Source organism: Nitrospira sp. (genome assembly GCA_016788885.1).
Taxonomy (GTDB): domain Bacteria; phylum Nitrospirota; class Nitrospiria; order Nitrospirales; family Nitrospiraceae; genus Nitrospira_A.
The window spans coordinates 1-56,913 of record JAEURX010000026.1 but is presented as its reverse complement, the minus strand read 5'-3'; the positions used below and the strand labels follow the sequence as shown (position 1 = coordinate 56,913).

The following is a 56,913-nucleotide window of genomic DNA, read 5'->3' as shown; positions in this document are numbered from 1 at the left end:
ACATATGGCCGCGCCGATTCTGCTGATAACACACTTCGTCATGGTCGGCACAGAAGGGACGGTCTTTGCCGTAGGACACGACCGCCACCTGCTTTGCGCTGACGCCCATGTCGATCAAAAAGCTTCTGGCTGCCTTGGCGCGTTTTTCGCCGAGTACGAGATTGTAATCATGGGTGCCGCGTTCATCGCAGTGCCCGGAGATCTTGAGGAGGGCCTTTGGATTCTCCTTGAGCCAGTCGGCATTGACGGTCAACGAGGCCACGGCGTCGTTCTCCGATACGTTGTAGCGGTCATACCCGTAGAACACATCCTTGAGGCCGGCTTCCATCGCGGCCGCTTCTTCACGCCGAATTTCGGCCGCCCACTTCGCATCCATATCTGCCGACATCAACATATTGCCGATGGGGTTCCGGCTCAACCGTTCTTCGCCGGCAATCTGGCCGTTCACCAGCGGAGAAAACCCTCGCAACCGGCCGCCTTCCGCCTCTGAAGCCCTGTCCTGTGACGCCGTGTCCTGTTGGCGTCCGAGCGAGGGATACTGTCCGTCACGCCCGCCCTCCCCGCGTCCATACCCACCCCCCGCGCCCGAGGAAGCCGACAGGGACGACTCCGAATTGGAGGCCTCCTCCGAGCCGGACTGGAACCATTTCATGTTGCTGCAGCCCGGTGCCGTTAACAGAACCATTGCCATTCCGCCCAACATCAGCTGCGACGCGCCACGGTACTTCATGAACCTTGCTCCTTGGAGGGGGTGGAACCTGTGCTGTACGTAACAACTATAGCACCGGCCTCGATTTACACAGGTTTCAGCGAGGCAACCTCAAAAACATCAATGTATTCTATGCGGTTACGCTGGACGTGCCGAGTGGGACGGCCGAGGATTGGAGGCAGATTCGCTTCAATTTCAAGGGATTCCGACGGTGTGGGGGAGATGCAGGAGTACTGAGACGCACCTGGCCTGTCCACAACTCAAGGCGGCAGGCAGCAATCGTGATGTAGCCAGAGCCTAAGAATTCAGGAAGGTGGAGACGTTATCACGGTGACGTGGAACCGTTGGTGCGCCCGGAGGGACTTGAACCCCCAACCCTCGGATCCGAAGTCCGATGCTCTATCCAATTGAGCTACGGGCGCGCGCCGGTATAAGAACCATGTTACTGCAGGGATGTCAAGAAAGGCAGGACCGCGCGAAGCCCCTTGGTACCGAGACGTGATGCGAGATTCACCGACCGGACTGGCCGGCTGTCAATTGGAGAATCCGATCGACGACCTGCGCCGTGGAGACACCATCCGTCGGCACCACATGGGTGGCGGCGGCCTGGTACTTCGGAGTTCGCTCGCTCAACACGTCACGGATTTCTTCGGTGAACGACTTTGTCCCGGTCAGCGAGGGTCGCTGTGTATCGCCGCCGATCCGGCGGGTGATGGTCTCAACGGTCGCGGTCAACCAGATCAATGTTCCGGTCTTCCGCAACGCTTCCACGTTCTCTGGCCGCAAGATAGCACCACCTCCGGTATCGATGATCAGCTGATCCTGCGCGGCGACATCACGGCACACCGCCGATTCGAGATCGCGAAAGTGATCCCAGCCGAACTGTTTCACGATCTCAGGAATGGAGAGATTGGCTCGCCTGACGATCTCAGCATCCGTCGAGACCACGGTACGTCCGAGTTTCCGTGCCAACAGTTTGCCGACTGTGCTCTTGCCGGTTCCACGATAGCCGATCAAGACGAGGTTCATGCGAGGCTGCCCACCGGATAGGCAAGATCCTCCGCGGCATCGACGGGGGAAAGTTGTGCCACCCTGCTAGACAAAGCGCGCCTCCAGCACATGCCGCATGATGTCGACAGGGGCCGGCTGTTTCGTCCACAGCTCAAATTGCATCACGGCCTGATTGAGAAACATCTCCAGCCCTGAAATCGTCCGGCACCCGCCGGCCTTCGCTTCCTGGAGCAGCTTGGTTTCGCGCGGATTGTAGACGATATCCATCACCGTGAGTTCCGGCCTGAACAGATTGGCCGGCACGCACGATTCATCGACTTTTGGTGACATGCCGACCGGCGTACAATGAATCAGGGTGCGAACATGAGGCACCCAATTGCGGAGCATGTCCAAGCTCAGCGGGCCGTCCTCGATCGGCACGCCGGTTTTGTCCCGCAGATCGCGCACCAATCGCTGCCGTTCCCCCTCTTCGATCCCGAGGATCGTGAGACCGGCGATGTTGCTCCCGGTGGCCAACGCGAAGGCGATGGCCCGCGCCGCGCCGCCGGAACCGAGAATCAACACCCGATGACCATCCAGCAGGGCGCCGCCTTCCTTCAAGGCGCGTAGGGCGCCGGACGCGTCCGTGTTGTAGCCCTTGAGCCGCCCATCCTCGACCACGATGGTATTGATCGCCCCGATGTGCTTGGCCGTCGGTTCCACCTCGTCCAGGAACGGAATCGCCGCCACCTTGTGCGGGATCGTCACACTAAATCCACGCGCGTTTCCCAAAGCTCGGATGCCTTTAATCGCATCGCCGAGCACTTCCACGCGAAACGCCAGATAGACGAGGTCGAGCCCCAGTTTTTGAAACGCCGCATTGTGAATCGCCGGCGAGAGGGAATGCTCCACCGGATTTCCGAGAATGCCGCACCATTGGGTATGAGGTGTGATGTCCATACGCGAATGATCCTGCTTGCTACGCGATTAGTCCGACGCCGGGCAACGCGAGAGACTGCTACCTATCCTTTGCTGATGGTCATGCCTCCGTCGATCGGGAAGGTCTGGCCGGTCACCCAGGTCGCCTCATCGGAAGCCAGGTACAGCACCATCTTGGCGATTTCCTCCGGCTTGCCGGGCCGCCGGATGGCATACTGCGCCATGATGGGTTCCAAACTGGCAGGGTCCGCCATTAAGGGCGCGGCCATCGGCGTGTCGACCAACCCGGGATTGACCGAATTACACCGAATGTTGTCTTGCGCATAGTCGACGGCCAGGGACCGGGTCAGCGCATCCAGCCCGCCCTTGGACGCGGCATAGGCTGACAACCCGCGAAGTCCGACCAGACTGGCAACCGTGGAAATGTTGACGATCGACCCGCCGCCGTTCTTGATCAGCTCGGGAATCGCGGCTCGCGTCATGCGAAACACACCCGTGAGATTGATGTCCAGAACGTTTGCCCACGTAGCATCATCTATTTCGTGGAGTCGCTTGCCGAAATCGCCGATCCCGGCATTGTTCACTACGATATGCAATTTGCCGAAGGTGCGCGTGGCCTGCGCGACCACCTCACGCACATGCGCTTCATCCGTGACGGACCCGGCCACGGCCAGGGCCCGGCCCCCGTTCACCCCGATCCCCTTCACGACCCGGTCGAGTTCTTCTTTTCGACGGCCGGTCACGACGACCTGCGCCCCTTCATCCGCAAACAACTTGGCGATGGCTTCCCCGATCCCTGCGTTGCCTCCGGTGATGATGGCCACTTTTCCCTGTAACCGATTCATGCCGTTGCGTCCTCCCCCTCGCGCTCATCTTGGTCTTGTTCCACGGCAGCCTCCGTCTCACCCGTCCGGTGAGGGCGCGTCCACCACCCTTCTTGGACCTTTCGCGCGACGGTCAGAAACCCCGAATGGGCGACCATCCGATGGTCAGGCCGAACACTTCGCCCCTGGATCGACCAGGTTCGCAACAAGGTCTCAAACGTTTCGATCATGCCGAATACCGACGTGCGTTCCAGCGCCTCAACGGTCTGCATCACTTGCGGCACCGTAGGCACAAAGCTCAAATAGATTCCGCCGGAGCGCAGCACCTTGGCCGCATGGGGCACCACCTGCCAGGGCTCGGGCAAATCCAGCACCAGCCGGTCGAATGGGCGCCCGTCTTCAAGGATATCGATCCCCTCGTAGGCATTCTTCCTGAACGGCATCAACGTGGGGACCGCCCCCATGTACCGTTCAATATTCGTCAGGGCGGTACGGCCAAAATCTTCCCTCGCCTCATAGGTCACGACCAGTCCCGTCGGACCAACCGCGCGCAGCAGGGCCATGGTGAGAGCACCCGATCCGGTCCCGGCCTCGAAGACCCGCGCCCCTGGATAAACATCCGCCCACATCGGAATCAACGAGAGATCTTTGGGATACAGCACCTGCGCCCCACGGGGCATCTTGAGGACGTACTCACCGAAGGTCGGCCGTAAGGCGAGAAACCGTTTCCCTTTCGAGAGGGTCACGATCGAGCCGTCAGGCTTCCCGATCAACTCATCGTGCGGGATGGTTTCGCCACTGAAGTGATAGGTGTCGCCGGCTTTTAACGTCAGGGCGTACTGCCGCCCCTTCTTATCCACCAGATGTATGCGTTCGCCGTTTTGCAGTTGTGACATGGGAGGGCATTCTATGGGACTGCCGACGGGTTTTCAACCAAACCGCCACGACCGAATATCCAGCCCTGCTCCACTTGACAGTTCGGCGATGGTCCCTATCTCCCTAGAGTGGCAAATCCATGCACTGCCTGCGTCCGTAGTACCAGGAGGAGCGCTGAGGGACCTACACCCGGTCGAATCCTTATTGCGCCCTCTGGTCTCTAACGTAGTAGTGCACGCATGTGTTTCTCTCATAGACCGCTAACCAACCTCCCCAATTGTGGGGAAGAGGGGTGACGATAATGAAAGACGCATCGGTCATTCACGACGATACAGAGCCGTCTGTGGCAGTGCCGGTCGACCCGGACGCTGATGATCCTGAAGCCAGCACGTTGCTGGATACCATCGCCCAGGATGACCAGGCCGATGTGGACCCCGAAGCCCAGGCTCCTGAGCAGCCTGCCCGTTCAGCGGCCTCCCCGTTTCTGCTGGAATCCCTGTATTTCCGTTCGTTCGGCGAGCGGGGGCTCTTGGAGCGGGAGGAAGAGATTGCCTTGGCCAAACAGCTGGACCTCGGCACCAGGCAGATTCGCCAGGTGCTCCAGCAGGCTGCCAAACTCTGCGGTCGCCTGAAGAGAACCGAACAGGTCACCGCACATCTGCAGACGCTCCAGACCATACGCCGGCTGAGCGGCCTCTCGGCCACGGCACTCAATGAGGCCGAAGAGGCACTGACGCAGTTGCAAGGCGATACCACGATCGGCACCAAGGTACCGGTGGCCGTGCGTAAGGACCTACAGAGTTGTCTCACCCAGTTGCGCACCTCGCGTGTCACCCTGGAGACCGCAAAAGATGAGTTGGTCCGCTGCAATCTTCGTCTAGTGGTCAATGTCGCTAAACATTACACCGGCCGAGGCCTCACCTTGCTCGATCTCGTCCAGGAGGGCAACATCGGGCTGATGAAGGCTGCCGAGCGCTACCAACACCGCAAAGGATTTAAGTTCAGTACGTATGCAACCTGGTGGATTCGACAGGGGATCACTCGCGCCCTGGCCGACCAGGCCCGGACGATTAGAATTCCTGTGCACCAGACGGAAGCGTCGAACCGGATTCTGAGGGCTTCCCGACGGCTGGTGCAGCAATTAGGGCGTCAACCTCGGCTCGAGGAAGTCGCGCTGTCCATGCGGATGCGCCCTGACCGGCTGCAGGAAACCATCCAAGCCTTCCAGGAACCGGTCGCATTGGAGCACCAGGTCGGTGATGGCGGGACGGAACTCGGCGAATTGCTTCCGGATCAGCAGGCAGTACCGCCGGACGCTCATGTGAACCGCACGGAAATGACCCGTGAGATGGACCGTATTCTTGGCACGCTGACCCCAAGGGAGCAGACCGTCATCCGACTCCGGTTCGGCATCGGCCAGGATCAGGCGCGGACGTTGGAGCAAGTCGGGCAGCAACTGTCGGTCACGCGTGAGCGAATTCGACAGATCGAGGCCAAGGCGCTGAAGAAGCTCAAGAGCCCGGTGGTGAAGGAAATGTTCGCGGCGCTGAAATAATTCTCCTTGAACCGGAGAAGCGAGGTTGATGCAACGGGCGAGGCAGTTGCCTCGCCCGTGCTGTGTTCTGTCCGCTTTCGCCATGCCGTCCATTGTGAGAGAATGCGGTGATGGAGGACGGCGGGCCCCTATGGTGACAGATGCCTATAGTCGTGATGCGGCCTTCCTGTCACACAGGAAGGGTCGGCGAATCTGGAGCCTCCTTGTATTCTGCCTCATCCTCTTGAACAGCAGCGCCTATGGCGCAGACCGTCCAGGCAGCGATACCCCACTCACCGAACTATCCGTTCCAGCCGTCGTGACCAAAGTCCGGCCTTCCGTCGTGACAGTCCTGACCCGAGGGATGCCATCGGGCTCACAGCATGGCGCGCCATCGGGATCCGGTTCCGGCGTCATTCTGGACGCGAACGGATACATCCTCACCAACAATCACTTGGTGCAAGGCGTGACCAGCGTAGTCGTCGGCTTGTCGACAGGTCGGCTCACGCCCGGGCGGGTCGTCGCCCGCGACTTTCTGCTGGATCTTGCGCTCGTGCGTATCACCGCCCCGGATTTGGTCCCGGCGGAGTTCAGCCACCGGACAAATTTCGACATCGGGGAAACCGTCATCGCCATCGGCAACCCGCTGGCCCTGAAAGGCGGTTCCACCGTCACGGTGGGCGTGCTCAGTGCCCTCGATCGTTCGGTTCTCACGCCGGAGGGCGAGACACTCTACGATCTCCTTCAGACCGACGCAGCAATCAACCCCGGCAATAGCGGCGGCCCGCTGGTCGACCGCTTCGGCCAGGTCGTCGGAATCAACGTCGCCATCGCGCCATCGGCCCAAGCCATCAGTTATGCCATCGCCATTGAGGCTGTGACCCCGCATCTTGACTCGATGATGGCCCGCGGATCTGTGTCGCGGCCTGACCTGGGCCTGGTCCCGATCACCATCACTCCCAGCATTGCCGCCAGCTTCGATCTGGAAAGTGATCGGGGAATCCTCGCCGTACAGGTCGATCCGTCCAAGCCGGCAGGACAAGCCGGCCTGCAGTCCGGCGACGTAGTCACAGCTATCGATAATCGACCGCTGTACAACATGGGTGATTTCTGGCATGCCGTCGCCCATGCCAATGAGCACATGGCGTTTCAAATCTCCGCACAAGGCAAATCTGGGACAGCCACCATCACGGTGTCACGCCCCAGCCAGCCTCGACCATAACCCTATGACGCGTCACCACCCTAGCCAAACGGAATCGGTCGGTGGTTCAGGCCCCATGTCGGAGACACACGACTCGCTTGAGCCCGCGCGGCCCGCAACCTTGCTCTGCTGCGCCCCGCTCCTCTATGAACGGGCCTGGCAACTACAGCGGACTTACCATGCGGCTCGGGCGGCGGATCGATGCCGAGACATGCTGCTCCTTGTTGAGCATCCACCCGTCTATACCGTTGGGCGCACGACTCAGGACCATCATTGGCCGGCAGGTGATCAACTGATGCAGCAGACCGGCATTCCGGTCGTGCGAACTGAGCGGGGTGGGTCGATCACCTACCACGGACCGGGGCAGGCAGTCGGTTACCCTATTCTCCGCCTGACAGACTATTGCGCAGGACCGAAAGCCTATGTCCGCCGCCTGGAGGACGTGTTGATCGCAACCTTGGGTGAGTGGGCAATCCAGGGTCGGCGACGCGAAGGGTTACCCGGTGTGTGGGTCGGTGACGACCAGCCGCTCAAGATTGCGTCCATCGGCGTGCGGATCTCGCAGGGCGTCACCATGCACGGATTTGCACTGAATGTCAGTCTGGATCTCGCGCCGTTCTCGTCCATCATTCCCTGCGGCATCGCCGGGTGCCGTGTCACGTCGATGGCCGCCCTCTTGGGCTGCGCACCCGAGATGGCCGCCGTCCAACAGCACATTGCCGCCCACTTTGCCGAACGGTTTCATCTGACCTGGGTTGACACCTTGGGGGCTGACTCCATCGAGATGCTCGGAGAACCGCCCGACGACCTCGGCCCCGCGCCCATCGCTGCGTCATTCATTGCCAAGGAGCGCCTTCATGACTGAACTAGATACCCACACGTTCCGCCTGGCCGTCGCCCAATTCAATGAGGCGGCCGAAGCGATGCACCTGGATACCAACCTGCGCGAGCGGCTCAAACTGCCGCAGCGGTCGCTGATCGTGAGTGTGCCCGTACGGATGGATGATGGCCGAGTCGAGGTCTTCACCGGTTATCGCGTCCAGCACGATACGGCCAGAGGCCCGTCCAAAGGCGGCATCCGCTATCATCCCGGAGTCTGCTTGGGAGAAGTCGCCGCCCTTTCCATGTGGATGACGTGGAAATGCGCGCTCGCCGACCTCCCTTACGGCGGGGCGAAAGGCGGCGTCAAGGTGGATCCGAAACAGTTGAGCCGAGGTGAACTTCAACGCCTGACACGCCGGTATGCCGCGGAGATTTTCCCCTTGATCGGCCCGGATAAAGACGTGCCTGCGCCGGACGTGGGCACGGATCAACAGGTGATGGCGTGGATTATGGACACCTACAGCCAGCAGGTCGGGTATGCGGTGCAAGGCGTGGTCACGGGCAAACCGCTCTCCATCGGCGGCAGCCTCGGCAGGGAAGAAGCCACAGGCCGCGGGGTCGTGTATGTCACCCTCGAAGCCCTACGGCACCTGAAATTGGATGTCAGCCAGGCCACCGTTGCGATCCAAGGGTTCGGCAACGTCGGTTCTCACACCGCCCTGATCATGCAACACGCAGGAGCACGGATCGTGGCCGTGAGCGACGTAAGCGGAGGCCTCTACAACCCCAAGGGCTTGGACATTCCGGAGCTCCTCCGCCGTTATCGCGAGAAACAGGAGCCACTGAGCGAGAGCAAGCTCGGAGAGCCGATCACCAACGAGGACCTGCTGCAATTGGACTGCACCGTCCTGATTCCCGCCGCCCTTTCAGAGCAAATCACCGGTGCCAACGCGGGCAAATTGCGTTGCCGGATTCTGGCGGAGGGCGCCAATGGCCCGACTACGCTGGAAGCCGATCGTATCCTGACCGACAAAGGCATCTTCATCATCCCGGACATTCTGGCGAATTCAGGCGGGGTCATCGTTTCGTATTTTGAATGGGTGCAGGATGTGCAACGGTTCTTCTGGAAAGCGAAGGACATTCAGGATCGGCTCCAGGACATCATCACCAGCGCGTTTCATCGCACTCTCCAGTTCTCGGTTCAGCGACGGACGACGATGCGCATGGCGGCCTTGATGTCAGGCATCGATAAGGTCGCGCAAGCCCATCTCCAACGCGGACTCTACCCATGATGGTCGCACGGCCGGATTCGCTGCCCGTACGATGACACGATACATCCTTGCGGCCATCGCCGGAATCTGGATGGCCGACGGCCTTGCCCTCTTGATTGCTCCCCTCATAGTGATGCGGCGACTCCAGGACTCGCTGGCAGAGAACCCGCAGATGCTCCGATGGCAAACCATCGGCATTGCCCTTGGGCTCACCCTGCTCCTCTGGTCGACTTCGCTGCCGTATCAACCGCTCTCGTGGATGACCGGGGTAGCCATGGTCATCAAGGGGTGCTTCCTGACATGGGGCCCTGCCTCCTGGCGGACGTCTGTCTTAACCTGGTGCTTTGCGCGCGAAGCCGTGGACTACCGATTTTTTGCACTCTGGCTCTGCACGCTTGCCGTCCTGCTCCTGCATGCGTTAGGGTTGTTGCACCCATAACCACTCGCGACGAACGAACGGTACCTGTCATACTGCTATGAGCACTCCATCCATCGCCACACTCTGGGAAGAACACAGCCGCGAGGGCTGGCCCGACTTTTCCAGCCCGAACGAAGGGCAACTGATGACCTTGGATACAGTCATCGGGGGGTGCGCGGTATTTTACCTGGACGGGCAACCGGAAATGGATCACCAGCGTCTCGCCATTCTTCAGGACTGCGTTGCGGACCTCGATGGGCTCCTGGAAGACCTGTCCGGTGACAGCCTAGGCTACTTTCAACGCCTCCGTCGACTCGCCGCTGCACTCGTGGATGTGAATCAGACTCGCTGAGCGGCTCCCCGCCGCCGTGCGAGGACCGACCCTCAGGCCGGTCCTCGCATGGCCCCTTACGGCAATTCGACGATGTCGCCCTTCATCGACCCAAGCATCCCCAACAGCTCACTCTTCTCACCGGCCGGCACATGAAAGGCATCCAGCGCCGCCACGAGATCCTGGACCAACGCCCCGAAGTCCGCAGAGCTGATCTGCATGCCAAGATGGGTGCGCTTCATATCCCGCCCCTGATACTGGCACGGGCCTCCGGTGGCCTGGCACACCTGATCGACGAGATGCCCCTTCAGCTTGGGAATATCCGTGCTGGCAAACCGGTTGTTGATGCGCCCATCCGCGGCAACGTTCGCCACAAATTGGTCGACGACCGCAGCAATGGCCGGCTTGCCCCCGAGGCGTTCATACAACGACTTCGTCGCCGTTGCACCGGCCATTGACGGTGCTGAGCCCTTCACCCCACCGGTGTCCGCGCAGCCGCCGAGCAGTCCCGCAACGCCCAACACCACCAGTCCGATTCCACAATAGTTCCTTGCCGACATCGCTTCCCTCCTATGACCTGTCAGGTGCCTGCCTCCCGTTCCCCCATGGACCGTGAATCCAACCGGCAACACCCGTGTTGACCTCAGACCATAAGGGCTCTAAGATGCATTCGTCTAATATATTGTTTACATACAATCCATAGCTTAAACCTATAGCCATGGGATTCTCGGAATGGAACTGCGGCAAATTCACTACTTCATGGCTGTGGCCACGCATCAGAACTTCAGTCGGGCCGCAGAACAGGTGCATGTCTCACAGCCCTCACTGTCGATTCAGATCGGCGGCCTCGAACGGGAATTGGGTACCCGTCTGTTTGACCGATTGGGACGAAAGGTGGTCTTAACCCAGGCAGGCGAATTGTTTCGCGTGCACGCAGAGCGAGCTCTCCGGGAATTGGATCAAGCCGCCCAAGTGGTCCACGAGCTGCTCGGAGCCAAGCGCGGCCGCCTGGTGGTCGGCACCTTGTCGACCGTCAACTCCTATCTGATCGCCCCGCTCGTCTCCCGCTTCAAGCAGCGGTTCCCCGAAATCCATCTGCAGGTGCACGCCCAGCCATCCTCCGACATCGTCAACGGGCTCCTTGCCAACCGCCTCGATATCGGAATCTGCCTCCTGCCGCTCACGCACCCCCACATGACCACCGTTCCCCTGTTCCAAGAACGGCTCGCCCTCATTGCCCCAACGAGCATGAGTATCGGAAAGTCCCGTGCCCGAATGCAGGATCTCGCACGACTGCCGTTGGTGTTGATGCCGGTAGATTATTGCCTGCGCAAAATGGTCGAAGCGGAATGCGCCAAAGCCGGCGTACATCCGCAGGTGGTCTTGGAGATGAGTTCGCCGGAAGGTATTCTGCAAGCGGTGGCGGAAGGTACCGGAGCGACCATTCTTCCGGAACTCTATGTCCGCTCTCGGCTGCCCGCGGCGCGACTGCAGGTGATTGATCTGTACGACCCCACGCCGAGCCACACCGTCGGGCTGGCCTACCTCACGAAACGATACCGCGGGCTTGCCGCCGAAGAATTTGCGACTCTGTGTCAGAGCACCATGCAGGATTTGCAGGCAACCGTTGCGCCTCCTCGCACGATCACACCCGCGAAGCGTGCCTCCGGCCGAAAGGCCGCGTTACGTTCGCCAAGATCGGTTCGGAACGCCACGCTTGCCTCAGTCACGGGCACGACCTTGAAAGTCAGACAGCGCGTTGGATAGAATGCCCTGTTTCCTGGGTCATTCCTTCTTTCATTCAGCACACACTATTTAAACACGTCGATTCCTCGACATTCCTGGTAAGGAGGCATTCATGATGCAGCGCAAGCGGACAGTCACAGCCTTGATCGCCACGCTGGGGTCCCTGTGCCTCGCTGCCGTCGTGAGTGCCGAACCCTATGAACTCAGCAAGAACGACCTCACCGATCCCAAGGGCATCGCGAGTCAAGATGTCTCACTGTTCGGCATCAAGCTGGGGGATGATGAAGCCAAAGCCCTTGACGGACTCGTGAACGAAAAAATTCCCGGCATCAAGGCGGAGCAGGAAGCCACCTTCATTTTTCTGTTGGATCAACGCAAGCCAACCGGCCCGATGGCCGGGGTTCGGGTGCAGGATGGAAAAGTGGATTTGATTTTCATCAACAATCGTTTCGCCTTTAAGACGCGGGGCATTTTCCGCAACGTCCTCAACAGCGAAAGCCCTGACGACGTGCGCAAAATCCTGGGCAAGGAAGATTACGGCGATGAAAATGTGATGGGCGCTATGCTGGCCTACGACAAGCAAGGCTTCCAGGTGAATTATCTGGGCAAGGACGTCAACGTAGAATTTTCGATTCCCCGGTAAGTCACGAACCGGCGCATCCGGCTTCGAATTCTCCCCGACTCTTCTTTTGCTTCCCCGCGCTGGATAGCCCCAACCCGCACCCGCTGCACAGTACAACGCCTCGCCGATCCCGTGAACACGAGACCGGCGCACATCTCTCCCCGCATTGAACGAAATGGAAGACTATCGAGTGAGCGCGGCGCGACTGTCGCTGAGTCGCAAGCCGTAATTGATGAGGCTTGTCGCCGTATTCCAGCGACGCTTGGAATTCAGAATCACGAGGAGCAGATCGCTCCCATCCTGGGAGACTTTCGCGATGAGACACCGACCCGCCTTGGACGTGAAACCCGTCTTCACCCCCTGCACCCCAGGAATCCGGCCCAACAGCCGGTTCGTCGTACGCAGCACATAGGCTCGATGCTCGTTGATCGGCATAATGATCTCGCGCTCTTCACGGACCAATTCTTTGAAAACAGGATGGTGCATGGCGATTTCGCTCAGTTTCGCCAGGTCTTCCGCCGTCGAATAGTGTTCCGGCGCATCGAAGCCGCAGGCGTTACTGAAGTGAGTATTCGTGAGCCCCAGCGCAACCGCCTTGGCATTCATAAGGTCGACGAATCGCGCCTCGTCCCCGCCCACATGCTCACTGGCCGCCAGACAGGCATCATTGGCCGACATGATCAACATGGCCTTCAACAGATCCTCCAAACGGAAGATCTGGCCGGTTCGCAGGCGCAGATGTGTCTTGTGCGCGCGGGCTGCCTTTGGACTGACGGTGACCTCGTCATCTAAATGTCCGTGCTCCAGAATGACCAACGCCGACATGATCTTGGTCAGGCTGGCCGGCGACAATCGCTTTTCACTTTCGAACTGATACAGCGTGGTGCCCGTCTTCAACTCTTTGAGCAAAATGCTGTGTGCAGGAACGTGGCGCCACCGGAGGCTGTGATGAGCTTGCTTGGCCGTGGGCACAGGTCTGGGATCGTAGGGGACGGTGATGACTTCATCATCCACGTCACTGTCGAGGGCGAGAGCCTGACCACTCCATGAGGCGGAGAAAGAGAGAAGAATCGCGAAGCCACCCATCGACCAGGTCTGCCATGCTCGCTTCATACTGAGTGTCTATGCTTTCTTGTGATGGCCAGGTTTCGGCTGGCGATCACAGGGTGTAGGTTTCTCGAACCTTCGTGCCACGCACGCTGCTGGCAATCACCTTGTGAAAAAACCGGAGCAAGTCGGCCAGGTCGATCCAGAATCCGCAATTCAGGCAACGCGCGTACAGACGGCGATTCATGAGCGTGTAGTGCCGCTCCACCATCATGAACCCTTTACATTTCAGGCAATGCATCGCCCGATCGCGCCCCTTTCCATTGACTGCGTGGACGGGCCATCCCATCTCACACCGATACACGCACCGTCACTCTGTTTAGCGGAGACGATTAAGGATAAGGGCGAGGCAGCCAGCCAACAACCCACCCCCGAAGATCGTGGTGCCGATGGAGAGAATCGCGCCTGAACTCCCCGACGGATTGGTGCCCGAGACCAGATCGCGCATTCCGCCCTGAACCATCAAGACTGCCAGTGTCGTCAGGCAGCCCATGCTGAACCACCACAGAAACGATCGCACGAGCCCCCGCCGTCTGGTGGCTGAAAAGAGCGCGGACCTGTGTCCGACGACCTGTTCGAACTCTATCCGAGCCCTATTGAGGTGTCAAGCAAACCACCAGTCTTCTCATCGGTTGAACCGACGTAGACCTGAATTGGCCATCACTCCGCGGTTCCGGAGGCGGCAGGCCGCATCCGCCCATGATGGAGAAACACGGAGACGCTGCCGGCCCCGTTGTCCGCCGTCACTAACCCCGGCTCTTCCGCATTGTCAGCGGAGACGCGATAACTCGCTACCGCGAAGGGCCCATTCTTTGTTCGGTAGTTGCGGGGTGGGTAATGGAAGGTGCCGTCGCCGCGCCCGAATAAGATGGAGAGGTCGGTAGACTGCAAGTTGACGATGGCCACATCCGCGATATGGTCTCCGTCGAAATCATGGGCCACCCCGAAATTGGGGCTGGCATCCGCACCAGAATCCTTCCCCGGTTGAAACGTCCCGTTGCCGTTGCCCAGAAACGTGGTGAAGCTGTCCCCTTCTCCATTGATCACGAGCAGGTCCGGCAAGTGGTCATTATTGAAGTCGGCAAAACTGACCCCCAGAGGCCGCTTTCCGGTCTTGTAATCTTTCGGGTCCCGAAACGTCCCGTCGCCGTTGCCGATCCACACCGACACGGCGCTCAGCATCGGCCCCCCGTTTGTCACGACCAAATCAGGCTTGCCGTCCTGATTGAGATCCTTCAGTGCGAGGGAGGTGGGCGTATCCCCATATTCATACTGCATCCCCGGTCGAAATTCTCCCCGCCCGTTACCGAGAAAAATCTTCACTTTGTCGTTGCGGAGGGCCACAGCCAAATCAGGGTGCCCGTCGCCATTGACGTCTTCACTCGATACGGAGACCGGCGCTCGATGCACAGGATACTGTGGCCCCTCCTCGAACTTTCCGTTACCACGCCCCAATAGAATGGAGACCTGATCGCCACCGGAGCAGGCCAGGACCACATCGAGCTGATCGTCGTGATTGAAATCCTTCACCGCAAGGGAGCGCGGCTCCTGGCAGACTTTGACCTGCACCTGGTCGCGAAAGGTTCCATCGCCGTTGCCAAACAGGAGCGAGATGGAGTTACTGGAGATGTTTGTGGTGATCAGGTCGGTAATTTGATCGCGATTGAAATCCGCCGTGGTGACCGTTGTCGGATTCTTCCCAACGGGGTAACTGGCAAAATAGTAGAAGGGGTCCGGAGGAACGTAGGAATCGCCCTTTGAACAGGCAGATAGCAGCGGCACGCAGGTCAGAAGCACGAGCGCGAGACGGCATCTGAACGGGAGCTTCCTGGCCAGACTGTCGACGGTCATATCCATTTCGTTGAAAAAGGCATGACATTCCGGCCAAGTCCATGCTTCGCCGCCTCCACTTTCCACGTGTTGAGCGGAGTATACAGAGCCCCTTTTCGCTTCGCAATGAAGTCACGCATGGCCAGGGAGCGGCTTCCCCCCTGATCAGTCCCCCGAATGGCCTCTTTGACCTAGGCCTTTCGCCCCTTTGAAAACTCGGAAAGCCTTAGGCTACAATGCGGCCCAAGTGTGGAGGAGGTGCCTATGAGCAATAAAGTCACGATCCCGTTGACGATGTACGGTGTAGCCGAAGTGTTGAAGTGGTGCATTGACCGCAACAACGGTCGTGTCACCGGAGTCGATACAGAAGGCTTCAAGAAGATGCAGGCCCTGTTGTCAGAGAAGCCGACGACCAATGATTACTTGGCCCTCGACCAGTTCTGGAAGAAGCAGATTGCGTTGGAACTGACGGAAGACGAAGTCTCGACGATCGACCGTTGCCTCTACGACATTCCGAATTTCGACAACGAACCGCTGCCGCAAATTCGCCATAAGTTCTGGCCGCAAGCTGCCGGTATCGCCTCTCACTAAGCAATTTTTCTCGGTTTCTCTCTCAATGGTGAAAGCCACCCGTAGGGCCCTGCGCCCTCGGGTGGCTTTTGTTGGGCGTCCTCCTGCCGTCGGCACTGAGACAATTTGCTTTGACCGCATCCCCCCGCCTGTCAGGGTCGCTGGCGACGTGCGTCGGCTATGGGGGTTTTGGGGGAACCAAGTTCAGACCCGATCCGTCGCGCGAGCTGATGCCGCGACGCTTCCCCCGGATGGAGTCCGTCTTTGCAGCATGTCCGACAGAAATTGGACATCTGTGCGCGGGCATCCAAGAAAAGAGACGCGCCGTGTTCGGCCTGATGGGATGTTAGGAAGAACACACGACCCGCCTTGCAGCCTTGGCGCAAGACTGGTCGCGTACGTGAAAGACTGTGGGCGATGAGTGTGGGCCGTCACGGGACGACCAGCTAGAGCGACCCTTCCCCCTTCAAAAACTTTCTGAACCGCCCCATGAGTTCGGCGCCCAAGGTACCACCTTCCGGTTTCTTCACCTCGGGATCGCTGAAATGCGATCGGATCTCTTGCAGTCGCTTTTCCGCCTGATCGTTTCCCTGCAGCCGTTTCGTTTTCTGCAGAGCGGTGTCGAAAGCATCGAAGGTCAACTCGTTATAACCAAACGACCTGATTCTCTTCACTGCCTTCATCATCGCCTGATTGCGGAACGTGGTCAGGTGTTCTGAATCGACTTCTTTCAGCCCCAACTTGCGGGCCCTGCGTTCCGCTGCCTTACGGATGCCACTGCGAACAAAATCCGGCGAGGTTTGGAGCCGCTTCCACGCTTCATCGCTCCAGGCCACACGCTCCTGGGGTGCTTCCCAAAGTTGTACTGCGGTTTCCTCATCAATCCTGGTCAAGCCCTTTTCCCGCGCGAGTTCCTCGGTGTCGTGCTTGATCATGTCGCTCACAAAATCCATCGCGATCGGCGGAGACTCCTTGATTTTTTGCTGGAGCAACGCCAACGCCCCCTCGGTCCATTCCAGGGGTGCCGCCTCTTGCTCGCGAATCTCGCCGAGGGCTTCGACCTTTTCAAACAAATCGACGTTCACTTCCATGTGACCGCCCTTTCGGGCAATCTCATCGGCGATCTGCTTGATCATTCCCCGCATAAACTCCGGGACCGCAGCCAGACGCTCCTTCGCCGCAGCGGTCCATGGCAACTGACCTTTGGCCATTTGGTCGGCAGCCTCGGCCATGCCGCCTTCGCCGCCCATGGTCCCCATCATTTGGCCCTTAAACTGTTCGAGAATCTCTTCGGTGATTTCAGCGTAGCCCAATTCTCGGGCCTTTTTCTCAGCCAAGCGACGGACCATTCCCCGCAAAAACATGGGCGCACGCTCCATTCGCTTGAGCGCGCCGTCGCTCCACCGGACCTCAGGAGCTGCTAGATTTGACGACTCTGCCACGGTATCACTCCCGTTACTTATTGAGTAATTCCTTCAGTTCCTTGCCTGCCTTGAAGAATGGCACACGCTTGGCCGGAACCGCAACCGTCGCCCCGGTCTTGGGGTTGCGACCTTCTTTCATCCGCCTTGCGCGGAGACGAAAACTTCCGAATCCCCGAATCTCCGTCTTGTTGCCGCTTCGCAGCGAGTCCCGAATACAATCGAAAATGGTGTTGACCACGATTTCCGCCTGTCGTTTCGTCAACGTCGTGACCTGTTCCGATACCCGCTCGATAATCTGCGCTTTGGTCATCGTCCCTCTCCTGGTGAGGTGGGCTTACGTGCGGCTGACTTGCTGCATCATCGTCACCCTGGTGCTCCGCCCGCTCAGAACGCCATCAGGTATTTCAGTTTGACGCCGGTATCCAATTCCAACTTCGGGAAGACCGACGCCCACCGTGATTCGATGATGTCTCGAAATGAGAATCGCTTGCGCGGCTCCACGACTTTCGGCTCGCCTTCCATACCGGCGATGTCCGCCGCGATATGAATGGCGTCATCGAGATCGCCCAATTCGTCGACCAGGCGCGCCTCTTTGGCCTGACGCCCGGTGTAAATCCGCCCATCGGCCAGCGGCTCCACATCGGATACTTCCAATGCCCGGCCATCGGCCACGGCTTGGATAAATTGGTGATGCACATCGTCCATCACGGATTGCAGGAGTTTGCGTTCCTCATCGCTCATCTTGCGCAAGGGCGAGCCGACATCCTTGAAGCGCCCGCTCTTGATGACCACCCCTTCGACGCCGACTTTTTTCATCAGGCCTTCGAAGTTCGCCATCTCCATGATCACACCGATACTCCCGGTCAGGGTCCCGGGATTAGCGATGATTCGGTCGGTGGCCGCGGCAATGTAATATCCGCCGGACGCGGCCACCGTCCCCATGGAGGCGATCACCGCTTTGTTACTCTTATTCTTCACCCGCTTCACCGCATCGTGTATTTCCTGCGAGGGCACGACTCCGCCCCCCGGACTATCGATGCGCAAGACGATGGCTTTGACCAGCGGATTCTCGCTGTATTGCTTCAACTCGCTGATCGTCGATTGGGCATCAAGGATAACCCCTTCGATACGAATGATGGCCACCCGATCCTGTCCCGAAAAATCGAGGTCGGGGAGGAGCGCGTTGATGAGCATCAACGCGCCCACCCCGATGATGATCGCCCAGAAAATCCGGCGCAGCATGCTCCGCTTGGATGGAACCGCGGTGTCTGCTTGTGGCCCCATTCGCTCTCCGGGTCTTTAGGCTTCCGAATCGCCCTGGTTGTCTTTGCGCTTCCGGCTCTGCTTGGCCGCGCGTCCCAGGCTCTGGTCGATCCCACCCTGGGAGGCGTGGAATTCTTCCACCTGACGCCGATCCGAATCCAACTGATGATCACGCAGACTGAGCGCGATCTTCCGCTCTTCGCGATCCACCTTGATGATCTTCGCCGTGACTTCGTCCTGCAATTTGAACTTCTCTTCCATGCGAACGTTCGAATCCAGACCGACTTCACTGATATGAATCAGACCCTCGACATCGCCATCGAGCTCAATAAAGAGCCCGAAATCGGCAATCTTGCTGACCTTGCCGGTGATGCTGTCACCCACGCGGTAGCGGTTCGGAATCTGCTCTTCCCACGGGTCACGAGACAATTGCTTGTAGCCCAGCGAGAGGCGCTCCTTTTCCTTGTCGATGCGAATCACCACGGCATCCACCTTCTGGCCCTTCTTGAAGAGCTCGGACGGATGCTTGATGTGCTTGGTCCAGGACATGTCGGAGATGTGAATCAAACCATCGATGCCTTCTTCCAGGCCGACGAAGGCACCGAAATCGGTCAGGCTTTTCACCTTGCCTTCAATGCGCGTTCCGGCCGGATACTTGGCTTCGATCATATCCCAGGGGTTGGGAGCCGTCTGCTTCATCCCCAAGGAAATCTTCCGGCTGCCCGGATCGATGTTCAACACAGCCGCTTCGACCTGATCGCCCACCGACACGACGCGTGACGGGTGGCGCACTTCGTGCGTCCAGGACATCTCAGACACATGCACCAGACCTTCCACTCCCGGCTCCAGTTCCACGAAGGCGCCGTAGTCGGTCAGGCTGACCACACGACCGCGCACACGGGTCCCCACCGGGTATTTCCCCGCCACACCGGTCCATGGATCGGCCGACTTTTGCTTGAGGCCCAGCGAAATACGTCCGGTCTCCCGATCATACTTGAGCACCGTGACTTCCACTTTATCGCTGACCTGGAACAGTTCGGAAGGATGCCCCACGCGTCCCCAGGACATATCGGTGATGTGCAAGAGACCATCGATGCCGCCGAGGTCGATGAACGCTCCGTAGTCGGTGATGTTCTTGACCGTACCTTGAATCAATTGCCCTTCCTTCAGCGTGGACAGGGTGGTCTGACGGCGCCGATCGCGCGTCTCTTCCAACAGCACGCGTCGCGACACGACTACGTTGCCGCGGCGATGGTTGATCTTGATGATCTTGAGGGGGAAGGTCTTCCCGACCAGGCTGTCCAAGTCGCGAACCGGGTGCAGATCGATCTGTGAGCCGGGCAAGAACGCCTTGACGCCGATATCGACCATCATGCCGCCCTTGATACGGGAAATAATTTTCCCTTCGATGCTTTTCTCTTCTTTGTGGAGCTTCTCCAATTCCTCCCAGATTTTCATCTTGTCGGCTTTTTCTTTGGAGAGCACCAGATTGCCGTCGGCATCTTCGCATTCTTCGAGATACACCTGGAGGCGATCGCCCACCTTCAATTGCGCCAATTCCTCATGGGAGAACTGGTCGGCCGGGATCATACCCTCGGACTTGTAGCCGATATCGACCACCACCTTGTCCTTGCCGATGGCGACCACCATACCTTCGGTGATGGTCCCTTCCTCAAAATTGCGGAAGGTTTCCTCATACATCGCCGCTAAGGCATCGCGATCGAGTTTGGGTTCGTTCTGCGGTGTGACAGTACTCATGAAAAGGTCCTCGTCTTCCGGCTCGCGCCGGGTGCTGATCGTGAATACACCCGAGTCTTACTCAGCGTTGCAAGACTGGGCTCTTGGTGTGGCGGCAGTATCCTGAGATGTTCCGGCTTGGGCCGGCCCGTCCCCCGGATTCGGAACCTGTCCGAGTTCTGCGATCTTCGCCATCACCGTCCGACTGACATGTTGATAAAATGCCTTCCCTTCCAACCGTGCGGCATCGGAAGAGAAATCCAACGGTGCTCCATACGACACCGTAACCCGGCGGAACCTCGGCCACGTGGCGCCAGGCGGGAGGACGTCAAAGGTACCGCCGATATGCGCGGGGATCACCCGACAGCCCGTCTGCGACACAATCACACCGATACCCGGCTTGCCGGGCTTCAACGCACCGGTCATGGTCCGTCCCCCTTCGGGGAAAATGGCGACCGCCTTGCCTTCCTGCACCAGCGAAACGGCCTTGCTAAAGGCCTCCCGATCCAGACGCCCGATCCGCAACGGAATCCACCCTAATGCCTGCAACAGCCCGTTGAGCAACGGAATCGGAAACAGATCGTGCCGCCCCATGTACCACACCCGCCTGGGAATGCCGCAGCCGAGCAGCGGAATATCCAGGTAACTGGCATGATTCGACGCGATCAGAAATCCACCATCCCGCGGCACTGTGCCGACCGTACGATACCGGAAACACACCCATCCGATCGTACGAGACAGGACCCACAACAGGCCATACAGTGCGGAGCTCACAATCGCGCCGCAACTACTGCCATCATATGAGCCACAACCGCGTCCACCGGCAGACTCGAGGTATCGATGTGTTCCGCATCGGGCGCCGGTATCAAGGGCGCCACCGCACGAGAACGATCCCGATCATCCCGCCCGGTCAGGTCGCGCTTGGTCTGATCAAACTGCACCGAGTGACCGGCCGCCACCAATTCGAGATGCCGTCTGGTCGCGCGAACCTCGGCATCGGCTTCCAGAAAAAACTTCACGTCGGCTTGAGGAAAGACCTTGGTTCCGATATCCCGGCCTTCGGCGACCACACACCCCTCGGCGCCGATCTTCCGCTGCACCGGCAACAACCATTCGCGAACGGCTGGAATGGCTGAGACCATGGACGCCAGCGCCGTCACGCCGGGGGTGCGTAATTCACCAGTAATGTCGCGGCCATCCAAGAGCACGTGAGACTGCTCCGGTCCGCAAGCCATCTGCAAGGTCGTCTTCGGCAACACTGCCGCGATGGCGAGCGGATCATCGGGACTCACGCCCATATCCCGCACCTTCCAGGCAATTGCCCGGTATAATGCCCCGGTATCCAAATAGAGGTATCCGAGTTGTCTGGCAAGGAGCCGTGCCACCGTACTCTTGCCCACTCCTGCCGGACCATCGATCGCGATGATCAATCCGCGTTTTGTCCGGTCCGCGTCCCCACGCTCAGACACTCGTTCCTCGCACTATAAACGGTTCCCAGAATCAGTCAACAGTTCCAAGAGCTTACCGTCAAAGCCCGGAAACGACGTTTCAATGCAGGCGGTATCGTGAATCTGAGTCGTCTGCGTGGCGGTCAACGCGCCGATGGCGACGGACATTGCGACGCGATGGTCTCCATGGCTTTCGCATGTTGCTCCAGTCAGCGCCCCATTGCTCCCCTGGCGCCCCAATCCCTGGATGACCATGCCATCGGGCCGCTCTTCGATCCGCGCACCCATGGCTCGCAGTTCCTTGGCCATCGTCGCGATTCGATCACTTTCTTTCACTCGCAATTCCTCGGCGCCGGTGATCACCGTCTCCCCCTCCGCCACGGCAGCAGCCACACACAGGATAGGGAATTCATCGATGGTCTGCGGAATTTGATCGGGCCCGATCCGCACGCCGCGCAGCGGCCTGGACCGCACCCGCAAATCCGCCACCGGCTCTCCGGCCTCCTCACGAGGACTGAGCACCTCGATGTGCGCACCCATCTGTTGAAGGATCGCCACCAATCCGGTTCGGGTCGGATTCATGCCCACTCCACGAATCGTCACATCGGAATCCGGCACAATCGAAGCCCCGACCAGGAAAAATGCCGCGGCCGAAAGATCCCCAGGCACCACCACCGACTTCCCGGCCCAGCGGACAGAGGGGCGCCCTTCGATTCGGACGGTGCAGCCCTCTCGTTGGAACGGGATCCCGAAATAGGCAAACATGCGTTCGGTGTGGTCCCGCGAGAGTCGCGGCTCGGAGATCGTCGTGAGGCCGTCGGCATAGAGCGCAGCAAACAGGAGTGACGATTTGATCTGAGCACTCGCGACCGGCGACACATAGGAGATGCCCTTGAGTCTGCTTCCGGTGATGGCCAGAGGCGCAAGTTCACCACCTTTCCGGCCAGCAATGGTCGCGCCCATCGTTCGTAGCGGCTTCACCACACGTCCCATGGGACGTCGCCGAATGGATTCGTCTCCGGTGAGGACCGTGAAAAAATCCTGCCCGGCCAGCAGCCCCGCCATCAACCGGATACCGGTCCCGGAATTGCCGCAATCGATGGGACCGAACGGTTCCGTCAATCCCCACATGCCTTTGCCATGGACGGTCAACGAGTCCGGCGTCTCTTCGATCCGCACGCCCAGCGACTGGAAGGCACGCATGGTATTCAAACAATCTTCGCCGCGACAATAGGCCTTCACGGTGCTCGCCCCTTCGGCCAAGGCGGTGAGGATGATGGCCCGATGGGTGACGGACTTATCTCCCGGCACGATAAGAGTGCCCTTCAACGGACGCCCTGGAGTAATCGTCAACGATGCCATTGCGACCTAGGTCCTCCTCGGTGTCTTGAGTGTGAGCTGGTCCCGCTCATACTTAGCCTTATCCAGCTGTTTTTCGATGCCCGCCGCGTCACCGGCGGCAATCAATCGCTTCAGCTCGCCGAGATGCCGCTCATAGGTCTCGATCAACGACACGACATTTTCGCGGTTCCACAAGAAAATGTCCCGCCACATTTCCGGCGAACTCGCGGCGATTCTCGTCGTATCCCGCAATCCTCCGCCAGAGTGACCGGCCAGATCCAACTCCGGCACGCCGTGATCGCGCACATCCGCCAATGCCGTCATCAACGCAAAGGCCGCGACGTGCGGGAGGTGACTGACGGCGCCGAGGATCTTGTCGTGCAGGAACGGATCCATCTCCAAGACAATCGATCCGGCCAGTTCCCAGATTGCACGAACGATCTGCAAGGCCTCGGAGTCGGTCTTCGTGGTGGGAGTCAGAATGCAACGTGCACCCGTGAAGAGCGTCTCCGAGCCAGCGGCAACCCCCGTTTTCTCCTTCCCGGCAATGGGATGCGCGCCCACAAACCTCACCGCGGCGGGCAGTAAGGCTTCCGAGCGTGTCACCAGGTCGCCCTTCACACTGCCCACATCACTCACGATGGTGCCCGGCTTGAGACAACCGGCCCATTCCTGAAGGTGACGCTCGTAGGTATCGACGGGCGTCGCCAGCAGGACAAAGTCGGCCCCTTCGACGCCTTCCCGCGGATCGGACACGTACCGATCGATGGCACCGACTTCCACCGCCGTTTTCAGGTTCTCCAGCCGCCGGCCGATGCCGACTACGGAATCGGCCAGTTGCTGCCGACGCAGGATCATGCCCAGCGAGCCGCCGATCAGCCCGACGCCGATAATCGCCACTTGTTTAAAATGTGGTGTCTTCATGACATGCCTGCCGACCTCTCCACGCCTCGACGTTCATCAGGGTCGTGCGGGAAGGGTTACAGTGTACGATCGACTGCGGCCGCAATCTTCCGCAAGTCTCCCATCAACTCCTTGAATTTCGATGGCGGAATCGACTCCTCCCCGTCACACAGGGCACATTCGGGGTTGGAATGCACTTCGATCAGCAGCCCATCGGCCCCGGCCGCGATCGCCGCCTTCGACATTGGCGCCACCAAATCCCATTTGCCGGTTGCGTGGCTGGGATCGACGATCACCGGTAGATGCGACAGGTCTTTCAGCGTAGGGATGGCCGCAAGATCCAGCGTGTTCCGATACTGCGTTTCGAAGGTGCGGATGCCGCGCTCGCACAACATCACGTTACGATTGCCGCGGGACATGATGTACTCCGCGGACAACAGAAATTCCTTGATCGTCGCTGAAAGGCCCCGCTTCAATAACACCGGCTTGTCATAGGCCCCGACTTCCTTGAGCAACTCAAAGTTCTGCATGTTGCGGGCGCCGACTTGAATGATGTCGGCTTTTTCGAGGAACAACTCGATGTCGCGGGTATCCAGAATCTCGCTCACGACAGGAAGCCCCGTCTGCTTCTTGGCCTCCACCAGATAATCCAGCCCCTCCCGTCCCAGGCCCTGGAACGAATAGGGAGACGTTCGAGGCTTGTACGCTCCACCGCGCAACACCGTGGCACCGGAGGATTTGACTTCATGCGCGATCCCGACCGTCAACTCCAACCGTTCGACCGCACAGGGGCCGGCCATGATCGTGATCTTTTTATCGCCGATCTTGACTCCGTTGACGTCGATGATGGTGTTCTCTTTCTTGAATTCCCGGCTGACCAGTTTCCAGGGCGCCAAGATCGGCAACACACTCTCAACACCGGCCAACGCCGTCAACGGCTGATTGTGCAAAATCCGGTCGTCCCCAATCACCCCGATAATGGTGCGTTCCTGCCCCGTCGAAATGTGCGACTTCAACCCCAGTTCACGGAGCCGGTCGATGATGTGATCGACTTCCCGCTCCGAAGCGTCAGGCTTCAAGACAATAATCATGATCTCGTCTCGCTTTCCTTATCGCGACGCGCCCAACACGTCTTGCAGCGCGCTCAGGAACAGTTGATTTTCTTCCGGAAGGCCGATGGTCACTCGCAACATTGAGCCGTCAATATGACGCACAATGATCCCCTTGCGGAGCAGCGCATCGAACACGACACGCCCATCCCGTCCCACATCGAAATAGAGAAAATTCGTTTCGCTCGGCAACGCCTCAAACCCAAGTCGCTGCAGGCCTGCCCGTACGTGATCCATTTCCGCATGGTTGAGCGATCGACTCGCGGCCACGTGGGCCTCATCATCCAGCGCTGCCAACGCCGCACGTTGCGCCATACTGTTGGCGTTGAAGGGCGGACGGATTCGATTCAGGTAATTGGTCATCTCCGGCGTCGTGATACCGTACCCGATCCGCAGACCGGCCAGCCCATAAATCTTGGAGAAGGTCCGCAGCACAATGGCATTCCGCCCGGCCTTCACATATCCGATCGAGTCGGGAAATTCCGGATGCCGGACATACTCGTAATAGGCCTCGTCGAACACCACCACGACGTGCTCAGGCACACGAGCCATCAATGCCGCCACTTCGGTTTTGGTGGCCATGGTACCGGTCGGGTTGTTGGGATTACACACAAAGAGCAATCGCGTCTTGTCGGTAATGGCCGCCGCCATCGCCGACAAATCGTGGTGCCAGGCCTTCTGGGGTACTTCCACCACCACTCCGTGCGCAGCCTTCACCTCCATCTTGTAGATCACGAACGTATGTTCGGCCATGACCGCCTCATCTCCCGGCGCCAAAAACGTGCGCGCAAGAAGTCCGAGGATTTCATCCGAACCGTTACCCAGAATAACGTGATCTGGCGTGACCTTCCACCGTTCTGCCAGCGCCCCTCGTAAGCGGAACGCTCCCCCGTCGGGGTACCGATGCAGCGTGGATGCGGTCTCGGCCAACACGGCGAGCGCTTTCGGCGAAGGGCCGATGGGGTTTTCATTGGAGGCCAACTTCACGGCACGCGGTAGGCCCAGCTCCCGTTGCAGTTCTTCAATCGGTTTTCCGGGAACGTACGGCACAAGGGAGGCGATATCGGGATGCACCTTCAATGGCATGGCGTGACTCGGACCTCTAGGTATAGGCGGGATACGACCCGAGAATCTTCATGAACAGGCAGCGGCTCTTGACTTCTTCAGCCGCCTTTTTCACCCGCTCTTCGTCGATGTGCCCTTCGATATCGACAAAGAAAATGTATTCCCAGGCCTTGCGACGTGAGGGGCGCGATTCGATCTTCGTCATGTTCAGGCCATGGGAGGCAAACGGTCGCAACAAATCGTAGAGCGCGCCGACTTTGTCTTTGACCGACAGCATCAATGACGTCTTGTCGCGCCCGGTCCGCTGCGGCGCCTTCTGCGACAGCACGAGAAACCGGGTGAAGTTATTGATATTGTCTTCGATCCGCGCCGTGACGACCTTTAAGCCATAGAGCTGAGACGCCAATTCCGACGCGATCGCGGCGGCTGAGGGATCATCCACCGACATTTCCGCAGCCCGCGCGGTACTCGCGACTTCAGACACCGGCACGTGTGGCAAATTCGTTTCCAGCCAATTGCGGCATTGCGCAATGGCATGAGGATGCGAATAGATGCGCTTGATGTCTCCCGCCACCCCGCTCTTCGACATGAGATGATGCGCCACTTCCTGCAATACTTCGCCGTAAATCAACAGGTTGGAGTCAACAAACATGTCCAGCGTGTGATTCACCACGCCCTCGGTCGTGTTCTCGATGGGCACCACTCCGAAATTGGCACGCCCGCGTTCCACTTCGCTGAAGACGTCTTTAATGCTGTTGACGGGAATATACTGGGCGGACGCCCCGAACTTTTGCATGCAGGCCATATGGGTAAACGTGGCCCTCGGTCCGAGGTAGGCGACCTTTTGAGGCCCCTCCAGGGATAACGACGCCGACATGATTTCGCGGTACACTGCCCGGATAGCTTCGGTGGGAAACGGCCCGGTGTTTTGCTTGCTGAGACGTTCGAAAATCGCCGCTTCGCGCGCCGGGGTATGCAAATTCGCCTCGGCATCCTTCAGCTTTTTCAGCCGGCCGATCTCGATCACCGATTTCGAGCGCTCGTTCAGGAGGCGCAAGATCTGATCGTCGAGCCGGTCGATTTCTTCCCGATGGACTTGCAAGTCATCAGACATGGCGGGGGCTTCCCTCCTCACGGCACGCGTCGGCAAAAAGGCGGGCCGCCGCGAAACGAGTCCGCGCCACAAGGCGCAGTTGGACAAGTGGGTATCCTACAGGAGCCGCTCTGGGCATTGCAAGGATAGGTCTGGTGATTCAAGGAGTTGCGCTGGAATCGGAGTTGCTGGAGAAAGGCAGCAGATCCTTCTGTTTCTTGAAATGGTCGTACGCCAACCTGGTTGCCTGGCGGCCACGGCCGGTTCGCTCCAGAAAGCCCGCCTGGATCAGATAGGGTTCATAGACATCCTCGAGCGTGCCTCTATCCTCCTGCACTGCGGCCGCTAAGGAATCCACCCCGACCGGTCCCCCGTTAAACTTGTCGATCACCGTCAACAGAATGCGCCGGTCCATCTCGTCCAGGCCGGCCGCATCGACCGCCAGCCACACCAGCGCGTCCTGCGCCACCGATTTGGTGATACGCCCCTGAGCCTTGATCTCAGCATAGTCCCTGATGCGCTTGATCAGCCGGTTCACAATGCGGGGTGTGCCGCGAGCCCGTCTGGCAATCTCGGCTGCCCCGGCTTCGTCGATGGGGATATGCAGCAATCCGGCTGAGCGCGTCACAATGGAGGTGAGTTCCTGGGGAGAATAAAATTCCAGCCGGTGCACCAACCCGAACCGATCTCTGAGCGGTGAAGTCAAGGCGCCGGCTCTCGTCGTGGCCCCGACAAGCGTAAACCTCGGCAATTCCAGCTTCACGGTCCTGGTCGACGCTCCCTGCCCCACGACCAGATCGAGCTGGTAGTCTTCCATCGCCGGGTAGAGGGCTTCCTCAACCGAAGCCGGCAGGCGATGGATCTCATCGATGAAGAGGACATCCCGCTCCTGCAAATTCGTCAAAATCGCCGCAAGATCCCCGGCGTGACTCAACACCAGGCCGGAGGTGGAACGGATGGCCGATCCCATCTCCCGTGCGATAATATGCGCGATCGTCGTCTTGCCCAATCCCGGCGGGCCGTAAAAAATGGCATGGTCCAAGGCCTCGCCTCGCCGCTTGGCGGCCTCGATACAAATCTCCAGGGACTCTTTCATCCGTGGCTGACCGACATACTCCTGCAGGCTCTGCGGACGTAAGGCCGCTTCGAGCCCGCGTTCATCGTCTGTCAGTTGGCTGCTCACCGTGCGCTCGGTCATGGGACAGGGTTGCTCCAGAGGAATTTTCGTTTACCGAGGCTCCGGCGACGGTCTGAATTTCGGTGGCGGCGGCGCCGCCCCCTGGCCTGGCGCCGCGGTGCTGCCGCAATTCGGCGGACAGCGAACACCGCCCTGCGATGGATCAGGCAGGCTCGACCCCATTTGCTGGGACTGACATTGTGACACCAGCCCCCCATCGATGGAACCGCAGCGCGAAGGCACATTGGACCGGCCGACCTCACTATAGCCCTCTGGACAGGAACCGCAGACCGAAAGCATGTTGCTGCCCAAGGGTACGCACTGCACGAGGACAGGATCACCGTCCTTACAGAGTTCCGGCGCGTGGGTTCTTCCGGTGGTGGCATACCCTTCGGGACAGGCCCCGCAGGTTTTACGAATACTTTTGGTATCGTCCTGGCCGTCAGCCGCCACGGCCGGTGCCGGGATACCGGTGGACAGCAGCGCCAGAACCAGCACCACCTGAAGACTCCATCGTTCCGTTGTCGATTGCGCAACTCCTGTCATCATCGGTCACCCCTTGGCAAGGTCTTTGAGGGCCTCTCGAATCACCTGCTCCAATCCCTGCGTCATCGCGCCGGACTTTTCCACCCGCTTCAACGCCTCTTTCACATCCGGCTGTCGGTACCCCAGATTCACGAGGGCTGAGAGGGCGTCTTCGGACAAGGCGCTCTGCGGTTGCCCGCTCTCACTCCCGATCGAGGCGCCCACCGGGTGGAGTCGTGCCACCTTATCCTTGAGTTCCAAGGCAATTCTGGCGGCCGACTTTTTTCCGATCCCCGACACCGTGCCGAGCGTTTCGGTATCGCCGGCTTGAATGGCCGAGAAGAGGTCCTGAACGGAAAGCGTGGACAGGACGCTCAACCCTAATTTGGGTCCGATACCGGAAATGCTGGTCAGGAGAAGAAACGCTTCCTTCTCCGCCCCCGTCAGAAAACCAAACAGCTGAATGGCATCTTCACGCACGTGGGTGTGGATGCTCAGCGTGACGGACTCATGCTGATTGGGCAGAGAATAATAGGTACTGAGGGGAATCAAGACTTCGTAGCCGACGCCGTGAACATCGAGCGTCACGTGCGAAGGCGCCTTGAAGGCCAACTGGCCCGTCAGTAAGGCGATCATGCGGGTCGCTGTGGGTACAGTGCGAAGGACCTGGTGAACAGACTACAGTCGCATCGAAAGATGGTCTTGCGATTCACGAATCACGCGGTGGCAGCGGCAACCTTTTCCATCACTTCATCGGAAATATCGAAGTTGGCATGCACCTTCTGAACGTCGTCGTGCTCGTCCAGAATTTCCATGAGCTTCAACATGTGCTCCGCCGCTTTCTCCTCCAACGCAATCGTATTCTGGGGAATGAAGTTCAATTCGGCAAGCGTATAGTCAATCTTCGCGTCGCTCAGGGCCTTCTTCACGGCTTCGAAATCCTGCGGGCTGGTCAGCACTTCGAAGGCCTTGTCGCCCACCTTCACATCTTCGGCCCCAGCCTCCAACGCTACGGTGAGGAGCGCATCTTCTTCGACCTTCCCCTTTTCGACGACCAAGACGCCTTTCTTGTGAAACTGCCAGGCCACGGCCCCGGCCTCGGCCATATTGCCGCCGTTCTTCGTCAAGAGGCTACGGATCTCCGCCACCGTACGATTCCGATTGTCGGAGGTGATTTCCAACAGCACCGCCGTTCCACCAGGGCCGTAGCCTTCCAGCGTGAATTCTTCATAGGTCACGCCGGGCAACTCGCCGGTGCCGCGCTGAATCGCCTTCTTCATAGTGTCGCCGGGCATGTTGGCTTCTTTGGCCTTGGCAATGGCCAGTCGCAACCGCGGGTTGCCATCAGGGTCGCCGCCTGATCGGGCTGCAATGGTCAATTCTCGGATGATACGGGTGAAGATTTTTCCCCGCTTGGCATCCACCGCTGACTTATGCCGCTTGATTGTTGCCCAATGACTATGGCCACCCATGGCGACTCCTCCGGCCGCGCGCGAACCCCACTCTCTAGGGGTCCCTGCGTGCAGGCTTACGTGAAGTAAAAATGAAGAGCTAACATAGTCCTGACAGGGGTGTCAACGCGGTGCCCGATCGGCTCGATCCGCCTGATGCACTTATTCAGAGTAGATCAGCAGCTGCAGCCCGATCGCAACGACAAGGCAGGCCCACACGATTTCCCAGTACGACCGCTCCGCGATCAGTTGCCGAGATCGCCAACCGGAGATCAGCTTCGATGATCCAGCCGTGATGGCCATCGTCCCCATCATCGCATGATGCAAGGCAATTTTATGCGCGGCCGGATGGTCCCCGTGCGAGTGAGCAAACAACATCAGCCCCCCCACAATGGCAAAGAGCGGCAACGGTGCTGCCCAGAGGGTATGATCGAACCAGCCGACCCGTCGCGCAAACTCCACTGCACCGACGGCAAGCGCCAGGATCCCGTACACCTTGTGCTGAAGCACTTCCGGATCGTCTCCCCCAAAGGTCTGCGCAATGGTCATGGACCCGACGGGCCACGCATCATGATCGCTCCAGATAAGGAGAAACATCCCCGCAACGATCAACGCACTCGGCAACAACACCCTGCTCCACGCCAGAGATGCCCAGCCCAGTGCTTGCCGGACCTCACCGAGACCGATCAACAGGAGAAAGACGCCGGCAAGGTGGTGATTGAACTCGGAATAGGCCACACCCTGGCGGGATCCTTCCCATTCGTGGTTGGAAGAAGAGGCGTGACTATGATGCGTCCCCTGCTCCGCCAATGCATGCGCCGAGCTCTGATCGGCAGACTGCGCTGTGGAATGGGAAACCGCGACGACTGAGAGCAACAGAACAAAAAGACCCAGCAGCAGGAGCCCTGATTGCAGCAGGCTCACGCACTGTCTTGGTGAGAGGAGCGACTTCGGCAGGAATCGAACGGCCCATCCGACAATCCGGATGGGCCAGAAACTCGTCTCAGGCATGCATGCCCACTACATGAATTTCATAAACTTCTCTTTGGCCTCGTCCATCACCTGCGCGGTGATCTCGGCCAGGCCCCGCTCCTTGGCAATCCGCTCGATTTCCCGTCTGGCCATAGGACGGATAAAGTCAGGGATATTATCCATGCGCTGCTCGGCATCCTTTGTCCAGGCAATGCCGTTTGGCGAATCGTTCTTAGAGTCATCCATGACTTGCAGCGTAATTGTCTTGTATCCATGCTTGCGCGCAAAGGCTTCCACGCTACTTTGCACCATCGGCTTCACAAAAGACGGGAGACGCTCCAGCTTTTCTGTCGCATCCGGGGTCCAGGTAAATTCGCTGGCGCCGGTTCCATTTTGCGGCTTCCCGCCCGAGGTCAACCCCATCTCAGCCACCATGGCTGAGAACGGGCATCCTCCGCTGGTCTTCTCTCCGCTGGCCGCCGGGGCGGCAGGCTTTGCCGTCGCCGGTTGACCACCCTGGATCTTCTCATTGAGATACGCCGCCATTTGACCTGCACCCGCCTGAGCCTCGTCCTTCAGAGTTCCCCGAGTCATCTCGAATGGCTCTGCGGTCTCTGTTCGACCTCCAAGCTTGACGCCAAGGGACGCGACCATTTGGGTCTCACCGGGGTTCGTCACCATCGAAAACTTGGCTTCGCAGGATGGACAGCCGAAGAACACACCGAGTGAGCCCTCACCGGGTTTTTCGACCTTCTGAAACGTCATGTAGGTCTCGCAGTTCAGGCAAACGAACTTCATAAGATCCCCCTTCCAGGTCGGTGTGCTACAGCTTCTCCGCCAGGACTTTTTTATAATCCAGTAACGCTTGAATCCGCCCAACGATGTCTTGATATTTCCGAATGGTCGGATAGTCGGGGTCAAGAAGCGGTTGCCCCTTGTCGAATGTCTTGGCGAGCGTACGATCGAAGGGAATACGACCGAGGAGCGGCAGGTCCAGCACCTCGCACATGGCCTCGGTATTTCCCTCGAACAACTCATTTTCGGCGCCGCAGGAAGGACACCGATACTCGCTCATATTTTCCACAATACCCAGCACCCGGATTCCCATGTCCCGGGCGTAGGTGACTGATTTCTGCACCACATCCGACGCCACCTCAGACGGTGTCGTCACGACAATGGCCCCGGCTAAATCGGGAATGAACCCCGCAATGACGGGCGGTTTGTCCGCCGCTGCCCCCGGCGGCAAGTCGGCCAGCAGATAATCCAGTTCGCCCCACGCCACGTCGGCGAGGAACTCACGGATTACGTTCATTTCCATCAATCCCAGCCAGACTGGACTCAAATCCATCGGTCCCTTCCAGCGTACAGGAGAGGCGTCGCCGAGAAAGAAGTCCATCGAAGCGACCTTGATACCGAGCGGCCCCACCGGGGGCAACGCCCCGTCGGCGGTCATGGTCAGTGATTGACCATGTAAGCCCATCATCCGCGGCACGCAAGGCCCGTTCAAATCCACATCGAGCAATCCGACCTTCGCGCCCTGTCGCGCGAACGCCAACGCGAGATTCACGGTGGTCATGCTTTTTCCGACTCCGCCTTTCCCGCTCATCACCACCAGCTTCCGCTTGATGCCGGCCATTCGAGCCTGCACCTGCTTCATCTGCGCGGTAATCTGTTGCACGACTTTCGCGTCGTCGGAGTACTGGAGTTTTGTCAGGATCGATTTGAGATCCTTGCCGGCAGCCATGGCCATGAAAAGTCCTCGAAATTGTTGGTGAAGGACGCTACCACAGGGATTTGAATGGAGTCAAACAGCCTCGGGATGACCCTGCACAACTCGGCAGCGACGCCCCGGCCTGTCGCCGGAACCAACCAGGCCTGGAGTCACCCTCTCTCCTCAGATGGAATACTGGATCGTGGACCTGGTCCCGGAGGGCTCAATCAACACACCCTTCCGCTTCAGTTCCTCAACAATCTGCCGGGCGGCTGCATCGAAATCCTGTGGTCCCGCAAAATGCAGATCCGTATTCGGCGGCGGCTCTTCTCCGACTCGACTCATGTGCACCGCGATCACTGGAGCAGGTTGGACCAGGGTCCGAATCATGTCTGCCATGCGTTGATAGTTGATGCCGAACGTTTTGCTGGTCGACACCACAATGAGCCCCGTATCAATCAACAGCCTGGCAACCTCACCGTACCGACGCACTCGCTCGGAGGCGAACGAAGGATCGGCCGCCGACAAATCCGCATCCAATCCCTGCAAGAGGTTCTCGCCCTCCAACAGATAGGCATGCCGGCTATCGGCCACCAGCAGGGCCTCGACTCGACGGGCCAGAAAGGTCTTGCCTGTCTGGGCCGATCCGGTGAAGAGCACAATAGCGGCCCGGTGCCCATACTGCAGGGCTCGATCTTCTGGACGGACGTCTCCCGTGAGCCAGGCGTATTCCCGCTGACGTGCCTCCTCGCGAAGTCCCTCCTGTTCATCGTGTAGCAATTCGGTGATGATGCCGCCGCCGGAAATGTCATACTCATCCACCAACACGAACCGACCGGTCGATTCGAAAGAAGACGAAAGGTCGAACGCGATCGGCGACTTGACCCGCAGAGTCACCTCAGCCACCTGGTTCTTGGCTACCGACTGGCTCTCCTGAAGTTGGGCCAAATCTGCCGTATCGATAATCCGATGGATTGTGGCCACCTCACAGGCAACCTCCCTCGTGGCCAATCGAAGGGTGTATTTGCGTCCCTTCTCCAGCGGACGCCGTCCCATCCAGAACAAGTTCACCCGGACCACGGTAGAAACCAGCGGCACCGAATCCCGGTGCGACGCGATCTCTCCGCGCTCCACAAAAATTTGTTCGTCGAGCGTGATCCCGACCGATTGTCCGGCCTGGGCCTCACTCGATGGCGGATCGACGTTGAATCCCTCGATCGATTGCACAATCGCCGTTTTGTTGGATGGAGAAAACACCAGGTGGTCACCGACCTTCAGCCGACCGGCGGTAATGCGGCCGGCCAAGATCCGCCGGGCATCGAACTTGTACACATCCTGCAACGGGAATCGAAGGGGTTGCTCGGAACGCACTTGCTCCTTCTTGAAGAGCGCGAGTGTGTCCAGCACCGTGGGCCCCTGATACCAATTCATGTGGCGGCTGCGAACCGCGATATTGTCGCCCATCTTGGCACTGACCGGGATCATCTGCTGCGGCACGGCCCGGAACTGCCCCAGAAACTCCCGATATTCTTTTTCGATGCCGTCAAACACATCCTGTCGATAACCGACCAGATCCATCTTGTTGACGACGACCGCAAACTGCGTCACGCCCAACAGGGACAGCAGATACCCGTGCTTCTTGGATTGCTCACGCACGCCTTCCACGGCATCGATCAGCAACAAGGCCGCTTCGGCGCGAGCCGCTCCCGAGATCATGTTTTTCAGGAACTCTTTATGCCCCGGGGCGTCGATGATGATGTACTGCCGCTCGTTCCAAATAAAAAACGTGCGGGCCGTGTCGATCGTAATCCCCTGCTCTTGCTCTTCCAGAAAGGCGTCGAAGAGGAACGCATACTCGAATTCCTTGCCCTGTTGGCGGCAGATCGCCTGCACCTTTTCCAATTTGCCTTCAGGCAACGAACCGGTATCGGCATAGAGCCGGCCCACCAGCGTGGATTTTCCATGGTCGACATGCCCCACGATGACGATATTCAAACTTTCCTGCGACTTACGTTGATCGTGCTGTGTCATAGCGTTACTCGTTCAACACACCTTCGGTTGCTCAATGGTCATGGCTGCGCGTGCCCGCGGAACTCCAGCGTTCGCACGTGCCTTACATGTATCCCTTCTTACGAAGCATCTCCATGCCTCGCCCCGCATCCTGCGCGCGACCGGCCCGTTCCGCCACATTGGTCGCACGGAGTTCATCGATGATCTCATCGACCGTCTTCGCCGTCGACCGGATCGGCGTGGTACAGGGCGCGCAACCCAGACTGCGATAGCGGGTCCCGTCGCCACGGTCGAGGTACAGATCCATGAAGGGAATGTTTTCGTGCTTGATGTACTCCCAGATGTTGATCTCGGTCCAATCCAGGAGCGGATGAATGCGGATGTGCGTCCCCGGCGGAAAAGTCGTCTTGAACTGGTCCCACAATTCCGGCGGCTGATCGCGAAAATCCCAATCCCCGTGCTTGTCTCGCGGCGAAAAGTACCGTTCCTTGGCTCGGGTACTGTCTTCATCCGCACGCACACCGAGGATGATGCCGGTGTACCCTTTTTCTTCGACCAGATTCTTCATCGCCGTGGTCTTCAAGGCCGTACAGCATACGTCTCGCCCCAGCGTGTGATTCATGCCGGCGGCCAGCGCTTCCTTATTCTGCCCCACCACCAGATTCAATCGCCATTCGCGGGCAATCCGGTCGCGATACTCGATCATGGCCGGAATTTTGTAGCTCGTGTCCACATGCAACAACGGAAACGGCACATGCCCGAAAAAGGCCTTGCGGGCCAGCCACAGCAGCACGGTGGAATCCTTCCCCATCGACCACAGCATGGCGAGGTGATTGAAATGCTTATAGGCTTCGCGAAGGATATAGACGCTTTGGTCTTCCAGTTGACGTAGATGCTTCATAATTCCACTCTTCTCATTATGCCGAAAGACCGACTTTGGGCACCGTTCCGGCGCCTGCACTCAGCTCGGCCAGTTTGGCCTTGGCCTGCCCGGACTCGAGCGCCTGCCGAGCGGTGGCCAGATTTCCCGCAATCGAGGTCCCCTTGCCTGCCGCATACAGCAGCATGGCCGCATTGAGCAACACCCAGTCTCGTTGCCCGCCCTGTATGTCGTTGGCGATGATTCGCTTGATCAGGTCAGCCTCACGGTCACGCTGTTCGGCCGGGAACCCGGCCATTTCCCGAAACGTCGCCATCGTCAGTCCCGCATCCTTGGGTTGGAACGTGAAGGGCGTGATGCGCTCCCCCTTGAGCTCCAACAGCCGTGTCGTGTTCCCGATCGACAGTTCCGGGTCGCCCTCGACCCCGCGAATGACCAGCGCACGCGGACAGCTCAGCATGCGCAAGGCCTCAACCGTCTTTTCAAAATACGGCGGATGCGACAAACCGATCACCTGGGAACCGGCCCGAGTAGGGTTGAGCATCCGCGCCACCGGGTGGAAAAAGTTGCGCACTCCTAATTCCTGCCGCATTTCCAGAAACCGGCTGACGGGCGGGTGATACAGGGCCAGATCCAGGTAGGCCACGCCCTTCTTCTCCAATTCCAGCCCGACCAGCTTGGCGGTGAGATCAACCGGAATGCCCAGCAGCTTCAACACCGACGACACACCCTGTCGGTCAGGCGGGCCGTCCACGCCATGGAGCAACAACACCGCCCCGGCTGCAGCCGCGACAATCGCAGCAGGCACGATGGCGTGAAACGTTTCGCGCTTGCCGGCATAGACCGGCACATCCACGACCCCCAGCCCGGCACGCACCGGCACGGGCGGGACATATTGCCGCGCGGTGGCGGTAAACGCCGCCAGCTCCGTGACGGACTCGGACTTGAACCGCATAGCCGTGAGGAACGCACCGACCTGCGCCGACGTTGCTGTCCCTTCAATCATCAAACGCATGGCCTGCTTGGCTTCTTCCCAGGTCAGATCTTTGGACGTTTTTTGGCCCTTGGCGACTTTAGCGAGCAGATGTTGCATGGATCGTTGGTAACCTTCTCGATGTCAGGGTGACGATGATGTTATTTGTGCAGCCCGCACTCGGTCTTGCCGAAATTCTTCCACCGACCAGAACGCGGATCGTCGCCCGGAAGGACCGGCGCGGTGCAATGTGTGCACCCGATGCTGGGGTAGTTGCGGTCGTGCAGCTGGTTATACGGGACTTCGTGGAGCTGGAGATACATCCAGACTTGCTCGCTGGTCCAGCGCGCCAATGGATTGACCTTGATTAAATTGAACTTCTTGTCCCACTCGATCAACCCGGCATTGGCCCGCGTCGGAGCCTGATCCCTTCTGATCCCGGTGATCCAGGCACTGTACCGAGACAACACGCGGGTCAACGGTTCAATCTTCCTGATCTCACAACACTGATCGGGCTTGCTGGCCCAGAGGGCCTCGCCGTGCTGCTCGACCTGCTGCTCCGGCGTCAACAGCGGTTTCATGCGAACCACCTGAGCGGGCTTCAACCCATAGCGCGCCACAATGCGGTCGCGCACCTCGAGTGTTTCGGGAAACAGAAAATCAGTATCGAGGTAAAACAGCGGCGCCTCGGGATCGATGCGATGCACCATATCCACGAGCGCGACGTCCTCCGCTCCGAAACTACACGCCAACACGATCCGGTGCCGATACGTGTTCAATGCGTACTCCAGCACCTCCCACGGCTGCTTGGCCTCGAACGAATCGCTCAGTGATTTCAGCGCCTCGTCCGTCGGACGATCGATGGCGCGTTGGCCGCTCCCTAATTCCGCCACGGTGTTTCCTTACCCCTCGACTTTTTCCACGAGAATTTTGAAATGCTTGGCCTCGGCCTCCAACGGCCCTTCTTCGAGAATCTTGTGCCCATCGTTCCGCAAACTCATGGGCACATTCCGAATCGGCTCTCCGGCGTCGAGCCACACTTCGAGTCGCTCGCCGTTATCCATCATCTCGAGCTTGAGTTTGGTCTTCACATAATTCATCGGACACGCGACGCCGCGCAAGTCGTACACCGGTGCCGTCGACACCGGCGCGGCCGGCGCAACGCTTGGAGGCGGAGTCGGCAACACTTCCTCTTTGACTTGAGCTAATTTGAGATCCTTTCCCATTTGCTCCGTGGCCGCCCGGCAGACCGCGAGGAATCTCTTGGCAAAGGCCATCTTCTCTGTGGCCTCCGCGGCGCTGGCATCTTTGGAACCCAGATCTCCGACTTGTGCGCCAAGGTTGGCGTACGTGGCCGGCACGATGCCCTTGCTCGCCAACCGCTGATCAAATTCCTGGAACGTTTCCGCATCGGTTGCGGGGTCCAGTCCCTCGGTCACCAACAGCCCCTTGGCCGCAGCCAGCACGGCTCGATACGACTTGTTGACCGACAAGGCGTATTGATGCTTCTCGACCAGCAATTTCGCCTGATAGAGCTCCTGATCGGCCTCCAGCATGCGGTCATCGATCATTTCCAGGGCACCACCCGCGCACTCGCCGGGGCCCAGATCCTCGAGCACGAATTCCGCCTCACCTTCCCAATCATAGTAATAGGTCGGATCCTGCTCATAGGGCGGCACGAAGGTGTAAGGAATCAGCTCGTCCTTGAGCACATGTTTCCCCACCCGGCCGATAAACGATTGCAGACTCTCGCCGGTCGTACGATCACGGCGATACACGTCCACAAGATGGCGCACGGCTGCAGGGACGCTTTTCGCGGGCAACTTGACGGCCAACTGCCCGATCTTCGGCGTACCATCCACGTGCCCGCCGAGGTGCAGTTCGTAGTGCGGCGCCGTATGCTCCCCGAGACGCTTCCCGACCCCGTGCAACCCGATGGTCGCAATGTGGTGCTGCGCGCATGAATTGTGGCAGCCGCTGATCTTGACGCTGACATCGCGCAAATCTTCCGGCACCTGACCGGCGGGAAACACTTCTGCCAGTGCGCGGGCCATGCCCTTTGACGAGGTGATGCCCAATCCGCAGGTGTCCGTCCCAGGGCAGGCAATGATGTCTTCGACCAACTCGGCACCGGGATCGCCCAGGCTGTGCGCCACGAGCTCACCATGAAAGGCTTCCAAGCGGGACTCGGGGATCCAGCGGATCACCATGTTCTGATTGATGGTGGTGCGGATATTTCCATTGGAGTAGCGCTCAGCCAGATCAGCGACCGCCCACATTTGATCGGCCGTGAGGTCACCCATCGGAAGCTTGATGGCCGCGGTGGAAAATCCTGCCTGACGTTGCGGCACCACATTGGTCCGCTTCCAGGCATGGAAAGCAGTCTCCTGCCCATTGCGCGAGCTTCCCACCGAACCGTGTCCATTGCCATTTCCGTTTCCATTGCCGTTTCCGGCTGAACCAACCGGCGCCTTGGTCGGCATAATCAATGGCGGTGCATCGGCATACTCCAATAACTTGATCGGCTCATGTGTCGGCACCGCGTACCCCATAGCCGCGTATGCCGCTTCCCACCGACGCTTGAACTCCTCGAAGCCGAGCTTCTCAATCACGAACTTCATCCGCGCTTTGTTACGATTCTTCCGGTTGCCGAGGGTGTCGAACACCTTGATGACCGCCTCGATGCTCGGCAACAGTTCCTCCATCGGCGTAAACTCTCTGAGCACCTGGGCCATCCGCGGGGTCGAACCCAGTCCTCCGCCCACCACCATTCGAAAGCCGAGCGTGCCGTCCGCCCGTTTGGCAGCCAGCAGGCCGATGTCGTGAATGGGGGTCAACGCACAATCCTGGCGACAGCCGGAGAGCGCAATCTTGAATTTCCGCGGCATACTCTGGTTCAGCGGATTACGCAACAGATGATAGGCCACCGTCTTTGCATACGGCGTCACATCGAATACCTCTCCCTGGCAAACCCCGGCCAGGTGACACGCAGTGACATTCCGGACCGTATTGGCACAGGCCTCGCGCGTCGTGAGCCCCACGGCAGCCAGCAATCGCATCATTTCGGACACGTGCGTGAGTTCCACAAAATGCAACTGGATATCCTGCCGCGTGGTCACGTGGCCCACACCGGTGGCAAATTGGTCGGTCAACTCGGCAACCCGCCGCACTTGATTGGCCGTCAGGCCACCGAACGGAATTTTGATGCGGAACATCTGGACGCCCGGCTGGCGCTGACCGTAAATGCCGTACTGCAGCCGGAACGGTTTGAAAATATCCGTGGAGAGGTCCCCTGCGAGGACACGATGCGCCTCGGCTTCGAATGTCTCAATCTCCTCCACGATATGAGGAGGAATAGGCTCTGTTTTGATGGCAGGACGGAGCGCCACTGTATGAGAACTTGTCATAACGACCTCGTCTGTTGGATTGTCATGTCACTCCACATGACTGGGCATGATTCAAATGTGATACATCAGTGTATGCTGGGCCTCGAGGGCGCGTTGCCGCTTGGCCAATTCTTCGACGGTCACTTCCGATAACACACTCAGTTCCGCTCGTTTCACGCGATCCCAAATGTGCGCCAGCAGGGCCTCTTGCTTCGCGGCTCGAGAGGGGGCGCTTTTGGACCCCGCATCCCCATTTCCCGACAACAGCGGACCTTCCAGTGCATCAAGAATGTCCGCAACGGACAACTCGGACGGCTTCCGGCTTAACACGTAGCCCCCCTGAGCCCCGCGTTGGCTCGTCACCACCCCGGCTTTCTTCATCGCATGCAACACCTGCTCGAGGAACCGAGCCGGAATTGCCTGGCGCTTGGCAATGGACTTCGCACACACCGGCTGCTCGGCATCGTGGAGCGCAAGGTCTACGGCAGCAATGATCCCGTAGGTGGCTCGAAGGCTCACTTTCATTTGCGACTATTCCGATGGGGATTCATGCATCTCTATACCTGCCACGCGCCCGCGCTGTCAAGCGCAGCGCGCCCACTTCACAGCTCATCCTCAAACCGTTTGCACAACTCACTCCTCGATTACGGCACATTTCCCTTTCGCGTCAGCAGACACCTAACCTTCTTCGGCGGACCTACCACGATCCGAAGGAAGCCCCGGAGCAAGGCACACTTACACGGTCATACAACATGATCGGACATCGCCCGTATGGCCTGTCCTTACACGTTTTCAACGTATTTTTCGTGATTGACATCATGTAGGGCCTGCGCAATAATCCCGCCCTCTTCTTCCTCGGTACCGTTCATGACGCTGCGTTCATCATCATTCAACATTCTGCTGTTCAGCTCGGACAGCGAGGTCCAGGCACACTACAACGATCTGTTCGGCGATCAATCCATCACAATCGGCCGAGAAGGATTTGCGCTGCCGAAAGACTTCGCCAAACGTGGATACGACGCCGTGATCGTGGAATCCAAGACGACCACCTCTCCGGACATGTCCAAACTTCTGGCTGGGATCGATCCGGCACACACACTGCTGATCGTCGGATCTCGAACCGTACTGAAGCGCGCCGCGAACTCCCTGCAGGTAGGAAAACCAGCAAAGGCAGAAGCCTCCTTGCCCAATGGCAAGAGCCAGCCCTTATGCTTGGACACCTATCTGGAGCACAAGGTGGGAGATTTCGTCAAAGGCATGCGGAACGGCTCAGGGAAAAATCTTCATCCGATGCTCATCGCCGCGGTCGAGCGCCCACTGATACTCCTGACCCTACGAGAGACCAAGGGCAACCAAATTCAAGCCGCCGAGCTGCTCGGGCTAAACCGCAACACGTTGAGAAAGAAAATTCTCGATCTGGATATCCCGGTCAAGCGAGCCAGGGCGAATTAGGTTCGTACCGTCAGCACCTCACTCGGAACTCAGACCCGTCAGTCCGTTCATCACGTCCACAGGTCGCCAACCACTCACGGAGGCATGCAATGACCAAGGAAGAGTTGATCGCGAAAATGGCCAGCAGCGCAGGAATCACCAAGGTCGCCGCGACCGTCGCACTTGAAGCCTTCACCGGAGCCGTCACCACGTCACTCAAGAAGGGAAAGCGCGTGACGTTGGTCAATTTCGGCACCTTTACCATTTCGAAGCGGAAGGCCAGGATGGGCCGCAATCCGCGGACCGGCGAAGCCCTCAAAATCCCCGCAGCCCGCATTCCGAAATTTTCAGCAGGCAAGGAACTCAAGGCTGCAGTCAAGTAACCCGCCGCCGACGGTTGAGAGAAAGAGGCGCACGGGAAACACGGCGGTCCTGCGACCAGACCACGGAGAAAAGCCGGTTTTACTCAGGCGTTTCCTTGACACCTTTGGCAAGGCTGTATTAGCATCGCCGATCGATAGGCGCGTAGCTCAGGGGGAGAGCGCTACCTTGACACGGTAGAGGTCGACGGTTCAAGACCGTCCGCGCCTACCATTTATCGTTGATGCAACGCGTGTGTGATCCGACTGCCTGGAGCAGGGCGGTCGGCACGATGCTGTATTTTTTTGGCAGGATTGACCGGAGTGGCCTCACAGTTCATTCAGATTACCCTTCCTGACGGAACTCGAAAACAAGTACCAGCAGGATGCCCTGTTCGTGAGGCACTGACTCCGGAGGGCAAGCGCCTCGACCAGAAGATCTTGGCAGCCAAGGTCAACGGAATGCCGGTGGATTTATTTTATCCATTGGAGCAGGACGCGACCGTTGAACCCCTGACCTTCGAGTCAGCCGAAGGACGCGAAGTCTATCGTCACAGCAGCACTCACATCATGGCGCAAGCCGTGAAGGAAGTGTTTCCGTCGGCCCAGCTCACCATCGGCCCGGCGCTCGAAGACGGGTTCTACTATGATTTCGCCTTCGACCGCCCATTCACGCCGGAAGATCTGGAAAAGATCGAAGCGCGCGCCATTGAGATCACCAAACGGGGCCTGACTGTCAGCCGAAGCGAACTGTCCAAAGAAGAGGCGGTCAAGTTTTTTCAAGACCGCGGAGAAGGCTATAAAGTCGAATTGATCAACAGCTTCGACAGCGCCTCTCCCATCTCCCTCTATCAGCAGGGTGAGTTCGTCGACCTCTGCCGCGGACCGCACCTTCCGACCACCGGTCATGTCGGGGCCTTCAAACTGCTCTCCACCGGAGGGGCCTACTGGCGCGGAGACGAACGCAACCCGATGTTGCAGCGAATCTATGGGACCTCCTTCCCGACCAAGAAGGAACTCGATGCGCATCTCGCGAAACTTGAGGAAATCAAACGTCGCGACCATCGAAAGCTCGGGAAAGAACTTGATCTGATCACGATTCAAGACGAAATCGGTCCCGGCTTAGTGCTCTGGCACCCCAAGGGCTCGCTGATCCGCCTGCTCATCGAGAATTTCTGGCGTGAACAGCACATCAAAGACGGCTACGACTTGGTCTATTCGCCTCACGTCGCCAGGCTGGATCTGTGGAAGACCAGCGGCCACGTGGATTACTACCGCGAAAACATGTTCGCCTCCATGAAGCTGGAGGGCAGCGAGTACCAGCTCAAGCCGATGAACTGCCCTTTCCACATCATGATCTACAAGTCTCACTTGCGGAGCTACCGAGACTTGCCGATCCGCTATGGAGAATTGGGCACCGTCTATCGTTATGAACGAACCGGCGTGCTGCACGGTCTGCTGCGCGTCCGTGGCTTTACTCAGGATGACGCACATTTATTCTGCCGACCCGATCAGATCGAAGCCGAAGTCAGTCGTGTGCTCGACTTCACGTTTTTCGTCCTCGGAACCTTCGGTTTTCACGAATTCGAGATTTATCTCTCCACGCGTCCCGAGAAATCCGTCGGCTCCGATGAAAACTGGGCCGTCGCCACCAATGCCCTGGAGGCAGCACTCAAGAGCCGCAACGTGGCCTATCAGGTGGATCCCGGCGAAGGCGTCTTCTACGGCCCTAAGATCGACATCAAGATCAAGGATGTGCTCGGCCGGTCCTGGCAATGTTCCACCGTGCAGGTCGACTTCAACAATCCGGAACGGTTTAAACTCGCCTATACCGGCGAGGACGGCAAGCACCATCAACCGATCATGATTCACCGGGCGCTCATGGGTTCCATCGAACGCTTCTTCGGAATCCTGATCGAGCACTTTGCCGGCGCGTTTCCCACGTGGCTGGCTCCCGTGCAGGCTGCGGTGCTTACCATCACCGATAACCAGCAGGAGTTCGCCGCCAAGATCGTCTCAACCCTCAAGAGCCATGGGTTCAGAGTCGAGGCCGATCTCCGGAACGAGAAAATCGGTTTTAAGATCCGCGAAGCGGAGAAGCTCAAAATTCCGTACATGCTTGTGGTGGGCGACAAGGAAGTGCAAAGCGGCATGGTTGCGGTCCGCGGACGCAGCGGCACCAACCATGGGAGCATGCCGATCGAACAGTTCTTGGAGCTCATTCGCACGGACACAAATCACACATTACGCGGCACAGCAACCCACTCACAAACGAGGTGACCTATCGTCCCTAAATTACGCGTAAACCGGGAAATCAGGATTCGGGAAGTTCGAGTCATCGGTCCTGACGGCGAGCAATTGGGCATCCTGCCGACCGTAGAGGCATACAATAAGGCACAGGAAGGTGGGTACGACCTCGTCGAGGTGGCCCCGACTTCCCAGCCGCCGGTTTGCCGCATCATGGACTATGGGAAGTACAAGTTTGAGCTCAGCAAAAAGGATCACCAGAGCCGTCGACACCAGAAGTCCACGCAGGTGAAGGAGATCAAGCTACGTCCCCGTACGGACAAGCACGATCTTGAGATCAAGATCCGCCAGATCAAGGAGTTCTTGACTGACGGCAACAAGACCAAGGTGACGCTGACGTATCGTGGTCGTGAAATGGCCAATCAGGAAATGGGCCGCACCATGATGACCAGCGTAATTCAACAATGTACGGAGGTGGGAACTGTCGAGTTCGCGCCGAGGATGGAAGGGCGGAGCCTGATCATGATCCTGGCTCCCAAGTAGTGTGCCCGACGCACACAAGGAAGGAAAGAGACCATGAAGTTGAAAACGAAAACGCACAGCGGCGCCAAAAAGCGCTTTAAACGCACGGGAACGGGCAAGCTAGTTCGCCGCAAGGCCGGAGGACGGCATTTGTTGACCGGGAAGGCGCGCGATCGCAAACGGCGGCTGAAGGGAGCCGTGGAAGTTGCTTCCACTTCAACTCCCGCGCTGAACCGATTGCTCCCACAGTAATCACGATAGTGCCGTGAACAGGATCTGAAAGGAGTCGTTCCCCATGCCTCGTACAAAAGGTGGTCCGAAAACCAGACAGCGGCGAAAGAAGCGCCTGAAACTGGCGAAAGGTCAGTATGGTGCGAAGAGCCGCTTGTTCCGAAGCGCAACGGAGTCCGTCGATAAGGGCCAGGCATACGCCTACTCAGGACGGAAGCAGCGGAAACGCGACTTCCGCCAACTGTGGATCGCGCGCATCAGCGCCGCGACCCGTATGCATGGCATCGCGTACGGCCGTTTCATGAATGCCCTGAAGAAGGCGAATATTCTCCTGGATCGGAAAGTGCTCTCCGATATGGCGATCCGGGATATGGCGGGATTTGAGAAACTCGTCGGGGTGGCCAAGCAGCAGCTCGCGACCGCCGCGAGCTAAGCGAAACGTATCAGCATCTGTGACGGGAAAGTCTTGCTCCAGCGGCTTTCCCGTCATCCTTCCTCAAGCAGCCGATCGATCTCCAACTCCAGCGCCACTGCCGGCACACCGATCTGCCACTGCTCCAGCACCTCCGGGTGCAACTCCCCGAGCAGCCCGATGACGCGTCCACCCGCGACGATGGCTCCTGCTCGTCCATCGAGGAACGAAGGGTGAGGCACCGGCTCCAAGGCAAAGGGTTGGTCCAGATAGTACAGCAACAGATCCAGGCAGGAGTGAATTTCCGAAAAGTGGGCGCCGGCATGCGCGATCACGGCGCCCAGCTTCGTCACCGTGCGGGATCCGATATCGGCGCTCGCATCCGGAACCGCCACTTCTCCTACTTCAAACATGCGATGCGGATAAAACGCGCGGCTCGAATTCGTCTCCACCTGCAACAATGACGGCGTGATCCACTGACGCAAGCAGGAATAGCTGAGGGACATGACGTTGTCCACCTCCACCACCTGCGCCCACTCGGTGCCGTCCAATCGCATGCGCGTGCAAAAATCCTGGTGCGATCCCATGATGTTGGAGATGATCTCCTGAAACTCCATGCCCACCATGAGATGCCGGACCCGGTCAGCCATTTGCTCGAGACGTGAGAGTCCGCCGACGGTGAACTGCGACGGCATCACCGGCGCGAACCTGGCATAGCCCTGGCTGATCGCCACATCTTCCACAACGTCCACCGTGTGCAACAAATCGTTACGGTACGGAGGCAACTGCACGGCCACCTTCTGGCCGGCGGCTTTTACCGTGTATCCATACGATTTCAACGCCGTCGTGACTTCTCGACCGCCCAGCGGCTCACCCAGAGCGGTTTCGATGGCCTTCAGCGGAATCGTCCGCGGCGCGCCGAAATCAATCGGGGTGCTCCAACGACGCCCGAATGCAGTTTTTACCGGGGACTGAATTTCAACCGGGGCAATCACCGCCCCTCGATCGGCAAGGTTGGCGGCAAAAATATTCAGGGTCAGCGCTACCATGGGCAAATCGGTACCGGTCACTTCGACAAACAACTGGTCGTCACCGATCTGAACCTCTCCGATTTCCCGGCTGTTAATGATCGGTGGGAAGGAGAGCACCTGCCCCTTCGCATCACGCAACACAGGAAGCTGGTCGTGACCACCGAGAATGCCGCCATACTCCACGCCCTTGGGATGCACCATGAGGATTTCGCGCAGGGTCATCACCGTTTCCATACCCAATGGCGTAAACCGCACTTCGTCCGGCTTCACCAAATCATAGGACACGGGAAACACGATGGGCGCCAGCCGATACAAACCAATGGAGACCGTCCGCCGTTTACGCCCAAAGATATCCGCCAGCTTTTCCTGGGTCTGGATTAACTGTGTGAGCCCGGAAGCCGTCACGCGATACCCAACTGCCGTGCATGCCGCCACGTAGGGGCGAATCCGATCCAACCCTGGCGCGACGAGCACTTTCCTCGCCACGCGTTGTTGTTTTTTGAAGAAGGGATAAGAAATGGACGCGCCCCGTTGCTTGATACGGATTTGCCGGGCGATCCCTTCGCAGCACCACAAATCCGGCCGGTTGCTGTCCTGCAGTTCGATCCGCAGCTCACCCGTTTCACTGTTGTGCCCCTTCAACTCGCCCTTCACTAACATCAGCCACTGCTCAAGCTGATCGAGCGGAATACGCGATGGGGTTTCATCCGGCCCTGCGATCAGGGCTTCCAGATCGTCTCGCTGTAGGGAAATAGTGGGCATGATGTCGTCGTCCTAAAAACTTCCCCGCATGGTGCGAATGAACTCCAAATCCGCAGAAAACAGGTCACGAATGTCATGGATGCCCAACGCCACCATCGCCATGCGATCCAACCCGAGACCCCAGGCAATCACCGGCACCGATACACCGAGCGGTGTCGTGACTTCGGGGCGGAACAGTCCCGCCCCGCCGAGCTCCATCCAGCCCAGCTTCGGATGGCGCACATGCATTTCCACCGAAGGCTCCGTGAAGGGGAAATAGGCGGGGAGGAATTTCACTTCCTTGGCTTGTGCCACTTCCCGCGCAAACAGGTTCAGCAGGCCGAGTAGCGTGCGGAAATTGATATCCGACCCCAGCACGATCCCTTCCACCTGAAAAAAGTCCGTGGCATGGGTGGCATCGACCTGATCGTAGCGAAAGCAGCGGGCGATGGAGAAATATTTTCCGGGCACTGAAGGAGTAGCTGCCAGCCTGCGCGCGGATACCGCGGTTCCCTGACTGCGGAGCACCAATCGCTTGGCTCGTTCCGCATTGAACTGATACCCCCAACCGGTGGATCCCGCCCCTGTCCCCTTTTCATGAACCTGTGTCACGTTCGTCAGATACGGCTCGGCGATGCCACGGGCATGCGTGGGGTTCTTCACAAAATACACATCATGAATGTCGCGAGCCGGATGGAATTGGGGCATGAACAACGCGTCCATGTTCCAAAACTCGGTCTCCACGAGCGTCCCGCGCATTTCTTGGAAACCCATACTGACCAGCTTGAGCTTGACCAGGTCCAGAAACTCCCGATATGGATGTCGTTTGCCTGCCGCAATCCGCGGGGCCCGCAAACTGATCGTATACTTCCGGAACCGCTTCGTCCGCCAGGCACCTTCCTTGAGGAGTTCCGGCGTCAACTGCGAGACTTCCTCCGCCACGCCGTCTCGAGACAACTGCTCGGCGACCTCCTCCCCGGCAGCGGTCAGGACAAACGAGCGCGTCACGCGCTCGTCGACACGGAAGGGCTCGCGGGCATTGCCGCGCTTGACTGCATGCTGCTGAAGCACAGCCTTAAGCGGCTCGACAAATGAATCCAAATCCCGTGGCCCACCTCGCAATTCTTGCAGCAGGGTTCGTATGGCTTCCGCGGTGGGGCTGTTGCGACCGGTACTTTCGATGCACCCGCCCTGCACGATGAGAATCGCGCCTTCTTTCTTGAGGGTCCCGACCGCCTTGCTCACATCGGACGGCTCAAGTTGTTCCTTCGATTGAATATCCTGAATCGTCAGGCGCTTCCCGATCTGCCCAGCCTCTCGAGCCGACGAGAGGACACGCTCGATCGGCGCAGACTGCTCGAAAAATGCGTCCCCGGTCGGAGTCAGCGAGGCGATGTGCGCCACCGTTTCGGCATGCACGGCAATCAGCGATTTCGCCAAGAGCCATTCCACCGCCATGCTCAACTGAGACGGCTCCAACCCGGTAGACGAGGCAAGCTGATCAAGTGTCGGAGGGGAACTCTGCTGCGGGGCTAAGGCCAGCAGCACTTTGCTTTCAAGGGGATGAAGATTATCCATGAATAGGAGTGCGGCCTCGCGCCGCTTCGGTCATCGGGCAGCAGCAATCCTCGTGGTGCGAGCGGCAGGTTCGTGGCCGGCCCTCAACGCCGTAATGGCGGCCGCATAATCGCCACCGGAAAATACGGCGGAACCCGCCACCAACACGTCTGCCCCTGCCGAAAGAATCGCGTCGGCATTGTCCGGCTTGATGCCGCCATCAACCTCCAGGAGTGCGTGACTACGGGTGCGGTCGATCAACGTGCGCACCTCGGCAATTTTCTCAAGCGACGACGGAATAAACTTTTGTCCGCCAAAGCCGGGATTCACGGACATGATGAGGATCAGATCGGCATCACGAACGATTTCCGACAGGGCTACGGCAGGTGTGGCGGGATTCAACGTGACGCCGGCCTTCACCCCCCGCTCCTTGATCGATTGGACCGTACGATGCAGGTGAGGGCACGCCTCGACATGAACCGTGAGATAGTCCGCCCCTGCCTCGGCGAATTCGGCGATGAACGCATCCGGATTTGTCATCATGAGATGCACGTCCAAAGGCAGGGTCGTCACTTTTCGCAGCGCGTCCACAATGGGAGGCCCGACGGTCAGGTTTGGCACAAAGTGGCCGTCCATCACATCGATGTGGAGCCAGTCGGCCCCTGCCTTCTCCACCCGCGAGACCTCCTCGGCCAAACGGGCAAAATCAGCCGAGAGAATAGAGGGGGCAATACGTACGGTCCGACCGACCATCATTCGCTCCTCCGCACGCGAGCGGCAAAAAACGCATCCATCCTGTTCATGTTCGCCATCGTAGATAGGTCCCCTCGAGGGGTCACGAACGGCAGACCGGCTGGGGGCAACCAAGGCGCGATCGACTCACGCTGAAACTCGCGATGAGACTGACAAAACTCGTCGATAATCGATTCGGTTTCCTCAGGCTCAATCGAGCAGGTACTATAGACCAACACCCCTCCAGGCCGCAAGAGACGACTCGTCTCGGCAAGCAACTCCCGCTGCAACAGTCGATGCTGCGTAATGTCATTCGGCGTTTTGTACCATTTGCCGTCAGGATGACGCCGTAACACTCCCAGTCCGCTGCAGGGTGCATCGAGCAGAATGCGGTCAAACGGCCGGGAGAGCGCCGACTCGGACATCGCACCAGCCGACCTCCCCGCTCCCGATTGCGTCACGCCTTGAATCAACGCACGCAGATCCCCCACCAGTGGCATGACCGTATTCACACCGAGGCGCCGACAGTTCTCCGTGACCAGCTGCAGTCGTGAGGCCAGCCGATCTACCGCGACGATAGTGCCTCGATTGTGCATCAGCGCCGCCACCTGCGTCGTCTTTCCCCCCGGCGCCGCACAGGCATCGAGTACCCGCTGCCCAGGCTGTGCGTCCAAGAGCGGCGGAATGAGTTGACCCGCTTCATCTTCGACATAAAAATGGCCCGCGGCGAATCCGGGGAGATCGGTCACGGAGGTGGGGTGCGCCAGTTGAATGCCCACTTCGCTGATCATCGTCGGGCTGGCATCGACATTCGCCGCAGCCAGTTCCGCCAACAACGCAGTCCGAGAGGTTTTCAGGGTATTCACACGAAGGGTCAGTGGGGGCAGCTCGACCGTCGCGCGGCACAGCGCCTCGGCCCGTGCGACGCCCCAGTCACGACACCATCGTTCAGCCAACCAGCCCGGACAGGAATATCGGACACTGAGGGCGAACGCCGGGTCCTGCGCGACCTCCGGCCAGGTGGGTTCAGGCGATCGGAGCAGAGCCCTGAGCACCGCATTCACAAACCCACTCCAATCGCGCCCAAGGCGACGGCTCTGTTGCTTGATCAAGCGGACTGATTCGTTGACGGCGGCTGCGTCCGGCACGCGATCGAGATACAACACTTGATACGCCCCCAGGCGCAACACCATCTGCACCAGCGTGGGCAGTTTCGCAATTCGTCGATCCGAGAGCAGCCCCAACCGCCAATCGAGCGTCGCCCGATACCGCAAGACGCCACGCACCAGTTCGACCATGAAACCCCGGTCACGCTGATCCAACGAGGCAGCGGCAGAGACGTCATCGAACAGGTCGTCGCTCAACAGCCCGGCCTTCTCGATCGCCAGCAACGCGTTCATGGCGGCACGACGCCCCGCAGACGCGGCATTAACCGATTGGAGTGGTTGCGGGTCAGACACCATGGTGTGAACGGATTGAGACCTTCGATCGCAGCTGGAAGATGGTCAGCAGGGAGCGGGTACGAGAGTCACTCCGCCGGCGGCGGGACAGCTTGGAGGCGGAGGCCCTCTGCGAACCGATGTCCGGCCAGATACTGCGCCATCGTCATACGCCGACTGTTGGAAGGTTGAATGTCCATGATGTGAATCGTCCCGCGACCGGTGGCGACCTCAACCCGGTCTTTGCCCACCTTCGTCACGGTCCCCGGAGCGGCGCCGCTCGACTCGTCGCTGGCCTGAACACGCCACAAAGTCCACCGCTCGCCGTTCACAAAGGTATAGGCCCCAGGCCAGGGAGACAACCCACGCGCGCGATTGGCAATATCGACGGCCGTCATCGTCCAGTCGATTGATCCATCTTCCTTTTTGAGCAACGGTGCCAGCGTAGCCTGCGTATCGTCTTGCGGCTGAGGAACCAGCGTGCCCGCCTTCAGCCGGCGCAGGGTCTCGACCAGCAACCGCCCTCCCACCTCGGCCAGTCGAGGAGCCAGCGTACCCGCCGTGTCATCCGGACGAATTTCCACCGTTTCACGCAACAACATGTCGCCGGTATCCATGCCCTCGGCCATGAACATCGTCGTGATGCCGGTTTCCCGCTCCCCTCGAATGATGGCCCATTGAACGGGACCCGCCCCGCGATACTTTGGCAGCAACGACCCATGCACGTTGATACAGCCATGCGGCGGAAGCGTCAGTATCACCGGCGGCAAAATCCGACCGAAGGCAGTGACCGCGATCACATCCGGAGCCCACTGGCGCAATGCGTCCAGAAACGCGGGATCCTTCATCTTGAGGGGCTGTAACACAGGGATGCCCTCACGCTGGCAGACGACTTTCACCGGGGATGAAATCACCTCCTGCCCACGGCCCTTCGGCCGATCCGGCTGGGTAACGACACCAACGACTTCGTCACCCGACTTGATCAACGCCTCCAAGGACGGCACGGCAAAGTCTGGTGTTCCCATGAATACAATGCGCATGCCCACGCTTTATCATTCTCCCCCAGCGAATGCAATTCTCGCTGAGCCTTTCTTGACTCTCGTTTCACCTGCCTGTTAGTATCCGGTCGCGGGGTGGAGCAGCCTGGTAGCTCGTTGGGCTCATAACCCAAAGGTCGTCGGTTCAAATCCGGCCCCCGCAACCACCAAACCGTACTCCTCCCCAGTGTTCGCAATTCCCTCTGGGCTCGGTTGAATGCTCAACCGGGCCTTTTTTGTAAATCCGACCTCAGGATAGCGCCTATAGGCCTCTTTGAAGGTTAAACCGTGTTTGCGGAGGTGCTGGACGGTCAGTTTTGGAAAGGACTTCTTACAGACCGGGCAATTGGGCCGCCCGTTGCCGATCTTGGCAACCCTGACGCTCTTGAGCGTCTCGTTCAGGAATTCACGTCCTACCCTCACATCTGTCCGTAATGCAGTGGGCAGATCGTCGACAAACGCCTTGATCGCTTTCGGATCGTACGTCGTCACTTCGACGTCCTCTTGTTCATTTTTCAAAACCTGTTCACTTTCCAATGTCTCTGCACGGCTCCACAGACGCTGGTAAGTGGCAAGTGCCTCATCAAGAGCTCTGCCTTGGAGGCGACCTTGGCCAATGGCGCCCATGATCGTCTCGGCTTCCTTTCGCAAGGTGTCCAGTTGAGCACGCGTCTCCTTACGATCATTGGCCTGTTTGGACTTCATTTGACTTGCCGCTTCCCGAAGCAGCTCAATGTATTGGGGCAAATGCTTGGAAAATTCACGAACGATGATCTCTTCGATTGTTTCTCTATGTATCCTCATATCATTCTGGCATGTACCCAACAGAGCATGGTTACGACAGGCATAGTAATCCTTGGCAGCAATTCCTAACCGACCTTCGCACTCATCACAAACCAGAAGACCAGAGAGCAGGTGAGTCGTCCGCTGACGAGCATGTGTGAACAGTTTTTCTCGCGAGACAAGTCGTGTCTGAACAGCTTGCCAAAGATCTTGATCTACGATCCGAAGGTCTTCAATTTCTCGTTTCTCCCATTGCTCGCGAGGGCGCAATCGGCACACACGCCGACCAGTTTCTGGATGCTTCCGCCACTCGCGCCGATTGAAGTAGAACAGCCCCTGATACTTACAATTCTGCAACATCAGATAGATGGTATTCGGCCGCCACACTTTGCCGGTGATTTGGGCGTTTAACTTCTTCGCGATGGCCTTCTCGCCTTGTCCGTCTCGAAATCGTGTAAAGATATCCCTAATTATGGCTGCTTCCGTTGGCTCGATGGCCAGGCGATATCCGACAGGGAGCGGCTGCCCACGCGGATCCGTTTTTCCAGACCCGTCATACACGGGCTCAGATCGATACCCGAAGGTCCGTCCACCGGTCGAAAGGCCTTTCAAGAACTGACCGTCAAGCCCGCGCTTGGTCGTCTTCCGTAGATCATCCAGGTAGAGCTCATTGACCAAGCTCTTTACGGTCACGCTGATTTTTGTCGTCTCTTCACCGGTGTCGATCCCGTCTGAAACGGCCAGCACTCGGACACCCGCAAACTTCAGCCGCTTAATGAGTGCATCGGTATCCCCCACGTCTCGTGACAGTCGGGAAAGCTGATCGACGGCGAGAGCTTCAAAGACGGGCGGTACGGAAAGGGCGGCACCCAAGGCGGCTTGGAGCCCATCGCGTGTTCGTGTGCTGGCACCGGACACGGCCGCATCGGAAAACTCCACGACGATGCTGTGCCCATGACGTTCCGCCCAGCGTTCAACAACACGCCGCTGGTCTTCGATCGATGCTTCTCGCTGGTTGTCGGAACTATACCGACCGTAAAACGCAATTCTCATGATGACCTCTTTCCATCCTCACATACCGTGACGGTGCAGACACGGCGTTGGCCCTCTCGACGGGTTTGCCGTCGAAATTTCTCTGGGTGCGCCGCGACGTACAACCGGAGGCATTGTATCAGAGCGGGAAAGCCTCTCGGAACGGCAGAGATTTTCCGCACCTTCGTGGGTGCAGATCCCATGTTGACATTGCTTCCCTGTACGCTCCGACCTTGTCTCATGGCTCTACGACAGCCTCCATCCCGCTACTGCATTTTTCCATTTACTGATGCGTACTTAGATGGCTCGCAGGCTGTTTTGCTCGCCTGTGGACGACTGTTGTCCCTTCACAGACCGAAGGAAGAGCTCTTCGATGGACCGTTCGAGGAGTGATGCCAGTCTGGAGGGAGGCAGGGCATGGTACGCCACGGTGTGGATCTGGCCATATTCTCCAGAGGTCTGAATCGCCCACTGAACAGCGTCAGGATCAGAGGAGGGCCAAAAATAGATGCCCATAGCATAGTCATCCATGCAGATTGCGACATGCGGCGGATCCGCATCCAACTCAATCATTGCCGAGGCTGGCACGCCTTCCAGCCAGAGGACGTGGGCCGCATGGCGGACCATCGGCCCGAGTATCGTCTCAGCCATCACATGAAAACGCGGTTTCGCGAGGGCCGGTGAAGTCTCGAATTGTCCGTGGGCGCGAGCTTCACGGATGCAAGCACGCAACGCGTCAAACGGCGGATACATCGTCATCAAATACCTCCAGATATCGGGTTCAATAAGTCTTGAGGGAGCTCAAGCCTTCCGTGGCTCGAGCATGCTAGTGTTGCGGAACCGAAACAGACCGTTGGCTCACGCGTGTAATGCGAGTTCGTCAATGCGGATCGAGAGGACAACTCGTTCTGCCACGGTCGGGGCATCGCTGCGATAGAGATAGTCCAGCGACCCCAAAATGCGGACGCGCGTTCCTGCGGGCATCGTGGCCAACCACTCCGCGACGGGACCGACGCTCCAGGCGTGAATGAAATAGGTCTGGCGAATCGTGGTGCCCCAGGCGCTCGCTTGATCCCTGCCTTCGACGGCAAGCACGACGATCGCGACGAGTTCGCCGGCGGCTCCGACCATAAACTCCGGCTCCTGGACCAGCATCCCGGTCACAGAGACGGCGTTGAGATCGGCCACGGGTGGGGTATTGGTCGGGTCAAAACTCAGATGTGCATCCATGACAACCTCCTCTGAAAAGATGAACGATGACCAACGATCCGAAGTTGGCCCGTTCTGCCGGTCAGAGAGGAGCTATCGGCCTGAGGAAGCTGTCGGAGCGGGTAGGTGACGAAGCAAGTCCTGAAAACGTGCGGCAAGGACGTCCAGAGCGCCCGACAGTCCTTCCGGCCCGGCGGTCACGTCGATCCGCGCCAAGAGTTCACGCGTCTGGATGTTGAGACAAGACAGGCTCACGCCAGAGCGGTCGGCTCCCTGGTACCCATTGAGCAAGACCAGCACGGTCGCCGCTCGCCAGTGACCCGGTCCCATCGCCAGGTCATCTTCAACAAGGCCACTGAGATTCTGTGCGAGTTCCTGCCGGACGAGCATCTGCTGAATATCCGACGCCACAACGGTCAGCCCCTGCTGGACGAGCAGCCCTTGTAGGGTCTTGAGAGGATCGGGAAGATTGGGCGGAAGGGCTTCGTTCACGATCTTGAAAGCCAATGCGCGTGGCCATCGGCTGCGTGAAGCCATGATGGGCGTCTCTAGTCGAACTGCGGCCTCCAGTTGGTCGGCTGTTACCTCAATCGTCCATCGACGGAGGACCTGTGCTCCATGCCAAGCGATCAGTTCGAGGCGACCACCCGGGACGGTTGTGATCGGGAGTCCTTGCTGGCGTACTGCAGTCGCGAGATGGCTTAAGCGAACGATCGTTCGTCCGTCTGCATTGATGGGGTAGGGCACGGTGACGTCACGTGTCCCTTGCCACGACAGAGTGACACGCCCTTCGCTGAAAGGTCGCGAATCAGGCTCCAGCTTGCGCTCGACGACCGTCTCGACGTCAGTCAGTTGTCGGTCCGTACGGACAATCGACAAGGCCATCAAGCAACTCGTGAACGTGAAATCCAGCAGCGCCTTTCGTTGTTCAAGTTGTCGCGCTGCATCTGGGACGGTGGCAACGGCATTCCAAAACCAACCCCACGCTGACGACGGGCAGGCGAACACGCCGGCGGGAACTGCAAAGGGATTGGGATAATACGAATGCTGCTCCTTCCGTTCTGACCGAATAACTTCGACATGACGAGTAATGGGTTGAGTGAGAGTGATGGTCCACCCTTGATGTTCAGGATGGATCAACATGTGCGCTTCTGGTGGTCCCTGCTGCGAAACGGCGGCTTCCTGCCGGAGGGTGGTACCAGGGATCACTCGATCGGTGACTGTGAGGCAGCCGGTCTGATTGATGAGTAGCCAACCCAGAAGCAGATAGTGTGGAGCGGGCATGAGATGTCGCAGTTTGCGCAAGATCATTTCTCCCGTGAGATTTGCTGAATCCATTGCCGGAAATCCGACTGGACCAATCATCACGGTTTGCCATTGATGGCTCGGCGAGGGAAAAACGGCTATCGACACGAGTTTGGGAATTGGTGGGGATAGCTACTCAAGAAGAAGAAAAGGACTAGCCGTCAGCGCCGCCTGCACCCGGCAGACTGCTTCTCGGCGTCGGGCCGGGCTTAGAAGCTTCCCACCGCTACGTCTTTTAAGATGCTATTGTCGAGGGAGAGATCCGCATCAGGCATTTCAGGCGTACATTTTCCTGATCTAACTCCTTCAGGCGTTTCGCCTGATCGACGCGCAAGCCGCCGTACTCTTTCTTCCACCGGTAGTACGTCTGTTCGGTGATGTTCAGCTTGCGACAGGCTTCTGCGATGCCAAGCCCTTTGCCCGTCTCAATTTCAATTGTGCGCAGATATCGTGCTCCCCTTGCAATTGAGACCACCTTCACGACATGGTCCTGAGCGGACCGAGGAGGTGGACAATGGCATCCGAATCACCAGAACCCATTGAACGGTGGACGGCCAAACGACGCGTCGCGTTGGTCGTGAGTATTC

Annotated in this window: 58 protein-coding genes, 3 tRNA genes and 2 pseudogenes (1 of these 63 only partly in view); 17 read left to right on the top strand and 46 right to left on the bottom strand. The window is 58.9% G+C overall.

Translation table 11 applies throughout. The features are described 5' to 3' along the window. The 6 genes from JNL86_07600 to JNL86_07575 form a co-directional block, all read right to left on the bottom strand. On the bottom strand, positions 1-730 hold the 5' portion of the coding sequence (locus JNL86_07600) for an OmpA family protein (GenBank protein MBL8042766.1). The gene continues 14 nt to the left of window position 1, outside the view; 730 of the gene's 744 nt are visible here — the first part of the coding sequence; the start codon lies at positions 728-730; its stop codon lies off the left edge, out of view. A gap of 324 nt (positions 731-1,054) precedes the next feature. Further along, a tRNA-Arg gene (locus tag JNL86_07595) sits at positions 1,055-1,131 on the bottom strand. 88 nt (positions 1,132-1,219) lie between these two features. Continuing rightward, complete coding sequence (locus JNL86_07590) at positions 1,220-1,738, bottom strand: shikimate kinase (protein MBL8042765.1); 519 nt, start codon at positions 1,736-1,738, stop codon at positions 1,220-1,222. A gap of 66 nt (positions 1,739-1,804) precedes the next feature. Beyond that, positions 1,805-2,659: a shikimate dehydrogenase gene (locus JNL86_07585; GenBank protein MBL8042764.1), complete on the bottom strand. Its 855-nt coding sequence runs from the start codon at positions 2,657-2,659 to the stop codon at positions 1,805-1,807. Between the two features lie 62 nt (positions 2,660-2,721). Further along, positions 2,722-3,483 (bottom strand): SDR family oxidoreductase, encoded by a 762-nt coding sequence (locus tag JNL86_07580; protein ID MBL8042763.1) that lies wholly within the window; start codon positions 3,481-3,483, stop codon positions 2,722-2,724. Further along, the gene (locus tag JNL86_07575; GenBank protein MBL8042762.1) at positions 3,480-4,358 is read right to left on the bottom strand and encodes a tRNA (adenine-N1)-methyltransferase; all 879 of its coding nucleotides are present in this window, start codon (positions 4,356-4,358) and stop codon (positions 3,480-3,482) included. The genes JNL86_07580 and JNL86_07575 overlap by 4 nt, the downstream gene beginning before the upstream one ends. 281 nt (positions 4,359-4,639) lie before the next feature. On the opposite strand from JNL86_07575, the gene JNL86_07570 reads away from it, so the two are divergent. The 6 genes from JNL86_07570 (at position 4,640) to JNL86_07545 (ending at position 9,936) form a co-directional block, all read left to right on the top strand. Beyond that, positions 4,640-5,893, top strand: a complete 1,254-nt coding sequence (locus JNL86_07570) for a sigma-70 family RNA polymerase sigma factor (protein ID MBL8042761.1) — start codon at positions 4,640-4,642, stop codon at positions 5,891-5,893. Between the two features lie 130 nt (positions 5,894-6,023). Continuing rightward, on the top strand, positions 6,024-7,094 hold the full coding sequence (locus JNL86_07565; GenBank protein MBL8042760.1) for a trypsin-like peptidase domain-containing protein: 1,071 nt from the start codon (positions 6,024-6,026) through the stop codon (positions 7,092-7,094). A 55-nt stretch (positions 7,095-7,149) separates the two neighbouring features. Next, positions 7,150-7,938 (top strand): lipoyl(octanoyl) transferase LipB, encoded by a 789-nt coding sequence (gene lipB / locus JNL86_07560; protein ID MBL8042759.1) that lies wholly within the window; start codon positions 7,150-7,152, stop codon positions 7,936-7,938. Continuing rightward, entirely contained in the window at positions 7,931-9,187 is a 1,257-nt protein-coding gene (locus tag JNL86_07555) for a Glu/Leu/Phe/Val dehydrogenase (protein MBL8042758.1), read from the top strand. The genes lipB and JNL86_07555 overlap by 8 nt, the downstream gene beginning before the upstream one ends. 31 nt (positions 9,188-9,218) lie before the next feature. Further along, a complete protein-coding gene (locus JNL86_07550) occupies positions 9,219-9,605 on the top strand; it encodes a hypothetical protein (protein MBL8042757.1) in 387 nt (128 codons plus the stop codon). Positions 9,606-9,642: 37 nt separating this feature from the next. Then, positions 9,643-9,936, top strand: a complete 294-nt coding sequence (locus JNL86_07545; protein ID MBL8042756.1) for a hypothetical protein — start codon at positions 9,643-9,645, stop codon at positions 9,934-9,936. Positions 9,937-9,992: 56 nt separating this feature from the next. Here JNL86_07545 and JNL86_07540 read toward each other — a convergent pair whose 3' ends face one another. Further along, positions 9,993-10,475 carry a group 1 truncated hemoglobin gene (locus JNL86_07540; protein MBL8042755.1) on the bottom strand — a complete coding sequence of 161 codons (483 nt, stop codon included), beginning with the start codon at positions 10,473-10,475 and terminating at the stop codon, positions 9,993-9,995. Between the two features lie 172 nt (positions 10,476-10,647). Between JNL86_07540 and JNL86_07535 the strand changes: the two genes are divergently transcribed. Beyond that, the gene (locus JNL86_07535; protein MBL8042754.1) at positions 10,648-11,682 is read left to right on the top strand and encodes a LysR family transcriptional regulator; all 1,035 of its coding nucleotides are present in this window, start codon (positions 10,648-10,650) and stop codon (positions 11,680-11,682) included. A 91-nt stretch (positions 11,683-11,773) separates the two neighbouring features. Then, the gene (locus tag JNL86_07530; protein MBL8042753.1) at positions 11,774-12,304 is read left to right on the top strand and encodes a hypothetical protein; all 531 of its coding nucleotides are present in this window, start codon (positions 11,774-11,776) and stop codon (positions 12,302-12,304) included. A gap of 162 nt (positions 12,305-12,466) precedes the next feature. Here JNL86_07530 and JNL86_07525 read toward each other — a convergent pair whose 3' ends face one another. From JNL86_07525 to JNL86_07510, 4 genes are all read right to left on the bottom strand, one after another. Further along, a complete protein-coding gene (locus JNL86_07525; protein MBL8042752.1) occupies positions 12,467-13,396 on the bottom strand; it encodes a D-alanyl-D-alanine carboxypeptidase in 930 nt (309 codons plus the stop codon). Positions 13,397-13,442: 46 nt separating this feature from the next. After that, the gene (locus JNL86_07520) at positions 13,443-13,679 is read right to left on the bottom strand and encodes a hypothetical protein (protein MBL8042751.1); all 237 of its coding nucleotides are present in this window, start codon (positions 13,677-13,679) and stop codon (positions 13,443-13,445) included. 30 nt (positions 13,680-13,709) lie between these two features. Continuing rightward, positions 13,710-13,910, bottom strand: coding sequence for a hypothetical protein (locus JNL86_07515; protein MBL8042750.1), 201 nt, complete (start codon positions 13,908-13,910; stop codon positions 13,710-13,712). Between the two features lie 140 nt (positions 13,911-14,050). Continuing rightward, positions 14,051-15,241, bottom strand: coding sequence for a VCBS repeat-containing protein (locus tag JNL86_07510; GenBank protein ID MBL8042749.1), 1,191 nt, complete (start codon positions 15,239-15,241; stop codon positions 14,051-14,053). 243 nt (positions 15,242-15,484) lie between these two features. On the opposite strand from JNL86_07510, the gene JNL86_07505 reads away from it, so the two are divergent. Continuing rightward, entirely contained in the window at positions 15,485-15,811 is a 327-nt protein-coding gene (locus JNL86_07505; protein ID MBL8042748.1) for a hypothetical protein, read from the top strand. A gap of 425 nt (positions 15,812-16,236) precedes the next feature. Here the strand turns inward: JNL86_07505 and JNL86_07500 are convergent, their stop codons facing one another. From JNL86_07500 to JNL86_07385, 24 genes are all read right to left on the bottom strand, one after another. Continuing rightward, on the bottom strand, positions 16,237-17,232 hold the full coding sequence (locus tag JNL86_07500) for a hypothetical protein (GenBank protein MBL8042747.1): 996 nt from the start codon (positions 17,230-17,232) through the stop codon (positions 16,237-16,239). Positions 17,233-17,245: 13 nt separating this feature from the next. Then, positions 17,246-17,524: an integration host factor subunit beta gene (locus JNL86_07495; protein ID MBL8042746.1), complete on the bottom strand. Its 279-nt coding sequence runs from the start codon at positions 17,522-17,524 to the stop codon at positions 17,246-17,248. 74 nt (positions 17,525-17,598) lie between these two features. Further along, positions 17,599-18,498: a signal peptide peptidase SppA gene (gene sppA / locus JNL86_07490; protein MBL8042745.1), complete on the bottom strand. Its 900-nt coding sequence runs from the start codon at positions 18,496-18,498 to the stop codon at positions 17,599-17,601. 15 nt (positions 18,499-18,513) lie between these two features. Beyond that, positions 18,514-20,235: a 30S ribosomal protein S1 gene (locus JNL86_07485; protein MBL8042744.1), complete on the bottom strand. Its 1,722-nt coding sequence runs from the start codon at positions 20,233-20,235 to the stop codon at positions 18,514-18,516. Between the two features lie 57 nt (positions 20,236-20,292). Continuing rightward, complete coding sequence (locus JNL86_07480) at positions 20,293-20,988, bottom strand: 1-acyl-sn-glycerol-3-phosphate acyltransferase (protein ID MBL8042743.1); 696 nt, start codon at positions 20,986-20,988, stop codon at positions 20,293-20,295. Further along, positions 20,985-21,683: a (d)CMP kinase gene (locus JNL86_07475; GenBank protein MBL8042742.1), complete on the bottom strand. Its 699-nt coding sequence runs from the start codon at positions 21,681-21,683 to the stop codon at positions 20,985-20,987. The genes JNL86_07480 and JNL86_07475 overlap by 4 nt, the downstream gene beginning before the upstream one ends. Positions 21,684-21,695: 12 nt before the next feature. Beyond that, positions 21,696-23,024: a 3-phosphoshikimate 1-carboxyvinyltransferase gene (gene aroA, locus JNL86_07470; GenBank protein ID MBL8042741.1), complete on the bottom strand. Its 1,329-nt coding sequence runs from the start codon at positions 23,022-23,024 to the stop codon at positions 21,696-21,698. 6 nt (positions 23,025-23,030) lie between these two features. Beyond that, the gene (locus JNL86_07465; protein ID MBL8042740.1) at positions 23,031-23,927 is read right to left on the bottom strand and encodes a prephenate dehydrogenase/arogenate dehydrogenase family protein; all 897 of its coding nucleotides are present in this window, start codon (positions 23,925-23,927) and stop codon (positions 23,031-23,033) included. 56 nt (positions 23,928-23,983) lie between these two features. Next, positions 23,984-24,997: a 3-deoxy-7-phosphoheptulonate synthase gene (gene aroF, locus JNL86_07460; GenBank protein MBL8042739.1), complete on the bottom strand. Its 1,014-nt coding sequence runs from the start codon at positions 24,995-24,997 to the stop codon at positions 23,984-23,986. A gap of 18 nt (positions 24,998-25,015) precedes the next feature. Continuing rightward, complete coding sequence (locus JNL86_07455) at positions 25,016-26,101, bottom strand: histidinol-phosphate transaminase (protein ID MBL8042738.1); 1,086 nt, start codon at positions 26,099-26,101, stop codon at positions 25,016-25,018. 16 nt (positions 26,102-26,117) lie between these two features. Then, positions 26,118-27,194, bottom strand: a complete 1,077-nt coding sequence (gene pheA, locus JNL86_07450) for a prephenate dehydratase (GenBank protein ID MBL8042737.1) — start codon at positions 27,192-27,194, stop codon at positions 26,118-26,120. A gap of 139 nt (positions 27,195-27,333) precedes the next feature. Then, complete coding sequence (gene ruvB / locus JNL86_07445; protein ID MBL8042736.1) at positions 27,334-28,371, bottom strand: Holliday junction branch migration DNA helicase RuvB; 1,038 nt, start codon at positions 28,369-28,371, stop codon at positions 27,334-27,336. Between the two features lie 30 nt (positions 28,372-28,401). Then, on the bottom strand, positions 28,402-28,899 hold the full coding sequence (locus tag JNL86_07440) for a hypothetical protein (GenBank protein ID MBL8042735.1): 498 nt from the start codon (positions 28,897-28,899) through the stop codon (positions 28,402-28,404). Between the two features lie 3 nt (positions 28,900-28,902). Beyond that, positions 28,903-29,511: a Holliday junction branch migration protein RuvA gene (ruvA, locus tag JNL86_07435; GenBank protein ID MBL8042734.1), complete on the bottom strand. Its 609-nt coding sequence runs from the start codon at positions 29,509-29,511 to the stop codon at positions 28,903-28,905. A gap of 80 nt (positions 29,512-29,591) precedes the next feature. Further along, on the bottom strand, positions 29,592-30,347 hold the full coding sequence (locus tag JNL86_07430; protein MBL8042733.1) for a YebC/PmpR family DNA-binding transcriptional regulator: 756 nt from the start codon (positions 30,345-30,347) through the stop codon (positions 29,592-29,594). Between the two features lie 141 nt (positions 30,348-30,488). Further along, positions 30,489-31,337 (bottom strand): hypothetical protein, encoded by an 849-nt coding sequence (locus tag JNL86_07425; GenBank protein ID MBL8042732.1) that lies wholly within the window; start codon positions 31,335-31,337, stop codon positions 30,489-30,491. A 9-nt stretch (positions 31,338-31,346) separates the two neighbouring features. Beyond that, the gene (locus JNL86_07420; protein ID MBL8042731.1) at positions 31,347-32,096 is read right to left on the bottom strand and encodes a PCP reductase family protein; all 750 of its coding nucleotides are present in this window, start codon (positions 32,094-32,096) and stop codon (positions 31,347-31,349) included. A gap of 25 nt (positions 32,097-32,121) precedes the next feature. Then, positions 32,122-33,048: an Mrp/NBP35 family ATP-binding protein gene (locus JNL86_07415; GenBank protein ID MBL8042730.1), complete on the bottom strand. Its 927-nt coding sequence runs from the start codon at positions 33,046-33,048 to the stop codon at positions 32,122-32,124. A gap of 144 nt (positions 33,049-33,192) precedes the next feature. Further along, positions 33,193-35,040, bottom strand: a complete 1,848-nt coding sequence (locus JNL86_07410; protein ID MBL8042729.1) for an adenylyl-sulfate kinase — start codon at positions 35,038-35,040, stop codon at positions 33,193-33,195. An 82-nt stretch (positions 35,041-35,122) separates the two neighbouring features. Further along, positions 35,123-35,920 (bottom strand): sulfate adenylyltransferase subunit 2, encoded by a 798-nt coding sequence (locus JNL86_07405; protein ID MBL8042728.1) that lies wholly within the window; start codon positions 35,918-35,920, stop codon positions 35,123-35,125. Between the two features lie 16 nt (positions 35,921-35,936). After that, a complete protein-coding gene (locus JNL86_07400) occupies positions 35,937-36,992 on the bottom strand; it encodes an anthranilate phosphoribosyltransferase (GenBank protein MBL8042727.1) in 1,056 nt (351 codons plus the stop codon). Positions 36,993-37,033: 41 nt separating this feature from the next. Further along, complete coding sequence (locus JNL86_07395; GenBank protein ID MBL8042726.1) at positions 37,034-37,735, bottom strand: phosphoadenylyl-sulfate reductase; 702 nt, start codon at positions 37,733-37,735, stop codon at positions 37,034-37,036. A 39-nt stretch (positions 37,736-37,774) separates the two neighbouring features. Then, positions 37,775-40,279: a sulfurtransferase TusA family protein gene (locus JNL86_07390; protein ID MBL8042725.1), complete on the bottom strand. Its 2,505-nt coding sequence runs from the start codon at positions 40,277-40,279 to the stop codon at positions 37,775-37,777. 51 nt (positions 40,280-40,330) lie between these two features. Beyond that, positions 40,331-40,783, bottom strand: coding sequence for an Rrf2 family transcriptional regulator (locus tag JNL86_07385; protein ID MBL8042724.1), 453 nt, complete (start codon positions 40,781-40,783; stop codon positions 40,331-40,333). A 342-nt stretch (positions 40,784-41,125) separates the two neighbouring features. On the opposite strand from JNL86_07385, the gene JNL86_07380 reads away from it, so the two are divergent. The 7 genes from JNL86_07380 to rplT all read left to right on the top strand — a co-directional run bounded on the left by JNL86_07380 (position 41,126) and on the right by rplT (position 45,481). Further along, positions 41,126-41,710 (top strand): hypothetical protein, encoded by a 585-nt coding sequence (locus tag JNL86_07380; protein MBL8042723.1) that lies wholly within the window; start codon positions 41,126-41,128, stop codon positions 41,708-41,710. A gap of 89 nt (positions 41,711-41,799) precedes the next feature. After that, entirely contained in the window at positions 41,800-42,072 is a 273-nt protein-coding gene (locus JNL86_07375; protein ID MBL8042722.1) for an HU family DNA-binding protein, read from the top strand. A 136-nt stretch (positions 42,073-42,208) separates the two neighbouring features. Continuing rightward, positions 42,209-42,283, top strand: a tRNA-Val gene (locus JNL86_07370). An 89-nt stretch (positions 42,284-42,372) separates the two neighbouring features. Continuing rightward, positions 42,373-44,328, top strand: coding sequence for a threonine--tRNA ligase (thrS, locus tag JNL86_07365; GenBank protein MBL8042721.1), 1,956 nt, complete (start codon positions 42,373-42,375; stop codon positions 44,326-44,328). A 3-nt stretch (positions 44,329-44,331) separates the two neighbouring features. After that, entirely contained in the window at positions 44,332-44,838 is a 507-nt protein-coding gene (gene infC / locus JNL86_07360) for a translation initiation factor IF-3 (GenBank protein MBL8042720.1), read from the top strand. 33 nt (positions 44,839-44,871) lie between these two features. Continuing rightward, positions 44,872-45,069, top strand: coding sequence for a 50S ribosomal protein L35 (rpmI, locus tag JNL86_07355; protein ID MBL8042719.1), 198 nt, complete (start codon positions 44,872-44,874; stop codon positions 45,067-45,069). A gap of 43 nt (positions 45,070-45,112) precedes the next feature. Further along, complete coding sequence (gene rplT, locus JNL86_07350; protein MBL8042718.1) at positions 45,113-45,481, top strand: 50S ribosomal protein L20; 369 nt, start codon at positions 45,113-45,115, stop codon at positions 45,479-45,481. Between the two features lie 53 nt (positions 45,482-45,534). Here rplT and JNL86_07345 read toward each other — a convergent pair whose 3' ends face one another. The 5 genes from JNL86_07345 to JNL86_07325 all read right to left on the bottom strand — a co-directional run bounded on the left by JNL86_07345 (position 45,535) and on the right by JNL86_07325 (position 52,000). Then, positions 45,535-47,253 (bottom strand): phenylalanine--tRNA ligase subunit beta, encoded by a 1,719-nt coding sequence (locus tag JNL86_07345; protein MBL8042717.1) that lies wholly within the window; start codon positions 47,251-47,253, stop codon positions 45,535-45,537. 12 nt (positions 47,254-47,265) lie between these two features. Continuing rightward, the gene (locus tag JNL86_07340; GenBank protein MBL8042716.1) at positions 47,266-48,810 is read right to left on the bottom strand and encodes a phenylalanine--tRNA ligase subunit alpha; all 1,545 of its coding nucleotides are present in this window, start codon (positions 48,808-48,810) and stop codon (positions 47,266-47,268) included. A gap of 30 nt (positions 48,811-48,840) precedes the next feature. Next, positions 48,841-49,542 carry a ribulose-phosphate 3-epimerase gene (locus JNL86_07335; GenBank protein MBL8042715.1) on the bottom strand — a complete coding sequence of 234 codons (702 nt, stop codon included), beginning with the start codon at positions 49,540-49,542 and terminating at the stop codon, positions 48,841-48,843. Then, entirely contained in the window at positions 49,542-50,984 is a 1,443-nt protein-coding gene (rsmB, locus tag JNL86_07330; GenBank protein MBL8042714.1) for a 16S rRNA (cytosine(967)-C(5))-methyltransferase RsmB, read from the bottom strand. Before rsmB ends, JNL86_07335 begins: the two co-directional genes overlap by 1 nt. Positions 50,985-51,049: 65 nt before the next feature. Then, positions 51,050-52,000 (bottom strand): methionyl-tRNA formyltransferase, encoded by a 951-nt coding sequence (locus JNL86_07325; protein ID MBL8042713.1) that lies wholly within the window; start codon positions 51,998-52,000, stop codon positions 51,050-51,052. Positions 52,001-52,087: 87 nt separating this feature from the next. Between JNL86_07325 and JNL86_07320 the strand changes: the two genes are divergently transcribed. Then, positions 52,088-52,164, top strand: a tRNA-Met gene (locus JNL86_07320). On the opposite strand, the gene JNL86_07315 is transcribed toward JNL86_07320, so the two are convergent. The 6 genes and pseudogenes from JNL86_07315 to JNL86_07290 all read right to left on the bottom strand — a co-directional run bounded on the left by JNL86_07315 (position 52,121) and on the right by JNL86_07290 (position 56,705). Further along, positions 52,121-53,059, bottom strand: coding sequence for a zinc ribbon domain-containing protein (locus tag JNL86_07315; protein MBL8042712.1), 939 nt, complete (start codon positions 53,057-53,059; stop codon positions 52,121-52,123). The genes JNL86_07320 and JNL86_07315 overlap by 44 nt on opposite strands. Positions 53,060-53,401: 342 nt before the next feature. Beyond that, positions 53,402-53,833: pseudogene (locus JNL86_07310) on the bottom strand (recombinase family protein). Positions 53,834-54,109: 276 nt separating this feature from the next. Continuing rightward, positions 54,110-54,571 carry a hypothetical protein gene (locus tag JNL86_07305; GenBank protein MBL8042711.1) on the bottom strand — a complete coding sequence of 154 codons (462 nt, stop codon included), beginning with the start codon at positions 54,569-54,571 and terminating at the stop codon, positions 54,110-54,112. A 99-nt stretch (positions 54,572-54,670) separates the two neighbouring features. After that, complete coding sequence (locus JNL86_07300) at positions 54,671-55,042, bottom strand: single-stranded DNA-binding protein (GenBank protein MBL8042710.1); 372 nt, start codon at positions 55,040-55,042, stop codon at positions 54,671-54,673. Between the two features lie 72 nt (positions 55,043-55,114). Beyond that, positions 55,115-56,359 carry a hypothetical protein gene (locus tag JNL86_07295; protein MBL8042709.1) on the bottom strand — a complete coding sequence of 415 codons (1,245 nt, stop codon included), beginning with the start codon at positions 56,357-56,359 and terminating at the stop codon, positions 55,115-55,117. Positions 56,360-56,509: 150 nt separating this feature from the next. After that, positions 56,510-56,705 (bottom strand): annotated as a pseudogene (locus JNL86_07290) (transposase). Between the last annotated feature and the right edge of the window lie 208 nt (positions 56,706-56,913).

Bases quoted from the DNA above. Each gene is read 5' to 3' on its own strand.
- JNL86_07590 (MBL8042765.1), bottom strand. From the start codon at position 1,738: ATGAACCTCGTCTTGATCGGCTATCGTGGAACCGGCAAGAGCACAGTC.
- JNL86_07585 (MBL8042764.1), bottom strand. From the start codon at position 2,659: ATGGACATCACACCTCATACCCAATGGTGCGGCATTCTCGGAAATCCG.
- JNL86_07580 (MBL8042763.1), bottom strand. From the start codon at position 3,483: ATGAATCGGTTACAGGGAAAAGTGGCCATCATCACCGGAGGCAACGCA.
- JNL86_07575 (MBL8042762.1), bottom strand. From the start codon at position 4,358: ATGTCACAACTGCAAAACGGCGAACGCATACATCTGGTGGATAAGAAG.
- JNL86_07570 (MBL8042761.1), top strand. From the start codon at position 4,640: ATGAAAGACGCATCGGTCATTCACGACGATACAGAGCCGTCTGTGGCA.
- JNL86_07565 (MBL8042760.1), top strand. From the start codon at position 6,024: ATGGTGACAGATGCCTATAGTCGTGATGCGGCCTTCCTGTCACACAGG.
- lipB (MBL8042759.1), top strand. From the start codon at position 7,150: ATGTCGGAGACACACGACTCGCTTGAGCCCGCGCGGCCCGCAACCTTG.
- JNL86_07555 (MBL8042758.1), top strand. From the start codon at position 7,931: ATGACTGAACTAGATACCCACACGTTCCGCCTGGCCGTCGCCCAATTC.
- JNL86_07550 (MBL8042757.1), top strand. From the start codon at position 9,219: ATGACACGATACATCCTTGCGGCCATCGCCGGAATCTGGATGGCCGAC.
- JNL86_07545 (MBL8042756.1), top strand. From the start codon at position 9,643: ATGAGCACTCCATCCATCGCCACACTCTGGGAAGAACACAGCCGCGAG.
- JNL86_07540 (MBL8042755.1), bottom strand. From the start codon at position 10,475: ATGTCGGCAAGGAACTATTGTGGAATCGGACTGGTGGTGTTGGGCGTT.
- JNL86_07535 (MBL8042754.1), top strand. From the start codon at position 10,648: ATGGAACTGCGGCAAATTCACTACTTCATGGCTGTGGCCACGCATCAG.
- JNL86_07530 (MBL8042753.1), top strand. From the start codon at position 11,774: ATGATGCAGCGCAAGCGGACAGTCACAGCCTTGATCGCCACGCTGGGG.
- JNL86_07525 (MBL8042752.1), bottom strand. From the start codon at position 13,396: ATGAAGCGAGCATGGCAGACCTGGTCGATGGGTGGCTTCGCGATTCTT.
- JNL86_07520 (MBL8042751.1), bottom strand. From the start codon at position 13,679: ATGGGATGGCCCGTCCACGCAGTCAATGGAAAGGGGCGCGATCGGGCG.
- JNL86_07510 (MBL8042749.1), bottom strand. From the start codon at position 15,241: ATGACCGTCGACAGTCTGGCCAGGAAGCTCCCGTTCAGATGCCGTCTC.
- JNL86_07505 (MBL8042748.1), top strand. From the start codon at position 15,485: ATGAGCAATAAAGTCACGATCCCGTTGACGATGTACGGTGTAGCCGAA.
- JNL86_07495 (MBL8042746.1), bottom strand. From the start codon at position 17,524: ATGACCAAAGCGCAGATTATCGAGCGGGTATCGGAACAGGTCACGACG.
- sppA (MBL8042745.1), bottom strand. From the start codon at position 18,498: ATGGGGCCACAAGCAGACACCGCGGTTCCATCCAAGCGGAGCATGCTG.
- JNL86_07485 (MBL8042744.1), bottom strand. From the start codon at position 20,235: ATGAGTACTGTCACACCGCAGAACGAACCCAAACTCGATCGCGATGCC.
- aroA (MBL8042741.1), bottom strand. From the start codon at position 23,024: ATGGCATCGTTGACGATTACTCCAGGGCGTCCGTTGAAGGGCACTCTT.
- JNL86_07465 (MBL8042740.1), bottom strand. From the start codon at position 23,927: ATGAAGACACCACATTTTAAACAAGTGGCGATTATCGGCGTCGGGCTG.
- aroF (MBL8042739.1), bottom strand. From the start codon at position 24,997: ATGATTATTGTCTTGAAGCCTGACGCTTCGGAGCGGGAAGTCGATCAC.
- JNL86_07455 (MBL8042738.1), bottom strand. From the start codon at position 26,101: ATGCCATTGAAGGTGCATCCCGATATCGCCTCCCTTGTGCCGTACGTT.
- pheA (MBL8042737.1), bottom strand. From the start codon at position 27,194: ATGTCTGATGACTTGCAAGTCCATCGGGAAGAAATCGACCGGCTCGAC.
- ruvB (MBL8042736.1), bottom strand. From the start codon at position 28,371: ATGACCGAGCGCACGGTGAGCAGCCAACTGACAGACGATGAACGCGGG.
- JNL86_07440 (MBL8042735.1), bottom strand. From the start codon at position 28,899: ATGATGACAGGAGTTGCGCAATCGACAACGGAACGATGGAGTCTTCAG.
- ruvA (MBL8042734.1), bottom strand. From the start codon at position 29,511: ATGATCGCCTTACTGACGGGCCAGTTGGCCTTCAAGGCGCCTTCGCAC.
- JNL86_07430 (MBL8042733.1), bottom strand. From the start codon at position 30,347: ATGGGTGGCCATAGTCATTGGGCAACAATCAAGCGGCATAAGTCAGCG.
- JNL86_07425 (MBL8042732.1), bottom strand. From the start codon at position 31,337: ATGCCTGAGACGAGTTTCTGGCCCATCCGGATTGTCGGATGGGCCGTT.
- JNL86_07420 (MBL8042731.1), bottom strand. From the start codon at position 32,096: ATGAAGTTCGTTTGCCTGAACTGCGAGACCTACATGACGTTTCAGAAG.
- JNL86_07415 (MBL8042730.1), bottom strand. From the start codon at position 33,048: ATGGCCATGGCTGCCGGCAAGGATCTCAAATCGATCCTGACAAAACTC.
- JNL86_07410 (MBL8042729.1), bottom strand. From the start codon at position 35,040: ATGACACAGCACGATCAACGTAAGTCGCAGGAAAGTTTGAATATCGTC.
- JNL86_07405 (MBL8042728.1), bottom strand. From the start codon at position 35,920: ATGAAGCATCTACGTCAACTGGAAGACCAAAGCGTCTATATCCTTCGC.
- JNL86_07400 (MBL8042727.1), bottom strand. From the start codon at position 36,992: ATGCAACATCTGCTCGCTAAAGTCGCCAAGGGCCAAAAAACGTCCAAA.
- JNL86_07390 (MBL8042725.1), bottom strand. From the start codon at position 40,279: ATGACAAGTTCTCATACAGTGGCGCTCCGTCCTGCCATCAAAACAGAG.
- JNL86_07385 (MBL8042724.1), bottom strand. From the start codon at position 40,783: ATGAAAGTGAGCCTTCGAGCCACCTACGGGATCATTGCTGCCGTAGAC.
- JNL86_07380 (MBL8042723.1), top strand. From the start codon at position 41,126: ATGACGCTGCGTTCATCATCATTCAACATTCTGCTGTTCAGCTCGGAC.
- JNL86_07375 (MBL8042722.1), top strand. From the start codon at position 41,800: ATGACCAAGGAAGAGTTGATCGCGAAAATGGCCAGCAGCGCAGGAATC.
- rpmI (MBL8042719.1), top strand. From the start codon at position 44,872: ATGAAGTTGAAAACGAAAACGCACAGCGGCGCCAAAAAGCGCTTTAAA.
- rplT (MBL8042718.1), top strand. From the start codon at position 45,113: ATGCCTCGTACAAAAGGTGGTCCGAAAACCAGACAGCGGCGAAAGAAG.
- JNL86_07345 (MBL8042717.1), bottom strand. From the start codon at position 47,253: ATGCCCACTATTTCCCTACAGCGAGACGATCTGGAAGCCCTGATCGCA.
- JNL86_07340 (MBL8042716.1), bottom strand. From the start codon at position 48,810: ATGGATAATCTTCATCCCCTTGAAAGCAAAGTGCTGCTGGCCTTAGCC.
- JNL86_07335 (MBL8042715.1), bottom strand. From the start codon at position 49,542: ATGGTCGGTCGGACCGTACGTATTGCCCCCTCTATTCTCTCGGCTGAT.
- rsmB (MBL8042714.1), bottom strand. From the start codon at position 50,984: ATGGTGTCTGACCCGCAACCACTCCAATCGGTTAATGCCGCGTCTGCG.
- JNL86_07325 (MBL8042713.1), bottom strand. From the start codon at position 52,000: ATGCGCATTGTATTCATGGGAACACCAGACTTTGCCGTGCCGTCCTTG.
- JNL86_07305 (MBL8042711.1), bottom strand. From the start codon at position 54,571: ATGACGATGTATCCGCCGTTTGACGCGTTGCGTGCTTGCATCCGTGAA.
- JNL86_07300 (MBL8042710.1), bottom strand. From the start codon at position 55,042: ATGGATGCACATCTGAGTTTTGACCCGACCAATACCCCACCCGTGGCC.
- JNL86_07295 (MBL8042709.1), bottom strand. From the start codon at position 56,359: ATGGATTCAGCAAATCTCACGGGAGAAATGATCTTGCGCAAACTGCGA.